At 65.7% G+C, this 46,110-nt stretch carries 37 protein-coding genes and 1 tRNA gene; 12 read left to right on the forward strand and 26 right to left on the reverse strand.

The features are described 5' to 3' along the window. The 7 genes from otnK to AC6LJ9_RS18380 form a co-directional block, all read right to left on the reverse strand. The coding region (otnK, locus tag AC6LJ9_RS18350; protein WP_498148676.1) for a 3-oxo-tetronate kinase at positions 1–750 on the reverse strand (750 nt) is incomplete at its 3' end. Continuing rightward, positions 747–1,667 carry an L-threonate dehydrogenase gene (gene ltnD, locus AC6LJ9_RS18355; protein WP_498148677.1) on the reverse strand — a complete coding sequence of 307 codons (921 nt, stop codon included), beginning with the start codon at positions 1,665–1,667 and terminating at the stop codon, positions 747–749. The genes ltnD and otnK, both read right to left, overlap by 4 nt. 52 nt (positions 1,668–1,719) lie before the next feature. Further along, positions 1,720–2,691, reverse strand: a complete 972-nt coding sequence (gene denD / locus AC6LJ9_RS18360; protein ID WP_498148678.1) for a D-erythronate dehydrogenase — start codon at positions 2,689–2,691, stop codon at positions 1,720–1,722. A gap of 45 nt (positions 2,692–2,736) precedes the next feature. Beyond that, entirely contained in the window at positions 2,737–3,525 is a 789-nt protein-coding gene (gene otnI, locus AC6LJ9_RS18365) for a 2-oxo-tetronate isomerase (protein WP_498148679.1), read from the reverse strand. Between the two features lie 23 nt (positions 3,526–3,548). Further along, positions 3,549–4,883, reverse strand: a complete 1,335-nt coding sequence (locus AC6LJ9_RS18370; protein WP_212314386.1) for an MFS transporter — start codon at positions 4,881–4,883, stop codon at positions 3,549–3,551. Between the two features lie 70 nt (positions 4,884–4,953). Next, positions 4,954–5,604 (reverse strand): 3-oxo-tetronate 4-phosphate decarboxylase, encoded by a 651-nt coding sequence (gene otnC / locus AC6LJ9_RS18375; RefSeq protein ID WP_498148680.1) that lies wholly within the window; start codon positions 5,602–5,604, stop codon positions 4,954–4,956. Between the two features lie 234 nt (positions 5,605–5,838). Beyond that, positions 5,839–6,525, reverse strand: a complete 687-nt coding sequence (locus AC6LJ9_RS18380; protein WP_498148681.1) for a DJ-1/PfpI family protein — start codon at positions 6,523–6,525, stop codon at positions 5,839–5,841. A gap of 134 nt (positions 6,526–6,659) precedes the next feature. Here AC6LJ9_RS18380 and AC6LJ9_RS18385 point away from each other — a divergent pair, with 134 nt between their 5' ends. Further along, the gene (locus AC6LJ9_RS18385; protein ID WP_498148682.1) at positions 6,660–7,622 is read left to right on the forward strand and encodes a GlxA family transcriptional regulator; all 963 of its coding nucleotides are present in this window, start codon (positions 6,660–6,662) and stop codon (positions 7,620–7,622) included. 19 nt (positions 7,623–7,641) lie between these two features. Here AC6LJ9_RS18385 and AC6LJ9_RS18390 read toward each other — a convergent pair whose 3' ends face one another. Then, entirely contained in the window at positions 7,642–8,376 is a 735-nt protein-coding gene (locus AC6LJ9_RS18390; protein WP_498148683.1) for a GntR family transcriptional regulator, read from the reverse strand. Positions 8,377–8,745: 369 nt separating this feature from the next. On the opposite strand from AC6LJ9_RS18390, the gene AC6LJ9_RS18395 reads away from it, so the two are divergent. The 3 genes from AC6LJ9_RS18395 (at position 8,746) to AC6LJ9_RS18405 (ending at position 11,303) form a co-directional block, all read left to right on the forward strand. Beyond that, the gene (locus AC6LJ9_RS18395) at positions 8,746–9,648 is read left to right on the forward strand and encodes a dihydrodipicolinate synthase family protein (protein WP_498148684.1); all 903 of its coding nucleotides are present in this window, start codon (positions 8,746–8,748) and stop codon (positions 9,646–9,648) included. 125 nt (positions 9,649–9,773) lie between these two features. After that, positions 9,774–10,718, forward strand: coding sequence for a tripartite tricarboxylate transporter substrate binding protein (locus AC6LJ9_RS18400; RefSeq protein WP_498148685.1), 945 nt, complete (start codon positions 9,774–9,776; stop codon positions 10,716–10,718). 96 nt (positions 10,719–10,814) lie between these two features. Next, positions 10,815–11,303 carry an NADAR family protein gene (locus AC6LJ9_RS18405; RefSeq protein WP_498148686.1) on the forward strand — a complete coding sequence of 163 codons (489 nt, stop codon included), beginning with the start codon at positions 10,815–10,817 and terminating at the stop codon, positions 11,301–11,303. Positions 11,304–11,310: 7 nt separating this feature from the next. On the opposite strand, the gene AC6LJ9_RS18410 is transcribed toward AC6LJ9_RS18405, so the two are convergent. From AC6LJ9_RS18410 to AC6LJ9_RS18450, 9 genes are all read right to left on the reverse strand, one after another. Further along, on the reverse strand, positions 11,311–13,911 hold the full coding sequence (locus tag AC6LJ9_RS18410; RefSeq protein ID WP_498148687.1) for an autotransporter family protein: 2,601 nt from the start codon (positions 13,909–13,911) through the stop codon (positions 11,311–11,313). Between the two features lie 203 nt (positions 13,912–14,114). Further along, entirely contained in the window at positions 14,115–15,566 is a 1,452-nt protein-coding gene (locus AC6LJ9_RS18415; RefSeq protein WP_498148688.1) for a TolC family outer membrane protein, read from the reverse strand. Then, positions 15,566–16,990 carry an HlyD family type I secretion periplasmic adaptor subunit gene (locus AC6LJ9_RS18420; RefSeq protein WP_498148689.1) on the reverse strand — a complete coding sequence of 475 codons (1,425 nt, stop codon included), beginning with the start codon at positions 16,988–16,990 and terminating at the stop codon, positions 15,566–15,568. Before AC6LJ9_RS18420 ends, AC6LJ9_RS18415 begins: the two co-directional genes overlap by 1 nt. 2 nt (positions 16,991–16,992) lie before the next feature. Continuing rightward, positions 16,993–19,176: a type I secretion system permease/ATPase gene (locus tag AC6LJ9_RS18425; RefSeq protein WP_498148690.1), complete on the reverse strand. Its 2,184-nt coding sequence runs from the start codon at positions 19,174–19,176 to the stop codon at positions 16,993–16,995. Between the two features lie 25 nt (positions 19,177–19,201). Continuing rightward, a complete protein-coding gene (locus tag AC6LJ9_RS18430; RefSeq protein WP_498148691.1) occupies positions 19,202–21,871 on the reverse strand; it encodes an SPM autocatalytic domain-containing protein in 2,670 nt (889 codons plus the stop codon). A gap of 39 nt (positions 21,872–21,910) precedes the next feature. Then, positions 21,911–22,264, reverse strand: coding sequence for a hypothetical protein (locus AC6LJ9_RS18435; protein WP_498148692.1), 354 nt, complete (start codon positions 22,262–22,264; stop codon positions 21,911–21,913). A gap of 342 nt (positions 22,265–22,606) precedes the next feature. Then, complete coding sequence (locus AC6LJ9_RS18440; RefSeq protein ID WP_498148693.1) at positions 22,607–30,136, reverse strand: calcium-binding protein; 7,530 nt, start codon at positions 30,134–30,136, stop codon at positions 22,607–22,609. 36 nt (positions 30,137–30,172) lie between these two features. Next, complete coding sequence (locus tag AC6LJ9_RS18445) at positions 30,173–30,826, reverse strand: imm11 family protein (protein ID WP_498148694.1); 654 nt, start codon at positions 30,824–30,826, stop codon at positions 30,173–30,175. Positions 30,827–31,578: 752 nt separating this feature from the next. Next, a complete protein-coding gene (locus AC6LJ9_RS18450; RefSeq protein ID WP_498148695.1) occupies positions 31,579–32,025 on the reverse strand; it encodes a hypothetical protein in 447 nt (148 codons plus the stop codon). Between the two features lie 97 nt (positions 32,026–32,122). On the opposite strand from AC6LJ9_RS18450, the gene AC6LJ9_RS18455 reads away from it, so the two are divergent. Further along, positions 32,123–32,368 carry a hypothetical protein gene (locus tag AC6LJ9_RS18455; protein WP_498148696.1) on the forward strand — a complete coding sequence of 82 codons (246 nt, stop codon included), beginning with the start codon at positions 32,123–32,125 and terminating at the stop codon, positions 32,366–32,368. Positions 32,369–32,771: 403 nt separating this feature from the next. Here AC6LJ9_RS18455 and AC6LJ9_RS18460 read toward each other — a convergent pair whose 3' ends face one another. The 3 genes from AC6LJ9_RS18460 to AC6LJ9_RS18470 all read right to left on the reverse strand — a co-directional run bounded on the left by AC6LJ9_RS18460 (position 32,772) and on the right by AC6LJ9_RS18470 (position 35,628). Next, positions 32,772–33,428 (reverse strand): imm11 family protein, encoded by a 657-nt coding sequence (locus AC6LJ9_RS18460; protein WP_498148697.1) that lies wholly within the window; start codon positions 33,426–33,428, stop codon positions 32,772–32,774. 510 nt (positions 33,429–33,938) lie between these two features. Beyond that, positions 33,939–34,595 (reverse strand): imm11 family protein, encoded by a 657-nt coding sequence (locus AC6LJ9_RS18465; RefSeq protein ID WP_498148698.1) that lies wholly within the window; start codon positions 34,593–34,595, stop codon positions 33,939–33,941. A gap of 274 nt (positions 34,596–34,869) precedes the next feature. Continuing rightward, a complete protein-coding gene (locus AC6LJ9_RS18470; RefSeq protein ID WP_498148699.1) occupies positions 34,870–35,628 on the reverse strand; it encodes a hypothetical protein in 759 nt (252 codons plus the stop codon). 2 nt (positions 35,629–35,630) lie between these two features. On the opposite strand from AC6LJ9_RS18470, the gene AC6LJ9_RS18475 reads away from it, so the two are divergent. Continuing rightward, positions 35,631–35,816, forward strand: coding sequence for a hypothetical protein (locus AC6LJ9_RS18475; RefSeq protein WP_498148700.1), 186 nt, complete (start codon positions 35,631–35,633; stop codon positions 35,814–35,816). A gap of 136 nt (positions 35,817–35,952) precedes the next feature. Here the strand turns inward: AC6LJ9_RS18475 and AC6LJ9_RS18480 are convergent, their stop codons facing one another. The 5 genes from AC6LJ9_RS18480 to AC6LJ9_RS18500 all read right to left on the reverse strand — a co-directional run bounded on the left by AC6LJ9_RS18480 (position 35,953) and on the right by AC6LJ9_RS18500 (position 40,476). Then, positions 35,953–36,555: a hypothetical protein gene (locus AC6LJ9_RS18480; protein ID WP_498148701.1), complete on the reverse strand. Its 603-nt coding sequence runs from the start codon at positions 36,553–36,555 to the stop codon at positions 35,953–35,955. Positions 36,556–37,005: 450 nt separating this feature from the next. Further along, the gene (locus AC6LJ9_RS18485; protein WP_498148702.1) at positions 37,006–37,569 is read right to left on the reverse strand and encodes a hypothetical protein; all 564 of its coding nucleotides are present in this window, start codon (positions 37,567–37,569) and stop codon (positions 37,006–37,008) included. Positions 37,570–37,827: 258 nt separating this feature from the next. After that, positions 37,828–37,904: transfer RNA gene (locus tag AC6LJ9_RS18490), tRNA-Pro, on the reverse strand. 137 nt (positions 37,905–38,041) lie between these two features. Further along, positions 38,042–39,007, reverse strand: coding sequence for an octaprenyl diphosphate synthase (ispB, locus tag AC6LJ9_RS18495; protein WP_498140369.1), 966 nt, complete (start codon positions 39,005–39,007; stop codon positions 38,042–38,044). Positions 39,008–39,291: 284 nt separating this feature from the next. Then, positions 39,292–40,476: a fumarylacetoacetate hydrolase family protein gene (locus tag AC6LJ9_RS18500; protein WP_498148703.1), complete on the reverse strand. Its 1,185-nt coding sequence runs from the start codon at positions 40,474–40,476 to the stop codon at positions 39,292–39,294. Between the two features lie 138 nt (positions 40,477–40,614). On the opposite strand from AC6LJ9_RS18500, the gene AC6LJ9_RS18505 reads away from it, so the two are divergent. The 5 genes from AC6LJ9_RS18505 (at position 40,615) to proB (ending at position 44,838) form a co-directional block, all read left to right on the forward strand. Then, complete coding sequence (locus AC6LJ9_RS18505) at positions 40,615–41,373, forward strand: IclR family transcriptional regulator (protein ID WP_498148704.1); 759 nt, start codon at positions 40,615–40,617, stop codon at positions 41,371–41,373. A 343-nt stretch (positions 41,374–41,716) separates the two neighbouring features. Beyond that, a complete protein-coding gene (gene rplU, locus AC6LJ9_RS18510; RefSeq protein WP_103271416.1) occupies positions 41,717–42,028 on the forward strand; it encodes a 50S ribosomal protein L21 in 312 nt (103 codons plus the stop codon). 35 nt (positions 42,029–42,063) lie between these two features. Then, a complete protein-coding gene (gene rpmA, locus AC6LJ9_RS18515) occupies positions 42,064–42,324 on the forward strand; it encodes a 50S ribosomal protein L27 (protein ID WP_006216229.1) in 261 nt (86 codons plus the stop codon). 184 nt (positions 42,325–42,508) lie between these two features. Next, entirely contained in the window at positions 42,509–43,645 is a 1,137-nt protein-coding gene (gene obgE / locus AC6LJ9_RS18520; RefSeq protein ID WP_498148705.1) for a GTPase ObgE, read from the forward strand. Between the two features lie 56 nt (positions 43,646–43,701). Continuing rightward, complete coding sequence (gene proB / locus AC6LJ9_RS18525) at positions 43,702–44,838, forward strand: glutamate 5-kinase (protein WP_498148706.1); 1,137 nt, start codon at positions 43,702–43,704, stop codon at positions 44,836–44,838. On the opposite strand, the gene AC6LJ9_RS18530 is transcribed toward proB, so the two are convergent. Beyond that, entirely contained in the window at positions 44,807–45,526 is a 720-nt protein-coding gene (locus AC6LJ9_RS18530) for a winged helix-turn-helix domain-containing protein (RefSeq protein ID WP_498148707.1), read from the reverse strand. The two genes, proB and AC6LJ9_RS18530, sit on opposite strands and share 32 nt — an antisense overlap. Positions 45,527–45,605: 79 nt before the next feature. Between AC6LJ9_RS18530 and AC6LJ9_RS18535 the strand changes: the two genes are divergently transcribed. Further along, positions 45,606–46,052, forward strand: a complete 447-nt coding sequence (locus AC6LJ9_RS18535) for a helix-turn-helix domain-containing protein (protein WP_498148708.1) — start codon at positions 45,606–45,608, stop codon at positions 46,050–46,052. The last annotated feature ends 58 nt before the right edge of the window (positions 46,053–46,110 follow it).

Here is a 46,110-nt window from a genome sequence, read left to right on the forward strand (position 1 = left end):
CGCGCCGGCCGCGCGCGCCGGCGCCGTGGCCGCGCCCGGCGCCAGGCCCCAGTTCGCCGGCAGGCCGATGGCCACGCCCGAGCCCGCCGTCACCAGCGGCATGTCCTTCAGCGCCGGCCCCAGCACCAGCAGGTCGTCATTGGACACGGCATCGACGATGGCGATCTCCACGCCCTCGGCGCGCAGCGCGGCGATGCGCTCGCGGATGGCGGCGCTGCCGCGCGCCACCACGGCATGGTCGATCAGGCCGACCTTGCGCCGCGTCTGCGCCGCCAGCACGCGCAGCAGGTTCGGATCCGTCATGGGCGTGAGCGGATGATGCTGCATGCCCGATTCGTTCAGCAGCACGTCGCCCACGAAAAGATAGCCCTTGAACACCGTGCGCCTGTTGTCGGGAAAGGCCGGCGTGGCGATGGTGAAGTCCGTGCCCAGCCGCGCCATCAGCGCATCCGTCACCGGGCCGATATTGCCCTGCGGCGTGCTGTCGAAGGTGGAGCAGTACTTGAAGTAGATCTGCTCGGCGCCCTGCGCCCGCAGCCATGCCAGCGCCGCCAGCGATTGCGCGACCGCCTCGTCGGCGGGCAGGCTGCGCGTCTTGAGCGCGACCACCACCGCGTCGGCATCCGCGCGCAGCGGGCCGCCCGGCACGCCGATGGTCTGCACGGCGCGCATGCCGGCGCGCACCAGGTTGTTGGCCAGATCGGTGGCGCCGGTGAAATCGTCGGCGATGCAGCCCAGCTTGATGCTCATTTCGCCTCCGGCAGGCGGATGCCCGGGAAAATCTTGATGACCGCGCTGTCGTCCTCGCGGCCATGGCCGGCGGTGGACGCCTGCATGAACATCTGGTGCGCGGTGGAGGCCAGCGGCAGCGGAAACTTGCTGTGGCGGGCCGTGTCCAGCACCAGCCCCAGATCCTTGACGAAGATGTCCACCGCCGACAGCGGCGCATAGTCGCCGGCCAGCACGTGCGCCATGCGGTTCTCGAACATCCAGCTGTTGCCGGCGCTATGCGTGATCACCTCGTACAGCGCATCGGCGTCCACGCCCTCGCGCAGGCCCAGCGCCATGGCCTCGGCGGCCGCGGCGATATGCACGCCGGCCAGCAGCTGGTTGATGATCTTGACCTTGCTGCCCGCGCCGGCGCGGTCGCCCAGCCGGTAGACCTTGCCGGCCATCGCTTCCAGCACGCCTTCACAAGCCGCGTAGGCGGCGGCGTTGCCGGCCGTCATCATGGTCATCTGGCCGGCGGCGGCCTTGGCCGCGCCGCCGGAGATCGGCGCGTCCAGATAGTGCAGGCCCAGCGCCTGCAGCCGGGCCTCCAGCGCCACGGACCAGTTCGGATCCACGGTGGAGCACATGACGAACACCGAGCCGGGTTGCAGATCGCCGGCCAGCCCGCCGTCGCCGAACAGCACGGCCTCGGTCTGCTGCGCGTTGACCACCACGCTGATGATCACGTCGCAGGCCACCGCCATTTCGGCCAGCGTGGCGCAGGCCACGCCGCCCTCGGCGGCGAAGGCGGCGGCGGCCTCGGCGCGCACGTCATACACGTGCACGGTCAGGCCGGCGCGGCGCAGGCTGCGAGCGATGCCCGAGCCCATCGCGCCCAGGCCGACCACGCCGACGCGACGACCGGCCAATGTGGAGGAAGAAGTTGTGCTGTTCATGGTGTGAAGAGAGTGGCGGCGAGGAGTGGCGATGACGGGCGGCCGGGCGCGCTCAGCGCGGCAGGTCGTCGTCGATGTAGGCGCGGATGATGTCGGCGAAACTGCCGTCGCCCGACAGCCCCAGCCGTTCGGCCCGGGACGTATCCCAGCGGCCCGGCCAGCTGCCGACGATGCGCTCGACGCGCGCGTCCGGCTCCCAGTGGATGCGGTCCGCGACCGTGTCGCCCGCCACCTCGCGCAGCGCCCGCGCCATGTCTTGCGCCGTCACGCAGACGCCGGGCAGGTTGATGGGCGCGCGGCTGTCCAGCCGCGCCGCGTCCAGCTCGCAGCCCGCCACCAGCGCCGCGATCGCGCCGCGCGGCGACAGCAGCCACAGCTGCGTGCCGGGACGCACCGGGCACACGGCATCCTCGCCATTGAGCGGCTCGCGGATCATGCCGCTGGCGAAGGACGAGGCGGCGGCGTTGGGCTTGCCCGGCCGCACGCTGATGGTGGGCAGGCGCAGCACCCGGCCGTCGACGAAGCCGCGCCGCGTGTAGTCGGCCAGCAGCAGCTCGGCGATGGCCTTCTGCGTGCCGTAGGAGGATTGCGGATTCAGCGCGGTATCGTCGCGCACGGTCTCAGGCAGGTCGCCTCCATACACCGCGACGGAGCTGGTGAAGATCACGCGCGGCCGGTGTCCCAGCGCGCGGCAGGTTTCAAGCAGCGCGCGCGAGGCATCCAGGTTGATGCGCATGCCCAGGTCGAAATCGGCCTCGGCCTGGCCGCTGACGATGGCGGCCAGATGGAACACGACGCGCGTGTCGGCGTCCATCGCCCGGCGCAGCACGGCCGGATCGGAGATATCGCCCACCTGCGCATGGGCGCGCGGATCGCCGTGCGTGTCGGCGGCGACGACGTCCAGCAGGTCGATGCGCGAGATCGGCTCGGCCGCGCCATCCAGCGTCAACACGCCTTGCGCCAGCAGCTTGCGCGCCAACCGCTGGCCCAGGAAACCGGCGCCGCCGGTGATGAGTATCTTCATGGCTGTGTGCCTCGTAGCGGATTCAGGAATACATGGCGCGCCGGATCAGGCGCTCCGGTTCAGATAGGGCCGCGCCCAGCCCAGGCCGGCCGACGTGCCCGCGCGAGGCCGGTACTCGCAGCCGATCCAGCCTTCATAGCCCAGCGCGTCGATCTGCTCGAACAGGTAGGGGTAGTTCAGCTCGCCCAGGTCGGGTTCGTGCCGGTCCGGCACGCCCGCGATCTGGATATGGCCGATGCCGGCCATGTCGCGGCGCAGCTTCATGGCCAGGTCGCCCTCGACGATCTGGCAGTGATAGCAGTCGAACTGCACCTTCAGGTTGGCCGCGCCCAGCTCGGCGCGGATCGCCTGGGCCTCGTCCTGGCGGGTCAGGAAGAAGCCCGGCATGTCGCGCGGGTTGATCGGCTCGATCACGATGGTGATGCCGGCGCCGGCCGCCAGACGCGCGGCGTGGTCCAGGTTTTCCAGGTACGCGGCGCGATGCGCGGCCCGGTCCTGGCCGGGCGCGATCAGCCCCGCCATCACGTGCAGGCTGCGGTTGCCGAGCCGCGCGGCGTATTCCAGCGCCTGGTCCAGTCCGCGCCGGAACTCATCCTGCCGGCCCGGCAGCGAGGCGATGCCGCGCTCGCCGGCCTGCCAGTCGCCGGGCGGCGCGTTGAACAGCGCCTGCGCGAGACCATGCACGTCCAGCCGCGCGCGGATCTCGGCGGCGGGATGCTCGTAGGGGAACAGGAACTCCACCGCCTGGAAGCCATCGCGCGCGGCCGCGGCGAAGCGTTCCAGGAAGGGATGCTCGGTGTACATCATGCTGAGGTTGGCAGCCAGGCGCGGCACGGCGATTCCTTGTTGGTATGAAGCTATCGGTTCACCATCCGCGCCGGCGTCAGCCACACGGCGACGGCGCCCAGCACCAGCAGCGCGGCCAGCACGTACATGCCGGACTGCGTGGACTGGGTCAGGTCCTTCAGGTAGCCGACCATGTAGGGGCTGACAAAGCCCGCGAGGTTGCCCACGGAGTTGACGATGGCGATGCCGGCGGCGGCGGCCGTGCCCGACAGGAAGGCGGTGGGCAGCGACCAGAACAGCGGCGCGCAGGTCAGCACGCCGGCCGCGGCCAGCGACAGGAACAGCAGCGACATGGCGGTGTTGTCGGCGAACGAGGCCGTGGCGGCGAAACCGATGGCGCCCGCCAGGGCCGGCACGATCAGGTGCCAGCGGCGTTCGCGGCGGCGGTCGGCGCTGTGGCCCAGCAGGTTCATGACCACGATGGCGCACAGGAAGGGGATGGCGCTGAGCAGCCCGATCTTGAACGCGCCGCTCACGCCGGTGGACTTGACCAGCGTGGGCATCCAGAAGGTCAGCCCGTACTGGCCGGCCACGAAGGTGAAGTAGATCAGGCACATCCACCAGACGCGCTTGTCGGCGAAGACCTCGCGCAGCGAATGGCGCTGCGCGCCGGCCTGCTTCTGGTCGGCCTCGATCTCGCGCGTCAGCAGCCGTTTTTCCTCGTCGCTGAGCCACTTGGCGCGGTCGATGCCGTTATCCAGGTACATGACGGTGACGATGCCGATGAGGATGGCCGGCAGCGCCTCGATCAGGAACATCCACTGCCAGCCCTGCAGGCCGTGCGCGCCGTGGAAGGCTTCCATGATCCAGCCCGACAGCGGATTGCCGAAGATGCCGGCCACGGGAATCGCGGACATGAACAGCGCGATGATCTTGGCGCGGCGCTGCGCCGGATACCAATAAGTCAGGTACAGGATCACGCCCGGATAGAAGCCCGCCTCGGCCAGCCCCAGCAGGAAGCGCAGCACGTAGAAGCCGGTGGGCGTCTCGACGAACATGAACATGGCGGACAGGAGGCCCCAGGTGATCATGATGCGCGCGATCCAGATGCGCGCGCCGATACGGTGCATGAGCAGGTTGCTGGGCACCTCGAACAGGAAATAGCCCAGGAAGAACACGCCCGCGCCCAGGCCGAACACCGCTTCGCTGAAACCCAGGTCCTGCGACATCTGCAGCTTGGCGAAGCCGACGTTGACGCGGTCCAGGTAGGCGATCACGTAGCAGAGCATCAGGAAGGGCACCAGGCGCCAGAACACCTTGGCGTAGGCGCGCGCGGTGGCGCGGGCCTCGGGATCCTGCGGGGTGCTGCCGGCGGCCGTCTCCACGGCCATGTCCATCCGGGTCATCGTTGTCTCCAGGGTCTTGCGCCGCGCCGGTCCGCTTGCTCGCGGCCGGCGGGCTTGGTGGTCGGGAAAATCACCAGCGGGCGCCGAACACGGCGCGCAGTTCCTCCAGCGCGGCGGCGTCCAGCGGCTCGGGACGCGGCCGGCTCATCAGCCACAGGCGCGCGGTTTCCTCGAGTTCTTCGAGCGCGTAGGCGGCATGCGCCACCGAGCGTTCCCAGACCACCGGCCCCAGCCGCTCGAACAGCGCGCCGCGCACCTGGGCGGCCAGCGCCGCCACCTCGGCGGCGACCTGGGGATCGCCGGGACGGCGATAGGCGATCAGCGGAATGCGCCCGACCTTCATGACCTGGTAGGGCGTGATCGGCGGCAGGACTTCGTCCGGGCGCCAGACGCCGGCCAGCGTCAACGCCACCAGATGGGTGGAATGCGTGTGCACGATGCCGCGCGCGTCGGGATTGGCGCGGTAGATGCCCTGGTGCAGCGCCAGGGTCTTGGACGGTTTGGCGCCGGACACCCAGTTGCCTGCGGCATCGACCTTGGACAACGCGGCGGGATCGAGCCGGCCCAGGCAGGCGTCGGTGGGCGTGATCAGCCAGCCGTCGTCCAGGCGCGCGCTGATATTGCCGGCGGCGCCCACGGTATAGCCACGGTTGTACAGGCTGGCGCCGACAGTGCAGATTTCTTCGCGGATGCGGGACTCGGAAAGGGCGTCTTCGGTCATGGCCTTGCGCCGGGCAGACGCCCGGCCGGCCGCCAGCGCGGCCCGGACGAGGCGCCGCGACAGCGTGTCTCTTTGGGTTTAAGTTATCGGGTCATCATACAAATTTGAAGAAATGGGAGGAACCGGGAAAACCCGGATCCGGAGAGTTTGAAGATCAAATCGAAGGCGGCATCGCGCTCGCGGTAACTGCCCGGCCGCTCGCCAACGCGCGCCGCCGGCCTGGCGGCAGCCGGTTCAACCAGCCGCGAAACCACGCCGCAGCGCCGCCGCCCGCACCAGCTCCGCCGGCATCATCGGCCCGGTCAGCGCGCGCGCCTGCGCCAGCGTGGCGGCGTCGGCCAGTTCGGGGCGACCGCAGGCGTTGGGCGGCTCGGGCGCGTATTCCAGCACCAGCTCGATCAGCTTCGATGTCTCCTCGCCGCGCCAGTGCCGGATCATCGACAGGCCGAAGTCGATGCCGGCGGTGACGCCGCCGCCGCTGGCGCGGTTGCGATCAATGACGACGCGGGCCGCATCGGGTATCGCGCCGAACTGATCCAGGTAGTGGCGCGCGGTCCAGTGGCTGGCCGAACGGTAGCCGCGCAGCAGACCCGCCGCGCCCAACAGCAGCGCGCCCGTGCATACGCTGGTCACCCAGGCCGCGCCCTCACCCGCCCGCGCGATCGCGTCCAGCAAGGCGTCGTCCTGCAGCGCCTCGAACGTCGGCAGCGCGCCGCCCGGTACCAGCAGCACATCGGGCGCGGCGGAAAAGTCGGTAAAGTCATGCGTGGCGCGCAGCGTCAGCCCGGAATCGGTGAGCACGTCGCCCTTGGCGGATGCCACGAACTCGAACGCCACGTCCGGCATGGCGCCCCAGGCGGTCACCGGTCCCACCAGGTCCAGCGCCGTGAAACCCGGGTACATGAAACATACGATCTTCATTACAGTCTCGATAAAGTGTCTATGCGTTTTCGCCCTGTTTTTATAGTGTCGGCGCCCGCTGGCGACAACGCCGCGGCACAGGCAGATCCGGCCAAACGCAAGCCCGTTCGCGCCACCGCCTGGAGCGCGGCCTGATGCCCGCGCCGCGCAGCGTCGCCCTCGCCTTCGGCCCGGACGCGGCGGCGCTGGACCTGGCCGGCCCCATGGATGTGTTTTCGGCTGCCACCGCGCTGCTCGGCGAAGGCGCTGGCTACCGCCTGCTGCTGGTGTCCCCGCAGGACGGGCCGGTGCGCCTGTCCAACGGATCGCGCATGCTGCCCGACCTGCGCTGCGCGAACGCCAACGACCGCTACGACGTGGTGCTGGCGGCGGGCGGTCCCACGCCCGCGCACGACCCCGCCTTGAGCGGCTGGCTGCGGCGGGCTTGCCCATGCGCGCGCGTGCATGGATCGATCTGCACCGGCGCCTTCGCGCTCGGCCACGCCGGGCTGCTGGACGGGCATACCGTCACCACGCATTGGGAATTCGCCGATGAGCTGGCGGCCCGCTTTCCCGCCGCGCGGGTCGAGCCGGACCGCATCCATGTGCGCAGCGGCGCGCTGATCACCTCGGCCGGCGTAACCGCCGGCATCGACCTGGCCCTGGCGCTGGTGGCCGAGGACCACGGCGCGGAACTGGCGCTGCGCATCGCGCAGAAGCTGGTGGTGGTAGCGCAGCGGCAAGGCGGACAATCGCAGTTCAGCCCCTACCTGAGCGCGCCGCAGGATCCGGGCACGCCGATCGCGCGGGTGCAGGCTCATGTGATGGAACACGCTGGCGACGACTACAGCGTGGCCAGGCTGGCCGCCATCGCCGGCATGAGCGCGCGCAGTTTCGCGCGCCATTTCACGCAGGCCGCCGGCATCACGCCGCGCGAGTTCATCGAGCGCGCGCGCGTCGATGCCGCGCGCCGCCTGCTCGAAGGCAGCCGCCAGCCGCTCAAGGCCATCGCCTACGACTGCGGGTTCGGCAACGCGGACAACATGCGGCGCGTGTTCCAGCGGCGGCTGCGCGTCTCGCCCGCCGACTACCGGGCGCGCTTCAACCGCGACGCCTGAGAAACGACAGCAGCGCGCATCAGGCGGGCCTGGCCCCAGCCTGCGCGTCGCTCCAGCCCGGCGCGGCCGCGCTGCTTTCCAGCAAACGGTCGACGATGTCCAGGATCTGCGCCGCGGCCTGCTCGATATGCCGCTCAAGCGCCGCGCCGGCGTCGTCCGCCTGCCCCTCGCGGCACAGCGCGATCAGCGCCGTGTGCTCGTCGTGGGCCTGCTGCCGGATGGGCGCGTTGACGATCTGGAAACGGAAATAGCGCTCGGACTTTTCATGCAGCGCGCGGATCATGCCCAGGGCCGCCGGTCGCCGCGCCGCGCGGTACAGGTGTTCATGCAGCTGCCAGTTCAGCTGGCCCCACTGCCTGGGCTCGGCCCCGTCCATGCGCGCCACCACCTCCGAGGCCTGCGACAGGTCGGCGGCTTCCAGCAGCGGAATCGCCTCGCGCAGGATCCAGGGTTCCAGCCGCAGCCGCAGCTCGAAGAACTCCTGCACTTCCGCGCGCGACAGCATGGTCACGAAGGCGCCCCGGTGAGCGATGGTGTCGACCAGCCCCTCCGCGCTCAACAGGCGCAGCGCTTCGCGCACCGGAATACGACTGACGCCCAGCTCCTCGGCGAACAGTTCCTGGCGCAGCGGTTCGCCCGGCGGGATGTCGCCCGACAGGATGCGATCCCGCAATACGTCGGCCACCAGCTCGGTCGTGGTCTTGCGCACGATGCGCTGACGGTTGGCGTCGGACGGGGAAGAATGTCTGGTCACTGCGATAGCCTCTGCTGCAAGGGGCGGGCCAGCATGCCCTGGCCAGGCGACTGCGAACCGCAAGCCGCCTGCGGCGGACCACGGCGGCACCCCAGGGTGGCGGCACGCCCGGAATGCGGACACTAGGGGAACCCCGCAGAGACAAGAACGCACGGATCCCGCAAGCTAGTCGCAGAATTATATTGGATCCAAAATCCCTGTCCGTTGCCGATGACGGTTCCAGATGAACCGGTCGCAGCGTTTGCCGAAGCGGCACAGGAGATGTCATCGGGTGCAGACATGCCCCCTTAAATTGGATCCAATATAAAGTAACCATAAACCGTGCCGAATTTCCGCCTGCTTTCTTCCCCATCGCCCAGGAGCGTACACATGGCCATCCAATGGAAAGGCGTTTTCCCCGCCGTCACCACCAAGCTGAAACCGGATTTCTCGCTGGACACCGACGCCATCCGCGCCGGGCTGGAACGCCTGATCGCCAATGGCGTCAGCGGCGTCGTGATGATGGGCATGGTGGGCGAGAACGCCCAGCTCGCGCCCGAGGAGAAACTGACCGTGCTGCGCACCGCGCTGGACACGGTGCGCGGCCGCGTCCCGGTCATCTCCGGGCTGGCGGAAACCAGCACGGCGCGCGCCGCCGCCTACGCCCGCGAAGCCGAAAAGCTGGGCGTGGATGGCCTGATGGTGTTTCCCGGGCTGACCTACAAGTCCGACGCGCGCGAGACGATCGCTTTCTACCGCGGCGTGGCGCAGGCCTCGCGGCTGGAGATCCTGCTCTACAACAACCCGCGCGGCTATGGCGTGGACCTGACGCCGGACGTGGTCGCCGAACTGCTGGAATCACCCACCATCACCGCCATCAAGGAAGAGTCCTACGACACCACCCGCGTCACCGACCTGGTGTCGCGTTTCGGCGACCGCCTGGCCGTGGTCTGCGGCGTCGACGACCTGATCGTCGAGAGCGCGGCGCTGGGCGCGCGGGCCTGGGTGTCGGGCATGGCCAATGCCCTGCCCAGGGAATCGGTGCGGCTGCTGGAACTGGCCATGGCCGGCGACTTCGCGCAGGCGCGCAAGCTCTACGCCGCGCTGACGCCGCTCTTTCACCTGGATACCGTGGTCAAGCTGGTGCAACACATCAAGCTGGCCGAGCACCTGATCACCGGCTCGGCCGAAACGGTGAAGCCGCCGCGCCTGGACCTGGCCGGCGAGGAACGCGAACGCAGCATCGCCATCGTCAAGCGCACCCTGGAGGACCTGAAGGCGCTGGGCTACTGAGGCCTGGCGTACCAACCCCAAGACCCCGCCGGCGCGAGCCGGCACGCCTCCCGCCGGCGCCGCGGGCGGCATTCGATGCAGCGAGATCGGCGCCCCAACCCCGCTCAAGGCAACACCCGAATCCCATGAAACTGCTCAACCTGCTCCTGCTTTCCGCCGCCTGCTGCGGCGCCGCCGCCCAGGCCGCGGACAGCTATCCGACCAAGTCGATCGAACTGGTCGTGTCCTACCAGCCCGGCGGCGGCAGCGACAACACGGCGCGCGCCATCGCCGACGCCGCGCGTCCCTTGATGCCCCAGTCCGTGGTCGTGCTGAACCGCCCCGGCGGCAGCGGCTCCATCGGCTGGTCCTATGTGGCCGGCTCCGACGACGGCTACCGCCTGATCCTGATGACGCCGGAGATGCTGGTTGTGCCGCTGATGGGCATCGGCAAGGTCACCGTCGGCGACTTCCAGCCGATCGCGCGCTTCACCGACGACCCGTCCTCGATCACCGTGCGCGCCGACGCGCCGTGGCGGACCGCCCAGGAATTCATCCAGCACGTGAAGGCCAACCCCGGCAAGGTCGCGTTCTCCAACGCCGGCAACGGCACCATTCCGCACGTGGCCGCCGGCGCCTTCGCCGAGGCCATCGGCGCGCAGCTGGAACACATCCCCTACAACGGCTCCGCGCCGGCCATCATGGGCCTGCTCGCCGGCGATGTGCAGGCCACCACCGTGGCCTACGCCGAGCTGCGCCAGCACGTGGAAAGCGGCAAGCTGCGCACGCTGGCGGTCATGTCTGAAAAGCGCGTCGCCGGGCTGGACGCGCCGACCTTGAAAGAGCTGGGCCACGACCTGCAGTTCAGCGTGTGGCGCGGACTGGGCCTGCCCAGGAACGCGCCGCGAGAGGCGGTGGAGAAATGGCTCGCGGTGTCCAGGGAGCTGGCCGCCTCGCCCAAGTTCCAGGAAACCATGACCAAGCAGAACCTCACGCCGTCCTATGCCGACACGCCGGCCTTCGTCGCCGACATCGAGCGGCAGAACCAGGCCGTCAAGACGCTGATGCCCAAGCTGAACCTGAAGCAATGAACGCATGAAGACGCGGCCGGCGGCGGCGCCATTTGCCGCCGGCCCGCCGCGCGGGTATGTTTGAGGGCCCCTCCGCCGCCAGACGAGACCCCGCCGATGTCCTCACCCCCGCCCGCCGTGAACATCTCCGCCAACGCCAGCGACTGGCGCGGCCAGGCGCTGTCGAACTTCTGCCTGTCGCCCTTCGTGCTGGACGGCGCGCTGTACGCCTCCATCGAAGGCTTCATCCAGGGCATCAAGTTTCCCGAAGACGATCCGGTCCGAGCGGCCGCGTTCCAGGCCAGCGGCTGGGACGCCAAGCGCCTGGGCGACGGCGCCCGCCGCGATGCCGTGCACTGGCAAGGCGCGCGTATCGCCTATGGCTCGGCCGAACACCATCGCCTGATCGAACGCGCCATCCGCGCCCGCGTGTCGCAAAGCACCGGACTGCGCCAGGCGCTGGCGTCCACCGCGGGCACGGCGATCGCGCATGAGACCGGCGCGCCCGAGTCGCCCGCCACCTCGCTGCCCGCGACGGTGTTCTGCCGCATCCTGGAGACGCTGCGCGAGGACATCCTGGCGGGAACGCTGCGCGAGGAACGCTGAGGCCGGCTTACCAGAGGTAGCCCGCGTCCACCATGCCGCCGTAGCCGTGCTGGCCGCCCCGGCCCTCATAGCCGAAAACGTGGCCAGCCACCAGCAGCCTGTGATTGACCCGTCCCTCGGCCCCCAGGGTCAATTCCAGGCTGTCGCGCGAGGACGCGGCGGCCAGCGTGTTGGGCCCCATCCGCACGGACGGCGTATTGAAGCGGTGCAACCAATCCAGTTCCAAGAACGGACGCACCGCCGGCGCCCCCGCGATGGCCGCGGGATACATGCGCACGCCAGCATGCGCGTCCCAGGCGCCGGGGTTGCCATCGCCCATGCGGGTCCCCTGCAGCACGGCATCCTGCGCATCGTAGTGGCTGTAGACCAGCTGGACATGCGGCTCGACAACGAGCGGCCCCAGCGGCGATCGCTCGGCGAAAGGCTGGAGCGCATAGCCGGTTTCGGCCGAGGCGCTCCACAAGGTGGCGTCGTAGCGCGCCGACCCCAGCTCGCTGTCGATCCGGTTGTTGAAGCGGCCGTACTGCAGCCAGCCGTCGGCATAGGCGCCCATGCGGCTGGCGTCATCCTGGTAGTACGTGCCATACACGCCCGCCGAATAGCCGGACACCTTGCCGCGCGCCCGTGCCTGCGCCGTCGCGCCCCCCGGCAGCGCCAGGCTGGAGGTGGACGTCGTGCGCGCACTGCCGTAGCCGCCCATGAGCCCCAGGTGCACCGCCCCCTTGCCGCCCAGCGGCGCGGTCAGCAGGTCCCCGCCCAGCTGCACGATCTGGCTGCTGCGCTCGATCCCGACACGGCCTTCCGCCATGCGCAGTCCGCTGTCCTGGCGGCCCTGCACGCGCGTCCAGATACCTCGATACGCGGCTCCGCCCTCGGCAGAGGCGTCCCTGGCCTCGCCGCAAGCGCCGCATGACGGCACGCGATCGTGCAGGCCATGGGTGAAGAACGCGGCGCTGGCCAATTGGTTGCCGATGTAGGCGCCGCTCTCGGGCGACACGTTGCGCCAGGGCGCGGCGGCTGGCAGCTGCGGCTGGACGGCAACCTGCGGCGTCATTTCCTGCCGCTGGGCGGGAGCCGGCGGCGCGGGCGTATAAGGCGCGGAGGTCAGATACCAGTCTGGCGCCACGCCGCCCTGACCGCCGCGTACCAGGCTGTATTCGTAGCCGTTCACGGCCAGCGTGCCGGCGCCTTGGCGAAAGCCGGTCGAGCCCGCATCCAGCCGGAAGGCGTCCGGCGTCGTCGTGCCGCCATGAAGCGTCTGCACCACCCGGATGCCTTGCTTCGTCTGCGCCCCGCTTCCGCCGGCATTGATGATGCGCAACGAAGCGCCGCCCGTGACCGAACCGCCATCGATCACCAGCCGGTCCGTGGGCGAAGCGTCATCGCCCAACCGCGTATTCAGCACCAGCAGCCCGCCATCCACGTACCGATTGACGGTCAGGGTCTTGAAGCCGCCGTTGGCGCCCGGCGCCACGAACGCGACCGTACCGGCATTGTCCAGCAGCGCCAGCGACGAATCGGCGCGCACGTTCCAGACGCTGGACGCATCCACCGCCAGACGATTGACCCGGCCGCCGCCGCGTTCGACCAGCGCGCCGGTCAGCACCGAGCCGCGTCCGAGCGTGATGTCCGCGCTGCCGCTTTCGATCAGCACGTCGCCGTTCAGCCGGGAAGCCGCGGCGTCCAGCTGGATGCGCCCCGTGGCGATATCCGCGTTCGCGGCGCTGCCGCTGGGGGCGCGCAGACCGCTGGCCTGGCCGGTGGATTGCGAACGCAGCAGCACGCCCCCCTCGAGCGCGCCTGCGCTACGCGCATTGATCTCGGCGCCGTCCAGCGAAAAAACATGATCGCCACCCGCGGCCAGCAAGGCCACGCCGTCCTGCGTCTCCACGCGACTGCCGCGCGTCAGCGTGATGCTGTTCCGGCTGCCCGCCTGGGCCGCGTAGCTGGAAATGCCGCGCGCGTCCGCGCCCTGCACGCTGATGCGGGTATTGGCCAGGTCCAGCCTGCCATTGCTCACCACTTCCGCGCCAGCGGTGCCCCGCGCCACGGTGCGGATGTCGCTGCCGGAGGCCGAGATCACGGCCCCCTTTCCCACCACGAGCAGGCCGCTGGCCAGATAGCCGTGCGTCACGATGGATGAATCCGTCAGATCGACGCTGGCGCCTGCGCCGCTGGCCACCGCCCCTAGCGCGCCCTCGTCGAAGGTTTCGACGCGCACCCTCGTGACACTGATGTTCGCCGAGTCATGGAGCGGATCGGCCTGCAGCCCGATAGCGTCGTCGCCATGGGTGGTCACCGAGCTGTCCTGCAACGAAACGGTGCCGCCGCGCGCACGGACGCCCCCCACCTTGTTGCCTGGATCCGTCGTGCCCGTCGTGATGGTTATGTTGCTGCCGGTCACGGTGTTGGATTCACCCACGAGGTAAATCGCCGGACCCGGTCCGTCATGGTTGATCGTGTCGCCCGGATTGATCACGACATGGCGATTGGACGAGGCTGAGGTCACGAAGACCCCGCCCCGATCGGCGCCATGGCCGACAAGGGGAAACGTCGCCAGGGCTGTGCCGAGCAGCCCCAGCATGAGGGAAGGCGGATATTTGGACATGGCGAGTCCTTCTGGATTGGGCGGGCATCTCATGTCTCCACCGATCCAGCTCTGGCAAGCCTTACTGAGGATGTGGCCGTGTCCGCGATGGCCGATGCAACACTTCGGACGATCCCAGTATTTCGAACCCAGGAATATCAGACGGTTCTGAAACCTCGACGGCTATGATCCCCCAATTTTGGTGAACCAGGCGCCGAACCGCCTCACCGCTTCTGCATCCTGCTCATGGGCATCGTGGAAGCCCCCGAATCCTCGGGAGCATCCGCAATCACCGTCCGGACCTTGCGCGCCGCGAAATAGCCATCCACCTCGCGCACATCGCCCGCCGCCAGCGTACCCGCCAGCTGCCTGACCTTCAGCCCGGCCAGCAGATACGCGTAACGCGCCTGCGCCAGGTTCTTCAAGGCGTCGAAATAGCGCTGCTCGGCATCCAGCACATCGGCGTTGACCCGTTCTCCGCCCGCTACGCTCTTGCGCACGGCAACAGTCAGCTCGCGCGCGGAGTCCACCGCCAGCTGGTAGGCGCGCAGCTTGGCGACGCTGCTGTTGTACAGGTTGAACTGCTTGCGCAGCTCGTTGAGCACCTCGCGCGTCTTGGCGTCGTTCTCGTAGCGCAGCCGGTCGCGGTTGTCGACGGCCTGCCGAACGGATGACGACACGCCGCCGCCGGCGAAGATCGGGATGCTGACCTGCAGGCCGAACGAATTCGTCACGTACTTCTGCCCGTAGGTGCTTTCAGAGCTGGACTTGTCGCGGCCGGCGCTGGCATAGGCGCTGACCTTGGGCATGTGGCCGGCGCGGGCCTTGCCGATGGCGAGGTCGGCGGCATCCGCCGAATGGCGCAGCGCGATCAGCTCGGGGTTGTGCGCCAGCGCCTGCGCGCGCCAGTGCTCGAAGTCGTTCGGCGCCAGCGGCCGCACCGCGAACTGACCGCCCAGCGCGTCCAGGTCGGCGGCGTCGATCGGCTCGCCCACCATGGCGGCCAGCGTGTTCAGCGCCGCGTCCAGGTTGTCCTGCGCCTCGATCTCCTGCGCCAGCGCCAGGTCGTAGCGCGCCTGGGTCTCCAGCACGTCGGTACGATTGCCCTCGCCAGCCGCCAGCCAGCGCTCGTTCTGCGTCTTCTGCGCTTCATAGGCGCGCTTCTGCACCCGCACCAGGTCGATCTGGTCGGTGGCGTACAGCGCATCCATGTAGGCCTGCGCCACCCGCACGGCCAGTTCCTGGCTGCGGCTGCGGAAACGCTCGTCGGCGTGGCGCGCCTGGGCCACGCCGTAGTAGTAGGAAGAGATGGCCTCGTAATCGAAGATCGGCTGCTGCAACGTCAGCGAGGACGAGCTGCTGCGATAGCTGCGGTCGGTGGTCTGCTCGCCGAAAAAGGTGGGCTGGGTCACTTCCGAACGGTTGCGCCCGTTGCGGTACTGGAACGCCATGTTCGGCAGCAGGCCGGCCCGCCCCTTGTTGCGCTCTTCCAGGCCAGCGTCGCGTTCCTTGCCGGCGGCCAGATAGGCCGGATCGTTCTCCAGCGCCATGCCGTAGAACTGCATCAGCCCGGCCGCGCCGGCCTCCGGCGCGCACAGCGCCAGCAGCAGTCCGGCGCACAGCATGCCCACTACGGACCCGGCATCGCGCCACGAATATCCCCGAATCTCGTGCATCAGCGCTCCCGGATGCTTTCCATGCCGTACTGCATCAGCGGATCCAGGAAATACTCGATGACCCGTCGCCGGCCCGTCTTGATTTCCGCCGTCACCGCCATGCCAGGAGCCAGGCGGATATCGGCGCCGTTGACCGCGATGGTCGAGCGCGCCATCTCGACGCGCATCGAATAGACCAGCCCACGCTTCTCGTCGTTGATGGCGTCATCGGACACCGACTTCACCGTGCCCGGCACGATGCCGTACTTGGTATACGGAAAGGTCTCGATCTTCACCTCGGCTTCCTGCCCAGGCCTCACGAAGCCCACGTCCTTGTTCTCCAGGAAGGCCTCGATCTCCAGCAGATGCTCCTGCGGCACCACCAGCATCAGCGGCTGCGCCTCGGTCACCACGCCGCCCACGGTGCGCACGGCCAGCTGCTGCACCGTGCCGGACACCGGCGCGGTCAGCCGGGTCAGATGCTCGGATTGACGCGCCTTGACCAGGTCCTGCTCCAGCAGCGCCATGCGCTGGCGCGCCTCGTTCAGCCGGTTCAGGCTGGCGTGTCGGGCATCGGCGCGCACGGTCTCGCGCTGCTGCCGCGCCTCGGCGATGGTCGCCTCGATCTCTTTCAGCCGGCTGCGCTGCATGGCCAGGTCCGATTCCTGCTCGATGCGCTCGCGCTCGCGCTCCAGATAGGCGTTGCGCGCGACATACTGGTCGCCGGCCAGCTCCTTCAGCGACTCGGCGCGCTGGCGCGCGATGGGCGACGTGCGCTCCAGCTTGCGCGCCAGCGCCTGCGTGGTCTGCAGCTCGGCCTGGCGTCGCGCGATTTCGGCGTCGATGCCGGCCAGCTTGGCCTGCAGCGCCAGAAACTCGGCGCGCGCCAGGCGCCGGACGTCCTCGGCCGCCCTGGGATCGGCCTGCACCGGTTCCAATACCGGCGCGCTGCCCTGGTCGATGGCCACCAGCATGGCCTCGGCATGGGCCGCCTGCAGCGCCCAGGTCTGCAATTCGTTGACGATGCGCTGCTGCTCGGCCCGCGTCACGGTGCCGTCCAGCTCGATCAGCAGGTCGCCGGCCCGCACCGCCTGCCCTTCGCGCACATGGATGGCCTTCACGGTGGCGGTGCCGATCGGCTGCACCACCTGCGTGCCTTCGCTGGGAATGATCTTGCCCTGCGCCGTCGCCACGATATCGACCCGGCCCAGCACCGACCACGCCAGCGCCAGCGCCGCGAAGGCGATCAGCAGCCACATCGCCACCCGGGGCGCGGGCGACACCGCCTGCTGCTGCAAGGACAGCGCGGCGGGCAGGAACTCGGCCTCGTCGCTGCGATAGCGCGTGCGTTCCCACGACTTGCGCTCGCGCCAGGAAGCGGCGAACACCGACCCGTACCGGCGGACCAGATCACGCCACGCGCCCAGTGCATGTCCCAGCGCCATCGCTACCCCTGCTGCATGCGATACAGCGCGGCGTACTGCCCCTGTTCGCGTTGAAGGAGGTCGGCGTGCGTGCCTTCCTCGACGATATCGCCGCGATCCATCACCACGATGCGGTGCGCGTCCTTCACGGCGGACAGCCGGTGCGCGATGATCAGCACGGTGCGCCCGCGGCTGATCTCGCGCATGTTCTGCTGCACGATGCGCTCGGACTCGTAGTCCAGCGCGCTGGTGGCCTCGTCGAAGATCAGGATGCGCGGATTCGACAGCAGCGCGCGGGCGATGGCGATGCGCTGGCGCTGCCCGCCCGACAGCGTGGCGCCATGCTCGCCCACCATGGTGTCGTAGCCTTCCGGCAGCTCGGCGATGAACTCGTGCGCGCCGGCCAGCTGCGCCGCCTGCATCACCCGCTGCAGCGGCATGCCGGGGTCGCTGAGCGCGATGTTGTCGCGGATGCTGCGGTTGAACAGCACGTTCTCCTGCAGCACCACGCCGATCTGCCGGCGCAGCGAGCTGGCGTCGATGGTGGAGATGTCCACGCCATCCACCAGCACCCGCCCCTGCTCGGGCTGGTACAGCCGCTGCACCAGCTTGGTCAGCGTGCTCTTGCCCGAACCCGAACGGCCGACGATGCCCACGGTCTCGCCCGGCTGAACCCGCAGCGACACGCCGCGCAGCGCCGGCTGCGCGCCGGGCCGGTAGCGGAACTCGACCCGGTCGAACTCGATGCCGCCCTGCACCGGCGGCAGGGCCGGCCTGGGCGTATGCACCTCGGTGCGCGTGTTCAGGATGTCGCCCAGCCGCTGCATCGAGATGCCCACCTGCTGGAAATCCGTCCACAGCTGCGCCAGCCGCATCACCGGTCCTGCCACATTGCCCGACAGCATGTTGAAGGCGATCAACTGCCCCACGGTCAGCTGCCCGTCGATCACCAGCCGCGCGCCCAGCCACATGGTGGCCACCGTCACCAGCTTGCTGACGAAGGTCACGCCGCCGTTGGCCACGGTGCCGATCGCGGTCGTGCGAAAGGCCGCCTTGACGTAGGCCGCCAGCTGGTTGTCCCATTTGCGGATCCACTGCGGCTCGACCGCGCTGGCCTTGACCGTCTCCACGCCGCTGATCGTTTCCACCAGGAAGGACTGGTTTTCCGCGCCGCGGTTGAACTTCTCGTTCAGCCGCGCCCGCAGCGTGGGCGTGAAAGCCAGCGACAGCACCACGTAGCAAGGCAGCGACGCCACCACGATCAGCGTCAGCCAGACGCTGTAGTAGGCCATCACGGCCAGGAACACGATGGAGAAGAACAGGTCCAGCACCACCGTGATGGCATTGCCGGTCAGGAACGAGCGGATGTTCTCCAATTCCCGCACCCGGGCCACGGAATCGCCCACCTGGCGCGCGCGGAAATAGCCCAGCGGCAGGTTCAGAAAATGCCGGAACAGGCGCGCGCCCAGCTCCACGTCGATGCGGCTGGACGTGTGCGCGAACACATAGCTGCGCAGCGCGGTCAGCACGACCTCGAACGCCACCACCGCCAGCAGCCCGACCGCGATCACGTCCAGCGTGGTGAAGCTGCGGTGCACCAGCACCTTGTCCATCACCACCTGGAAAAACAGCGGCGTCACCAGCGCGAAGCACTGGATGACGAAGGACACCAGGAACACTTCGAGCAGCAGCTTGCGGTAGCGCACCACCGCCGGGATGAACCAGCTGAAGTCGAACTTGGCCAGCGCGCCGGTGATCGAGGCGCGCGAGGCCACCAGGATCAGCTCGCCGGTCCAGGTCCGCTCCAGCTCATCAAGCGTCAGCTCGGTGGGGCCGCTGCGGCGCGGATCCTGGATCAGCGCCTTGCCGGCATCGACGCGCGCCAGGATGAAGAAATTGCCTTCGCTGTCACGACCGATGGCCGGCAAGGGCGTCGTCGTCAACCGATCCACACGCACCTTGGCGCGACGGGCGCGCAGGTCCAGCTTGCGCGCGGCGAGCAGGATCTCGGTCACGCCGAATGGCGCGCCATCGGCGCGGAATTCGTGAGCCAGCTGGTCCGGGTCGGCGGCGACCTGGTGGTAGCGGGCCAGCATGGCGAGGCAGAGCAGGCCGGTGTCGGGCGTGGCCGTGGGCGCGCCATGCGGCCCGCGCGCGTCCGCCGGTTGGCCGCCCGGCCCGCCAGATGCTTCGTCGATGTGCTTCATCTTGCCGGGCGCCTCGTTCCTTCCCTCATTGCAGGCTCGCGGCGACAACGGACAACGGTAGGCCGACGCCATGAGTCGGCAGCGCCAACCCGCCGCTGGCCGGCGGCGCGAATCCGGCCATCGCCGCCACCAGGCCTTCGAGCTTCGCATCGGCTGATTCACCGCCCGCTGACGCGGCAGGCTCCAGACGGCGCACGGCACTGGGCTGAAAGCGCAGCGTCAGGTCTCCGACCAGCATTTGAGAGCCGTCCGCCATTCGCGCTCGTGAGGTACCGCCAATCTCCGAGCCGTCCGCATAGCGGACTGCGGATTCCGTATCCGGAACCAGGCCGATCGCGCTGATGCCGGCCTGGTCCAGCGTCTTCAGCTCGTCCGGCGTTGCTGCGCCGTCCTGGTCCAGGTCTTGCCACACGCGAAACGCCCGCCATTGCTCATCGGTGCCATCCAACACGCCGTCGTGATTGGAATCGAACAGCAGGCGCAAGGCAGACAAGTCCGTGATCGTGTCGATCCCGGCTCCCGGCGGCTGCGCAGCCAGCTCGGCCTGCCATGCTTGCGGCGTCTTCCATTGGGCGAAGGCAAGCTCCTGGGGCTGGTCAATGCGGCCATCGGCCTCAGGCCCCAACCCGGCGCCACGATCGATGACGAGAAAACCGTCGCCAGGGCCCACCCACGCCGTCCTGTCTGGAATGCCGTCGCCGTCAAAGTCGAAGCGGGGGCCAGCCATATCCAACGGCTGATCAGTGTACGGGCGAATGTCGAAGACGCCGTTTCGGTCCAGATCGAGCACCACCGGCGGCGCGCCGCTAGGTCCACTGCCATGCGCACCCATCAGCTGCAATGCCGCTTCCCAGTTCCCCGCCGTCTGGCGCAAGGCTTCATCGAAATCCGGGTCGTTCCAATACACCCTGACGGGCGGCAGCACGATGATTCCATCGTCCGTCGGCGGCACCGAGCCTCCGGAAGGAAACGTCGGCAAGGGCAGGCGTATCACGCCACCACCAGGAGCACCGCCAGATTCCTGGCCTCCTGCTTGAGTCGGCGGATTGCCGGCCGCGATCCGCGCTTCCTCCGCCCTCTTTCTCTCTCTTTCCCGCTCGGCTTCGGCGGCGATGCGATCAGCGGCGATGCTTTCCCACCGCTTGCGTTCTTCAGCTTCATCGCGCGCTTTCACCACCTCCGGCGGAATGAGTGCACCTTTGTCGTCATAGTGCTTTTCCAGCACCCGCTTGCCGGTGTTGGGATCGTAATAACGCTCGACGCGCCCATCCGGCTTGACGTCCGTGGTCTTGACCAGGCGGCCGTCAGGCGCATAGACGCTCGTCGAATAGCGGACTACGGCATCGCCTGCCCATTCATCGATCGTCCTCACGCCCGTGACGCCATTCTGACCGTACTCACGCTCTTCGATCACCTTGCCGTTCTGATTCACCGTGATGTCGCGGCCGGCCTCGACCATCGTCACGATGCTGCTGTCCGGACCACGGGATACATAGCGCAAGACGAGGTCGCCGTCTGCCTGGGCATTGCCATTGCCGGCGCTCGTATCGCTGAACTGCTTCAGATAGTCCTGACGGGCCTGGGCGGAATCCGCGTTGACCAAGGTGCCGTCGTTCAAACCCAGCGCGACCAGTTTCGCGATGTCGGCTGGCATGTTCCTGGCCGCGAGGTCCTGCTCCACATGACGGAAATGGCCGACCTTGCCGTCGATATCGCCGTAGCCGAGCAATTTGATCGCCTGCCGGGCGGCGCCCCATATGCGTTCCACCAGCGCGTCGCCCGCCGCTCCACCGATCACGCCGCCGACGATGCCGCCGACCAGGATGCCAGCGATGGCCACCGGCGTGCCGGCCAGCATGGCCCCCGCCAACGCGCCGCCAGCCATGCCCAGCTGCAACCCGCCATAAGTCCGGGCCGCCAGTTGCGCCATCACCTCGCTCGCGCGCCCGGCATCGCCCTTGCCCGCGGCCTGTGCCGCCTCGGCCGAGCTGGTGCCAATGTCGTAGATCAGGCTGGCCAGGCCCAGGAACTTCAGCCCGGCGCCAAGCTTGGACAGGATCGTGGTGGTCGTGGTGGTGCCGTCCTTCATCACGCGCATCACTTCCGCGTCGCTGAGCAGCTTGCCGGAGAGCGTCTTGGAATAGGACGGACTGGTCGGATCGAATACCGGCGGCTTGCTGATGTTCGCGCGCTGCTCCGACGTCAGATTGCCGCGCACGCCTACCTGGTTGATGAGATCCGGCGTGCTCAACGTGATCGCCGACGGCTCGAAGCCAAAACCCTTGATGCTCTGCCCGCCCTTGGTGGGAACGCCTCGGAAAAAGCCGTCGTCGGATGCTACCGCGACCACGTTTCCGGCCTTTTTCTCGGCTCTCATGCGCTCGAGAATGGACGCGTCCCCACCGTCCAGGCCAAGGGTGGGGGAACGGTATTTGGCGTCGCGGGCCACGGTTCCCGCAAGCTTGGATTCTTGAAATCGCGAGTACGGCAAGGACTCTTGCGTCTGAACAGATGCGGCCCCTTTCGAATCCAACCAAGCCTGAAGGCCTGTTCCGTTGGGTCCCCTGCGTATTTCATCTGCGACGACATCTGTCACGACGAGCGCATATCCGTCAAGCCTGGCCAAATTCTCCATTTGATCCAGGTAAGACTTGCCACCGATAGCCCAAGCTCTCGACAGGAAGTCGTTGTCCAAAAGCAAAATCTTCCGCATCGCCCGCGCCCCTGGAATCAATCAGTTCAAGCCAAGCGCAGCCCGGCGAGCCATGCGAACGCGCCCTGCCAGCCGAACAATGTCGCGGTAGTCAAATCTCTCTTTGTATTCAAGCGACAGGGCTCCCATTTCCATGTCGGCAGCCGGAGCATCGGTAAGATCCCCCGTCGTCAGTTCCAGCTGTTCAAGCTCCGACCAGTCTTGAGGAATTCGCTGCTTCAGATATGCCACGGCTGCAGCCACCTCCTCATCGGACCACTGGTAATGAGCCCAACCATCCCCCCGATCGGCACCCTGCTTCTGTTCGTTGTCCATCGCTCCCCCTGGATCCATGACTTCCGTCACGGCGAACGCTTGTCCGCCATTTGCGATCAAGCCCAATGTTCCACGCCGCACACTTCCCCCTCAGCAGTCCAACAGAACCGCACCAACCAAAGTGGCATCGATTCCGTTATCCGGGGAAGTTCGCTCGTTGAATGAAACCAGGCTCATATTTCGATACTTGGTTTCAGTTGGTATTGAGTGCTATTTATATTTAAGCCATGCAAGCATGGAACTTTTATTGCAATCCGGAAAACTGAGACTGATGCTGTCGCCGCCTCACGGCTTCGCATGCGTCTTGGAATTGGCGCCTTGTTCCAGCCTGACAATCCACGCCCCGGCGGACCTACCGGCCCGCCGGATGCTTGTCGATGAGCTACATGCCGCCCCCAGCGATCATTGCCAGTTGGCCGCCAGCACCGGGTTCAGCGCCGCCGCGTAGTTCGGCGGCAGCGTGGTGACGCCGCTGGGAGGCGGCGTGAAACCGGCCATCGCGTTCACTAGGTTGTCGACCTTGGTGTCCAGCAAGAAGCGGGAGCCGGCCTGGAATTTCTCGACGTGGTGCTGCTGCCCGGCGTACCAACGCTCCACCGTCACCCGGTTCTGCGTGCCGATGACGCTGACCTCCAGGTCCTCGCCGACGCGCCGGAACCAGAGCTGGTCGAAGGTGCGCCCTCCGAGCACGGCCACGTCGACATCACCGGGATCCGACTCGGTCTCGATAATGCGGTCCTGTCCGAACTCCTGGGTGAAGAAATAGCGGTCGCCACCCAGACCGCCAATCAAGATATCGTTGCCACCCATGCCGTTGAGGATATCGTTGCCCTTTCCCGCGCTGAGGATATTGGCGGCATCGTTGCCCACCATACTGTTCAGGGCGTCGTTGCCGGTACCGTTGATAGCATCGTTGCCTCTCAACGTCAGGCCTTCCACATGCTCCGGCAGTGTGAAGCTGATCGTCGACTCCACGCGATCCCCGCCCTCGCCCGCCAACTCGATGATGCGGTCCAGCGGACTGTCGATGTAGTAGACGTCATTGCCCTTGCCGCCGATCAGCGTGTTGGCGCCGTCCCCGCCATGCAGATGGTCGTCGCCATCATTGCCGATGAGGATATCGTCGCCGTCCAGCCCCCACAGCACGTCGTTGTTGCTGCCGCCTTCCAGGATATCGTCGCCGGCCGTGCCGGTCAGCGTGAGCGGACCGTTGACCACGCCCGTCCAGCTTCCCGACATCGCCGTCTTCAACGCCAGCGCCTGCGCGGCCGTCAGGTTGAGCTGTCCCAGCGGCGGCGGCGTCATCCCCGCCATCGCCGCGACCAGCGCCTCGACCTTGTCCTCGCGCAGGATGGCGCCCTGCGTGGTGGTGAACTGCTCGACGCGGTAGCGCGCGCCCAAGAACCAGTTGCTGATCGTCACGCCGCCGGCGGTGCCGATGACGCGCACCTCCAGGTCGTTGCCCACCCGGCGGAACCAGAGCTGGTCCGCCGCGATGCCTTCGCTGAAGGCCACGACATCGCTGTTGCCGGCGGTGTCGTCGTCCTCGATGATGCGGTCCATGCCGCTGTCTCGCGCAATGACGTAGCGGTCGTTGCCGTCGCCGCCGATCAGCGTGTCGTCACCACCGCCGCCGTTGAGCGTATCGTCGCCGCCGCCGCCGCGCAGCGTGTTGGCGGCGCTGTTGCCGACCAGCACGTTGTTGCCGCTGTTGCCCGTGCCGTCGATGGCCTGGTCGCCCGTCAGATACAGCAGCTCGACATTGTCGGCCAGCGTATGGCTCACCGAGGCGTAGACCCGGTCCAGGCCCTGCCCGGGCAACTCGATGATGACGTCGTCGACGCTGTCGACGTAGTAGGCGTCGTTGCCATCGCCGCCCATCAGCGTGTTCCTGCCCGCGCCGCCATAGAGCTGGTCGTTGCCGTCTCCGCCATACAGCGCATCATCGCCATCGCCGCCGTAGAGCTTGTCATTGCCGCCATGGCCGTACAGCACGTCGTCCCCGGCGCCGCCGGTCAACACATCGTCGCCCGCGCCGCCTTCCAGGCGCACCGCCTCGGGCCGCGTCAGGCCCCAGGCAGTCTTGACCGCCGGCCATAGCGCGCTCTGCTGCTCCGCCGTCAGGCCGGCCTGCGGCACGGTCGGCGACAGGGCGGCCATCGCGTCCACCAGCGCCTGCACCGCCTCGGCGCGTAACAGCGCGCCGCTGGCGGCCTGGAAGATCTCCACCCGATACTGCGTGCCCAGGAACCAGTTCGTGACCGTCAAGCGATCCGCCGTGCCCGGCAGCGAGACCACCAGGTCGTCGCCCGAACGCGAGAACCACAGCTGCTGCACCTTGACGCCGGCGCCGAACAGCACCGTGTCGGTGTTGCCGACGGTCAGGTCGTTTTCGACGATACGGTCGGCGCCGTAACCCAGGTCGAACAGATAGGTATCGTTGCCCGCGCCGCCGATGAGCACATCGTTGCCGCCGCGGCCGTCCAGGATGTCGTTGCCCAGCCCGCCATTCAGCACGTTGTCCTGCGCATTGCCGTACAGCTTGTCCGCGTAGGCCGAGCCCGTCACATTCTCGAAGTTCGACAGCCTGTCCGTGCCGCCCATGCCGTTCTGCGCGCTGCCGGCCGCCAGGTCCACCACCACGCCGACGCCCGCGCCGGAATAGTCGATCGTATCGATGCCCGCGCCGCCGTCCAGCGTGTTGTTGCCGGCGCCGCCCGCGATGCGGTCATTGCCCGCGCCGCCCATGATCACGTTGTCCTGCGAGTCGCCCAGCAGCACGTCGTCGTAGTAGCTGCCGGTCAGATTGCTGGCATGCAGATAGCCGTCCGCGGCGCGCGTCGTCAACGAGTCCAGCTTGATCGACACGCCCGCGCCCATGCGGCTGAAATCCACGGTGCGCGCGCCGAGCAGGTTGTCGTAGAAGGACAGGTCCGCCAGCGCCACGCCGTTCAGCCGCAGCTGCGCGGCCTGTCCGCCCGCCGTCGAATAGGACAGGACCACGCCGTTCGGGCCGACCGTGACGTAGGCGCTGTCGCCGCCCGGCTGGAGCAGCCAGATGCGGTCGGCCGACAGGCCGGTGCCAAAGCCCAGCACGTCATCGACGGTGCCGGCCGCGGCCTGCGCGAACAGGAACACATCGCGGCCCGCGCCGCCCACCAGGCGGCGGTTGGCGCCGCTGCCGGCGATCAGCAGGTCGCCGCCCGTGCCTGCCTGCACGGTCTGCCCGCCGGCGGCATAGTGCGCCTGCTGGAAGTTGTCCAGGCCGCGCAGCGAGCCGATGAAGCTGCCCGCGAAGCGGGCCGCGTTGTTGTAGGCATTGGTGCCGTGCTGCCACACGGACAGGAACGCCTGGTAGCGAGCGCTGTCGGTGCTGGAATAGAACGTCGTCTCGTAGTCGTACCAGATGCCGCGATCGACCGTCTGGCGATACTTCGCCGCCGGCTCCGCCCCCGTCAGGTACTGGCGATAGACGGCCAGCTGGGAATACAGGCCGGCCAGGGTCGCGCTGTAGGCCTGGTAATTGGCCAGCGCGGTCCACAACTGCGCGCTGAACTGCTGCGCGGCCTGCGCCGCCGCCGCGGCCGACGCGGCCGTGGGCGCCGCGTTCGAGGCAACGGCGGCGTTCAGCGCCGATTGCCTGGCGGTGAAGGCGGTCTCGTAGCTGGCGGTGTACGCGGCCAGCTGGTTCACGCTGCCGACCAGCTGGTTGCCATAGGCGGTCAGCGTGCCGACCTGCCCGGCGGGGCCTTCTCGCAAGAAATCCCGCACGCCGTAGTCCTGCATGTTGCTGGTGACGCGCAGGTTGTAGTAGAACCTGCCGGCTTCGGCGCCGGACAACTCCACGTAGCTGGTAACGTACGAGGGGCGGCCCAGGACGGGACTGGGGTTGCTCCAGTCGTGGAAGGTCAGCATGATCAACTCGCCCGGCTCGGCGGACGAGGTGTAGCGGTACAGGTGCCAGCGCTCGGGAATGGTGATCGGCGTCACCGTGGCGCCGAGCTGGTTGGCGGACGCCATGTAATTGGCCAGGTTGTTGCGGTCCCAGGCGGTGGAGCTGGCGACCGAGCGGACTTCGGAGAGGGAGGTGGCGACCTTGCCGCTGTTGAGCAGTTGGCGCGTCTCCAGCGCGACGTCCACGGGATCCCCGACCACGGGCAGTTCATAGTCCTTGCGGAAAAAGCCTTCCGCGTTCACGGCGACTGGCCTGGGCAGGCCGACGGCCGGGTTGAATTCGGGATAATCGGCGCGCCAGGCCTGCATGGCGCCAGTCAGCGCCTCGATAGCCGCGACATCCATTCGCAGGCCGTCCGCTAACTCCAGGATCGCGACCTTGCGGAAGGCATCCTGATACCAGCCTTGGACGACCAAGGCGTCGTCCGTTCCCAGGATGCGGATCCAGAGGTCATTGCCCTGGCGTTCGAACCACAGATCGCTCGGGCGCAGGTTCGCGCCCAGGATGATCCGCGAGCTCGGGCCGCCATTGGCAGCGACGCCGTTCTGCACGGTATCAACGCCATAGCCGCGGCCGAACAGATAGACATCGTTGCCGCCACCGCCAACGATCATGTCATTGCCAGCCTTGCCATCCAGCCAGTTGGCGCCGCTGGACCCGACGAGCCTGTCGTTCCACACCGAGCCGGTGACGTTCTCGATGTTGACCAGCGTCGAACCAAGATCGTCCGAGCCCGCCATCAGGTTGACCACGACGCCCTTGTCCGATTCCAGATAGGAAACGGTGTCGACGCCGGCGCCGCCGTCCATGTAGTAGCCCGTTCCCGTCACCACCAGCGTGTCGCGGCCGGCACCACCGCGCAGCACACTCTTCCACGCGCCGCCTATCAACCAATCGCCATAGTTCGACGCGATCAGTTCGTTGACGTGCACCAGCCCGTCGAACATCAGCGTGCCCCGGAGGCTGCGCACGCCGCCGGCCGTATCGTTGACGAAAGACACCGAGGTCACGCCCGCCAGATTGGCGAACAGGTCCAGCTTGGCGATGTCCGCGCCCATCAGCAGCACTTGCTTGCCACCCGTCACCAGCTCGACGCCGCCCGCGATCCGTCGCAGGAACACCTGATCGGCGACGCCGGCCACCTGCACCTGGTCGCCGCCGGCGCCCGTCTGGAAACCGTGCAGCGTGACCGATCCGGCGGTCTGACTCAGGATCAGATGATCCACGTTGCGGGACAGCGAGAAACTATTGCTGCCCGCGCCCGCCAGCATCAGGTTGAAACCGTCGCTCAGCGCCACGTTCTCACCGTTACGGCCCAGATAGACACGCGTATAGCCCGCGGACTGCGCGAACGCGCCCAACAGCTCATCGAGGATGATCTTGCGATCCGCCGCATGCTGCAACGCCTTGGCATACGCGGAGAACGTAGCCGCCGCGAACCGGGCGTCGCTCGGCGACCAGTAGGTCATGCCTCCGGGAATGTGTTCGTTATAGGACGCGTTGACCGGCACCAGCCGGTTCAGCTCGATCCGCAGCTGTTCCAGCCTGCCGCCTAGCGCCTGGGTCTGACCATGCGCGAGCCAAAAGGCGTCGACTGCGGCGCCCAATGCGTTGGCCGCCGTCCTCGCGGTGGACAAGGCCTGCAGCCTGTCGGCATCCTTGCCCATGAAGTTGGCGACCGCCGCCGCGGCACCCGCTTCGGTGATCCTGCCGAAAGCCGAGTCCTCTTGCGTCGCGGCGGCCGCGATCGAACCGTCGACGGCGGCGCTGTCCTGAATCCACGACACCATGTCTCGGCCGGCCGTACTGCCGACCTCGACATTGGTCGACGTGTACATGGTGATCAGCGAGGCATCGCGCGTCTGCAACAGCGCATTGGGATGTCCCTGCCACGTCCGGCTCCGCTTGTTCTGCATCCATTGCTGCAGGCTGGCCACATCCGCCGAAAAATCCTGCTTGATATTGGCGAACACCGAGACGGCCGCCCTCACCTGCCCTTGGGCCATGCCGGCATAGCCCTTGGCGATGTACTCCGCATGGATCGCCGCTCCCTGATGCGGCGCCCAAGCCGCCGCGGGAACAGCGGCGGTCGCGGCATTGGCGGCGAGCGAGCGCAGCTGCGGGCCGGAGGGCGTGCGGACGATGTACCACAACGTCACCTCGATGATGGATGCCGCCTCGGCCCAGCGGCGCTGCGAAATCGACGACAAGGCCTGGTTCAAGGTGCCGGCCTGGGACCAGGCCAGGTACACGCCGTTCATGATGTTCCCGCCCAGCACGATTGGCGCCCAGCGGTCGGAAACGCTCTCCAGCGCCATGCGCGTGGCCAGGTGCAGATTGCTCGCGGCATTGTCGCGGGCTTCATTCACGCCCGCCGCCGTCGTGATCCGCCCGTTGATCCGCAGCGCATCCGCGGCAGCGCGCGCCGCTGCTTGCTGGGCCGCGTTCTGCGAGGCCGTCGACGACAGGAACGCGCCGGGATCGCCAGAGGTGTATGTTTTTCCACCCATCTCCATCTTGACGATCTGCACGACGCCGTCGGGAGACAGCTTCGAATTCACGGTAACGCCGGGACCGGTGTTGCGCTTGGAGATTTCTCCGCCCTTGAATACGATCTGCTCGTCCTTCCCTGGCAAGGTCACGATCGTCTCGCCATTGACATACGTCACTTCGGCGCCCGGCGGCAGCCAGCTGAAGTCGATCCCATCGACCTTCATACCCTCGACGCCGCCCCGGCCGTAGAGCACGTTCTGCCCCTCCGAGGACGGAATGAACGTCTCGTTAAGCCACTGGCTGAATGCTTCCTTGGAATCCTTGTACTGCTTGTAGCCCTCGCTCTCCTCGATGCTCTTGGCCACTGCCACCAGCTTCTTCAGCGAGAGGTTGTCCGGATACAGCGATCCGTACAACTTGATCAGGCCGATCATGTCGTCGCCGGCGAGCAGCGCATCCCATGCCTGCTTGGCCCAGCCGAACGGCAGGACCATGCTGACGGCACCGTTGAACGCGGCTTCGCCCGCCATCTGGCGCAGGCCTTGCTCGGTCACTTCGATGCCGAGTTCGCGCCGCGCTTCGTCGAATGTGACGCTCCTTCCAAGTTCGGCCGCCATCACCTCTTGAGTACGGAAGATGGCCTGCGCAATGCCCACGGCGAAAAATCCCAGGATGCCCGTGCCAATATGGCCGGCAACCATCTTGCCCCACAGCGTTTGCACATGGGCCTTGGCGAATATCGACGTTCCGCTGGTGTTGATTCCCAACTCGCGCTGCATGGCGCCGATAACATCTTTCGGTTTCTGATACGTAGCGATGTCGAGCATGCTGCGCGAACCCGGAGTCGCGTCAAGAACGCCAGCCCCGGCTCCCGCGTGCACGCCCAACTGGAACTTGCTGCCTTCAATGAAGGCGGGGTGCTCCGTGATCCTCGAATCCCAGGTCAGTGTCTTCTCGTTGAAGAACTCTCGATAGAAGTTGTCCCAAAGTAGCTTCGAGTCCAGATCCACACGTACTTTGTCCGTCGTGTTGAGCTTGATGCCGGATCCCGGATTGGATAACTCGACCTTGAGAAAGGCGACTAGTCCATGAATTTCTGCTGCCTTGGCGGCGAGCCAGGACTCCCTCGATGGATACCCGGACCAGTTGTTGGAGCTGTTGCCCAACGCATACTGCGCATCGTAGTTCCGCAGAATATCCGAGAGGGTCTTTGAATAGGCAGGATGGCCGCCAGAGTGGCCGGCAGTGCCGACCCGATCACGCCCTTCTGCCGCAGTGACGACCACATCGCCGATCTTGCTGGCCAGCGAAACGCCGTTCACCCTGTAGTCGGCCTGGCCCCACAAACCGGCGCGCTCCATGGCTTTCAGAGCATCCGAGCCTTCGAATACCGCAATCGGAATCACGTGATGACCTTGATAGGTCACGTCATTCACTTTGGGTAAATCGAGGTTCTTGAATTCCCACTGTTCTCTGTTAGCCATTTCCACTCTGAATTTAACGTGACGGTGAAACCGCGTCTATCCGGTCCTATCCACACACTTCTTGTCAAAGGACCAGCCGTCCAGTCTCTCTAATTTGAGGAAATCCCGGAGTTCGTCTGAGCAGAAATAGGCGTTCCAGCCGACTTTGATCGGACTGTCCGGATTCACGCCGAAATCGCTCGGCAATCGCCATAGAGGGTGGTTGGCGACCACGCGTTTATCGATAACGCAGCGGTCATTGGAGATCGACGAAATCCTGCCCGCGCTGTCTTCGTATCCGGCTCGACCGCGTCCCTTGGCAAATTCGGTCTCTTCAATAACGATCGCGTCCAGGCGCGGCGGAAAAACCCAGTAGTACGTTCCGTAGCAGTGATCACGACTTGGATCGCTTAGTCCCCAAAGCTCGAATGGCTTGAAGCCGCAGTCCCCAGGTGCCAGCAACTCCAGTCGGTCCTTGATTGCCTCGCAAACAAGAAAAGGACCGACTGACCACCCCAGGATGGCCGGAACACCTCCCTTGCGACGTTCTGACACACGCAACACTCTGGGTGCGTTCCACTCTTCCTCGTCTTCGATGGCGAGGGGCATGTCAGCATTCTTTCTAGCTTTGATTCGATCTTCCAGCGGAGGATCGAACTCCTTGTCTACGGAAGAACCGGAGGTGACATCATTGCTCAACAGATAAGACATGTTCTTTCCATTCATGGTCCAGGCATGACCGCTCATAAATAGAGGCGGTTTGCGCTTCACTGCCTCCGCGACACTACGGCGTGGTAATGGCTTTGCAAGGCGCCCGTGCTCCATCCATGTTCCGATTCGACTTTAACGCGCAGCCATACGGCCATTCCCGCTCAATCTGCGAGCAATACCGGGATGAGTGGGCCGTACTGCAACCATCGCCTTCTTATTGGACCATTCCTCTCACCACCAGCGTCATGCCATCGCCCGCACCATGCCGCACGTGATGACTCACGCATGTCCGCGCACAGCTTGAGGGCTTGTGATGAATGCGACAGGATAAGAAAGAACTTTGAAAGCAAAATGAATGAATCGACCCAGATTCCGAACCTATCGTCATAAACGAGAAACACAGAGCGCTCATCTGATTACTCGCTTAGAAAAATCGATTCCTCACCGGGATAGAGCAGATGCGACCAGGGGGCTCGGGACAATCGAATTGATGATGCAGATCCGGAAACCAGGCCCGCAGGCAGAGGGGCCGACCGTCACCGCGCAGGCGCAAGCAGTAGATCGCGCAATCGCCGCTCCTGGTCGAGTCGACCTGGCTGCGGGCAGCGCGCGGAATGGACGGTCTACCGCCTCGCCAAGCAGCCCAGATCGGTCTGGTACCGCAGGTTGCTCAAATCCACTGGCCGACGTGTCTCAGCAGGCGTGGATCTCGCGGGTGTATTGGGTGTCGCGCATGCAACTGAGGAAAGACGCTACCCAAGGATCATGCCGCGGTGCGGCTTGGATAGGCGCCATGGAAACGCCAAGCGCAAAAAAGCCGGTACGCTTGCGCGATACCGGCTCTTGCCGATCATGTCGTCGCCGGCGAGCAACGCATCCCATGCCTGCTTGGCCCAGCCGAACGGCAGAACCATGCTGACGGCACCGTTGAACGCGGCTTCGCCCGCCATCTGGCGCAGGCCTTGCTCGGTCACTTCGATGCCGAGTTCGCGCCGCGCTTCGTCGAAATCGACCGGCCGGCCCAATTCTGCGGCCATGACGTCTCTGGTTTGAGTGATCAACGTGACGACCCCGACAACCAGCGCCGCGAACATGGCGGGGTTCAGCTTGCCCGCTACCCCCTTTGCCCAGAGCGTCAATATGTTGCGCTTGGCGAACATCGAGGTCCCGCTGGTGTTTATCCCCAACTCGCGTTGCATGGCATGCCATGACATCTTTCGGCTTTTGATGCGTCGAAACGTCGAGCATGCTGCGCGAACCCGGGGTCGCATCCAATACGCTTGCGCCCGCTCCGGCGTGAACGCCAAGCTGGAACTTGCTGCCTTCGATGAAGGCAGGATGCTCGGTGATTCTGGGGTCCCAGGTGAGAGTGCTCCTATTGAAAAACTGGTTATAAAACTCTCCCCACAACACCTTGGAATCCAGATCCAGACGCACCCTATCCTTTGTGTTGAGCTTGAGGCCGGCCCCGGGATTGGACAATTCCACTTTCAAAAGGGCAACCAGGCCATGGATCTCGGGGGCTTTGGCCGCAAGCCATGATTCCCGCGACGGGTATCCATGCCATTCATTGGATTTCATGCCGCTGCTGTACTGGTCGTCATAAACGGTCATGACCCGTCGGAGGAACTCCGAATAAGCAGGATGATTGCCAGTATGGGTCGCGGTACTGACGCGATCGCGCCCATCAGTGGCAGTAATTTTCTGTCCATCTATCTTTCTAGCGAGAGAAACACCGTTGACCGTGTAATCGCTCTGCGCCCAAAGACCGGTTTCCCGCATGGCCTGTAGCGCGCGCGAACCCTGGAAAACCGATATCGGAATAACATGATGGCCGGCATACTCAACCCCATCCAACTTGGGCAGGGACAGATTCTTGAATTCCCATTCACTTCTACTGCCGGCCATTTTTGGCTCCGAGCACATTGCGGTTGACGTCTTTGTCTTAAACCACTCTATCCACACACTTCTTGTCAAAAGACCAGCCGTCTAACCGCTCAGCCTTGAGAAAATCTCGCAACGCATCAGAGCAGAAGTACGTCCTCCAGGTCGTACTCACGGGAAGGTTTGGCGTCGTGCCAAAGTCTTGGGGCAGGCGCCAAAGATGGTGATTGCCGATTGCCCGCTTATTGACTACGCACTTCGCATCTGGACTCAGGGATATGTCTCCGCCGCTGCGCTCATACCCCTCTCGGCCCATGCCCTTGGAAAAACGAGTTGCCTCGATGACAACCGCATCCAAGCTCGGCGGCATGACCCAGTAGTACGTGCCGCAATGACACTCTCGACGCCGTTCATCCAAACCCCAGGTCTCGAATGACTTGAAGCGACAGTTTCCTGGCCCAAGCAATTCCAGTTTTTCCTTAACTGCTTCACAAACTAGAAACGGACCACCAAACCAGCCCATGATCGCGGGTGGCCCCGGCTTGCGACGCCTCTCGCCGACACGTAGCACGCGTGGCTCCGACCATATCGCCACTTCCGCGGGAGTGAGGGATTCACCAAAATCCACTTTGGCCTGGATGCCCATGTCCAGCGGGGGATCAAAATCCTTGGTCACGGATGAACCCGGTGCGACGCTGAGACTCAACAAATACGACATGCTTTCCTCCATCAAGATCCTGAGAACAGCAGCCACATGAAAGAAGTATGCATCCCTGCTGCGACATGGACTCCACAATGTTGTGAAAGCCCTGACGGGGTCAACCCCATACTTCTGGTTTCGCGTGACAGTAGACCAGCGTACGAAGGCCACAAACTCCCACGCCTACCATTCATGAACAACTGCCTCAGGTCTTGCCGCTTTCGACGACGAGCCTCACCAATCTCTCTCGCGCGTTTGCGCCCGGAGACAGCGCCTCCCTTGGCATGTGCGGCGCTTTCACAATGGCATGAGCTTGATGTGAAGACTTGCGGGGATACGAAAGCAAATCGAAAGGATCATGACTGAATCAGGCCGAATCCGGTGATCACGGTCCCAATCAAGCGCCTAGGCGAACTCGTCTGAAGACGGGGCTACTAATTTGTGTGCGAGGCATATCATGAGGACTAAAGATCATGGCCATGCCGATAAAGAAGCCACGCTGAGTTAAACGTGACGGTGAAACCGGGTCTATCCGCTCCTATCCACACACTTCTTGTCAAAGGACCAGCCGTCCAGCCGCTCTGTCTTGATGAAGTCGCGCAGTTCGTTTGAACAGAAATATGCACTGCTGCCCACGCTCCCCGGGTCATCGGGATCGGTGCCGTAATCGTCCGGAACACGCCATAGGTGATGATTGGCGACGATCTTTGGATCGATCACGCAGCGGGTATCCGGCAGCAGCGAAATTCTGCCGGCGCTACGCTTGTAGCCGTCCAATCCACGCCCCTTCGTAAAATCCGTTTCCTCAATGACCACCGCATTCAGGCGGGGAGGAAAGACCCAGTAGTAGGTCCCATAGGACTGATCACGTAGCTTTTCGCTCAACCCCCGAATCTCGAACGACTTGAAACGGCAGCTCCCTGGCGCAAGCGACTCCAGCTTTTTCTGGATGACCTCGCAAACCAGAAATGGACCCGTGAGCCAGCCCAGGACCGCAGGCACGCCACCTTTACGATGACGTTCGGATATCCGTAGCAGACGCGGGACAACCCATGCCGCTTCTTCTTCCGGAGATAGCAAAACACCGCAGTCCGCCTTGACCTGGATTGTCTCGTCCAACGGAGGATCGAATTCCTTGGTTACGGACGAACCTGGCGTGCTGCTGAGATTCAGCAAATACGACATGCGCTCTCCATCTCTTGCCCAGAACAGCGATCACATGAACATGAAAGGCGACCCCGCCCTTGGCATCGATTTTTCAATTTGATGGGGCTTCTTGAACACGCAATTTCACTTTCATGGCCTGAATTGACTGTACCCCGCCGTTTTACAGGCACTACATTGCCCCCCCAATGTCACGGAGCGCGACACATGACGGGAAGGCCAGCAAGAGTACGAAAGAGAATTGAAGGCATCGTGACAGAATCAGCCCGAAATCCGGGCCCACTGTCAGGCATGCTCAATCCTTCAATGTTCGTTTGATCGACATGACTTGACCAATCTGTTCAACCACTGTGCGATGTATTTCTTGCCAATTCTGCAATGACTGATATCTGATCGGATACTCGATGAAGACATACCGCTGGAGCTCCGCTCTCACCGTGCATCCCGTATCCTCAACGAGATTTCCAGCGGTGGCGCGATAGGGTTTGGTGCAAAAAAACAGGATCCTCTTTTCACCATCCCCGGGCATGAGAAGCGCGGTTCCCGTCTCACCCCGGTCAGACTCCTTCAGCAGCACGAGGCTGCCTTGCCCCTTGTTGACGGGCAATTCAGGAAGAGACATATAGCGATTGAAGGCCATGTCCGGCGTTTCAATGCCCGTGATTACACTGACCTCATATTTACCGTTCCTGAGATAGCTAGGCACTCCGGTGATTTCAGGAAGCCTGAGTCCAAAGGCGCCCAACTTTTCCTCAAACGAGTAATACGGCGTCCGCGCGAGCATGGAGGTCTCGCCGTGCACGCTGAAACTCAGTAGATCCTTGCACGCTGATTTGCTCTCTGCCTTGACCATGCAGACGTCAAAATCTATCGGCAAGGTGTCGCGTTGACAGCCGCTCAGCGCCAGTGCAGCCGTGGCGCATGCGACCACCTTCACCATGGCAAGCCTTTTTCCCATGGATAAATCGCCCTGATACCAATCGACCGCCATCACTGCCCCATATCGTTGCCCTTCCGTGAGCGGCTGCTTGTCCTTGTCACGGCAGAGTTTCACCCTTGGATTTCAAGCTCATCTTGCAGCGCCCATTGGACACCGGCCAGCGCGCCGCCCTCCAGATCAAGCTGCAACCCGCCATGAGGCCGGGTCGCCAGTTGCGCCCTGGAAAGTTCGCTCGTTCAAGCAAGCGAGACGTCAGTGTCGATACCTGGCTGCAATTGGCATTGAGTGCTATTCATATTTAAACCATGTGAGTATGAAACTTCCATTGCAGCCCGAAGAATTGAGATGGAGGCCCTAGCCGCTTCACTGGTCTTGCGCACGCTTGATATTGCGGGCTCACAGTAAGCCAGGAACGAGTCCACGGTCTTCATCGCTGCCTTAGTCAAGTCGGCGCTCATTTCTCTTCCTTATCCTCTCTACCCATTCGGCTAGAAGCAGCCCCAAGAACAACAAAATGAATGCGAAAAGCGCGAATCCCGGCGCGCTTTCCTTTTCCCACTGAAGATTTCGCCGGAGATGGTCCGAAGGCAGTTGCGATTTGCCGGCGTAACGTATGTCGACGACGCGGCGTCGTTCGACAAACAGATAGACAGGCTGAAGGAACCAGTCCACGGCGATGACCTTTCCGTCCAATCTCTGAGGATCGTCCTGACCGGCAAAACAATCCGGATTGGATCTGGAGTGCGGACTTTCGCAGCTGTAGTCCTTGCCCTTGACCATCAGCATGTAGCCGCGCTTGACTCGATACTGGAAATGCGCCGTTCCCTCATCGGTGAAGATGGCATCTTTGGCGGGATAGGCAGCAAAGTAGGCATAGCCGGCCGGAATCGCGAATCCAAAGACATAAACGGAAAGAAACATCAGCCGCACGCCGTTCTTGCTGCCGATTTTCTTCAGAATGCTCTTGATCCTCTGCACGCTCCGCCTCTCGCAATCGCGCTGTTCCTGCCGCAACAGCGGCACGGATGGCGCAACATCCATCCAGGCGTCACCATCGACCCCGACGACCGGCAGGCTTCGCGCACGCGCCAGGCTGCGTGCCTAAGCACACCCACGGTCTTCTAAAGGTGTGGAGAATACGAAAGCAAATTGAAAGCCTGGTGACTGAATCCGGAACGGCGTGGCGGGCGCTGTCACAATCGCTTGACATGCGCGGATGCGGAGCCGGACCAGGGCGATCGCCGCTTGATGCCGGATCCGGGATTGGACAACTCCACTTTCAAAAAGACGACCAGACCATGAATCTCTTCTGCCTTGGCTCCAAGCCACGATTCTCGCGACGGCTAGCCATGCCAATTATTGAAACTCGCTACAGCTTTGTACTGGTTATCGTAGGACGCCAGAACCTTCTGGAGAAGGTCCGAGCAGGCTGCTTGCCATTCCGCGCCGGTCCAGTGCTCAATGAGTCCGCCACGGACCAGGGCATGGACGCTACTCCCCTTCACGCCAACCAAATCTGCGTTCGTTTCTGATCCGTATCCTGTCCATCCACTCATAGAACAGCAGCATGAACAGCATCCCCGAGAAGGTGATCAAGGCGTCCGTGCCCGCGCTGTCCTTTTCATACTGAAGTCCCTTTTCCAGGAAATGTGGCGGCAACTGACTGACGCCGTCGTACCGTATGTCCGCCACCCGCCTGGCCAGGCCGAATATCGGGGCAGACTGATGGAACCAGAGGATCTCGACGGTCTTGCCCTCCAGCAATGTCCGCTTTGCCGGCGACTCGCTCACATTGAAACAATCAGGATCGGCGTTGAGATATTGCCCCGCGCAGGTGTAGTCCTTTCCGTCCACCATGAGCATGTAGCCCCGCTTCACGCGATATTGGAAATGGGCCCGTCCCTCCACGATCCGCATCTCGTCCTGGGTCGGCGGTGTTGCCAGGTAGACATGGAGGAAGGGAATGCCGAAGGCAAGGCAGTAGCCGCAAAGCAGCGCCAGCCGCACGCCGTTCTTGCTGCCGATTTTCTTCAGGGCACGCTTTATCCGCTGCACGCTCAGCCTCTCGGGACCGACTCCCGTCCATTCCGGCTGCGGTCGAGCCCGCGCGAGCGGACTCTCGCCCGCAGCGCGAGCATCAAAAGCGGGCAAGCATAGGCGCGGGAATTGAAGGCGCGATGACCAGATCGGGCGCGCCATGCGAGACGCTGTCACATACGGGCAGCGCGCAGACGCAAAAAAGCCGGTACGCTTGCGCGATACCGGCTCTTGCCGATGATGTCGGGTGCATCACCGAGAATTCGACCACATGAGTGGTCGGGGCGAGAGGATTCGAACCTCCGACTCCTGCGTCCCGAACGCAGTACTCTACCAGGCTGAGCTACGCCCCGATTTTGGCAAGTCCCACACTTCAGACTTGCGCACTTGCTTTACTGCTCTTGCTCTTGCTCTTGCTCTTGCTCTTGCTCTTACTACCAACTTGCTTCACTTCTGCAGGTTTGGCATCGCTGCCTCACCGCTTTTTTCGCTAGCGATCTCTGTTCACCGCGAAAGCGCAGAATTCTAACAGAGATTTTTGGAAAACGGAAATGGGGTAGTTCGACAGGGCATTGCGGGCCAGTTCGGCCTCGGCTTCGGCGGCCTGCATGGCGTGCTCCAGCGCGTCGGTGGCCTGGATGGCGGCGGCCACGGCGGCGAAGTCGGCGTCGCCCGTCTTGATGGCGTCGCGGATCAATTGCTGCTGCTCGGGCGTGCCCACTTCCATGACGCGGATCAGCGGCAGCGTGGGCTTGCCTTCGCGCAGGTCGTCGCCCACGTTCTTGCCCAGCGCCGCAGCGTCGCCGCGGTAGTCCAGCACGTCGTCGACCAGCTGGAAGGCGGTGCCGACGTGGCGGCCGTAGGCGGCCGCGGCGGCTTCCTGCTCGGGCGTGGCGCCGGCCAGCACCGCGCCGACCTGGGCGGCGGCCTCGAACAGCTTGGCGGTCTTGTAGCGCACCACCTGCAGGTAGCGTTCCTGCGACACGTCGGGGTCGTGCACGTTCAGCAGTTGCAGCACCTCGCCCTCGGCGATCACCGTGGTGGCCTCGGACAGGATGCTCATGATGCGCATCGAGCCGGCCTCGACCATCATCTCGAACGAACGCGAATACAGGTAGTCGCCCACCAGCACGCTGGCGGCATTGCCGAACACGGCGTTGGCGGTGTCGCGGCCGCGACGCAGGTCGGACTCGTCGACCACGTCGTCATGCAGCAGCGTGGCGGTGTGGATGAATTCCACCACGGCGGCCAGCAGCTGGTGATTGGTGCCTTCATAGCCCAGCGCGCGCGCCACCATCAGCACCATGGCCGGGCGCATGCGCTTGCCGCCAGCGCCGATGATGTAGTCGCCGATCGTGCGGATCAGGACCACCTCGGAATTCAGCCGGCTGCGGATAACCGCATCGACGGCCTTCATGTCGTCTGCAATGGGAGCGATGAGCGCGGGGAGATTCAAGACGTATCCGGATTGTGAAGCGAGCCGCGTGGCGGGCTCTTACCGCAAGGGCCCCGTCCGGCGGGCGGTCGGGGAGGATTCGACGGGGGATTATACGGGCTGGCCAAAACAGGGACGCGTCTTGTCCGTCCCTGGCCGCTCCCTGGACGGCGCCCGCGCGTATTGTCTTGTTGGCCCGCCCAGCGTGCCCCCCTGTTCCAGCCATCCCGATCGCGGCTCGCATACCGTCGCGTGACATGCGAGCCACGCCGGCCCGCGCGATCGCCCTGCGCCGCGCCCCGACCTCAGCCCGTGACGGCCCCCGCCAGCAGCCCCCGCCGCGCCAGGCTCGCGTACAGCGCCCGCAAGCCGAAGTCCCAGGGAGGAATGGCGTTGCACTCGCCCACCTCGTTGACCAGCGCGCCCAGCGGGCCGGAGGCGATCTCGACGCGGTCGCCCATCGCGTGGGTGAAGCCGCTGCCCGGCCCGTGCCGGTCCTGCGTGGGCGAGAACATGGTGCCCAGGAACAGCATGCAGCCGTCCGGGTACTGGTGGTGCGCGCCCAGGGTCTGGCGCACCAGGTCCAGCGGATCGCGGCTGATCTGGCTCATCAGGTTCACGCCGGCCAGCGAGAAGCCGTCGGACCCGTCGATGCGCAGCGCCACCTCGGCGGCGCGCACGTTGTCCAGGGTGAAATCGGCGTCGAACAACCTGATGAAGGGGCCGATGGCGCAGGAACCGTTGTTGTCCTTGGCGCGGGTCAGCAGCAGCGCGCTGCGCCCTTCCACATCGCGCAGGTTGACGTCGTTGCCCAGCGTCGCGCCCACGATCTGGCCACGGCTGTCCACGGCCAGCACCAGTTCGGGCTCGGGGTTGTTCCAGCGCGACTCGGGCAGCACGCCGATGCGGGCGCCGTAGCCGACCGAGGCCATGGGCGGCGCCTTGGAGAAGATCTCGGCGTCCGGGCCGATGCCCACTTCCAGGTATTGCGACCACTGGCCGCGCGCCACCAGCGCTTGCTTCAACGCCATGGCCTGGGCCGAGCCGGGCCGCAGCCGCGACAGATCCGAGCCGATCAGGCCCTGCAGGCGTTCGCGGACCGCCTCGGCCTGGCCGGCATCGCCGCCCGCCTCTTCCTCGATCAGGCGTTCCAGCAGGCTGACGGCGAAGGTGACGCCAGCGGCCTTCACCGGTTGCAGGTCGCAAGGCGCCAGCAGGCGGGCCGGGCCGCCGGCCAGGCTGGACGCCAGCCAGTCGCGCGCGTCGCCCAACGGCTCGCCCGGCGCTGAACGCGCCAGCTCGACGCGGTCGGGCCGCTCCAGCAGGTCGGCCATGGTCGGCGTCACGGCGGTGATGTCGAACATCCGGCCGCCGCGCACCGCCACCACGCAGGGGCCGTCCTGCGGCGCCGGGCGCCAGACGCGGCCGACCAGCAAAGCGCGGTCCAGGTCGGCGGGCAGGTGATGATCGGAAATGGTGGGAGCGGCCATGCGGGTTCCTTGGGTCCGAGTTTCGTCCGGGGGGTTGTTCGGTCCCAGGCGCGATGCGCCAGGGACTGCGTCCGAGTCTAGGAGCGGCTTGCCACAACGTCCAATATGCTAGATTTCTGTTCAACCTATTGGACACTCATGCCTGACACCGCCGACGTTCCCGCCATCCGCCGCGCCCACGACATCCTCAGGACGCTGGCCGCGCAACCGGGCCCGGTGAAGGCCTCCGAATTGATGCGCGCCTGCGGCCTGCCCCGCAGCACGCTGTACCTGCTGCTGGACAGCCTGGAGCAGCGCCGCTGGATCGAGCGCCGCGAGGGCGGCTACATCGTCGGCATCGAGCTGATGGCGCTGGGCGCGGCCTACCTGCGCCACGACAGCCTGCAGACCGCCTTCCACCGGGTCGCGGCGGAATTCGTGGCGCGCTGCAACGAGGTGGTGCAACTGGCGGCGCTGGACGGCTTCGAGGTGGTCTACCTGGCGCGCGAGGACGCCCGCCGGCCGGTGCGGCTGGTGTCCGATCTGGGGCTGCGGCTGCCGGCGCACGCCTGCGCGCTGGGCAAGGCCATGCTGGCCGGGCTGGATCCGGCCGAGCTGGACGCGCGCCTGCCCGCCGAGCTGGCCCGAGTCACCGAGCGCACGCTGGCCACGCCCGAGGCGCTGCGCCGCGAACTGGAAAAGGTGCGCCGCGACGGCCTGGCCCAGGACCGCGAGGAGGTCGCGGCCGGCCTGGTCTGCTTTGCCGCCTATGTGGGCGTGACGCCGCTGGGCAAGCGGCTGGCCGTCAGCACGTCCATTCCCTCTGACCGGCTCGATAATGCCCACCGCCAGGCCGCCATCGCCGGCATCCGTCAGGTGGCGCGCGAGCTGGCGAAGCTGATCGCCGCCCTGCCCTGAGGCCGGCGCGCCACAGCTAAACCCTTAGCCCGCAAGCGCTTTTTGACTTTCCATGACGGGCGGGCTAATATCCCGGATTCGGCTATTTCCTAATGGCCGAATTACGTCGGCACGTTCCGCAGCCCAAGCCCAGCCTGGATCGATCATCAGATCAGGCAGCGTCCGGTCAAGACAGAGTCAGGACGGAGTCAAGACCCGGTCGAGAGACCCGGTCAAAACCCAGTAGTCAGGACGGACGGCAAGAGCGAAGGCGCCGCCACTTTGCTGCATGCCATGCGCCTAGCATGTGTTTCAGCGGAGCCGGCAGTCGGACAGGCCTTTTTACCTATTTAAGGAACACCCCATGTACGCGGTCGTAAAAACCGGCGGCAAGCAATATCGCGTTGCTGCTGGCGAAAAACTCAAGATAGAACAGATACCGGCTGACATTGGGCAAGAAATCACCCTGGACCAAGTGCTGTCCGTGGGCGAAGGCGACCAACTGAAAGTTGGTACGCCTCTCGTCGCCGGCGCCGTGGTCAAGGCAACGGTTCTTGCGCAAGGCCGCCACGACAAGGTCAAGATCTTCAAGATGCGCCGTCGCAAGCACTATCAGAAGCATCAGGGCCACCGTCAGAACTACACCGAAATCCGCATCGAAGCCATCACGGCCTGAGAAGCGACTCGGTACCACATTAGCAGGAGCTAAAAATGGCACAGAAAAAGGGCGGCGGCTCTACGCGGAACGGACGCGACTCAGAATCGAAGCGTCTGGGCGTCAAGGCATTCGGCGGTGAACTCATCCCCGCTGGTTCGATCATCGTGCGTCAGCGCGGTACGCGCTTCCACGCTGGCGTGAACGTCGGCATGGGCAAGGACCACACCCTGTTCGCGCTGATCGACGGCAAGGTTCAATTCGGCTTCAAGGGCGCGTTGAACAAGCAAACCGTTTCGATCGTCGCCGCCGAGTAATTCGGCCAGGCACGCTCTGCGACGCGGCCCGGCCGCGTCGACGAACGGCGAAAGCCCTGCCGCATGCGGCGGGGCTTTTTTATCGCCGGCCCATTTCGGGCAGAATGGTTGATGGCCCGGCCATGACCCCCCCGGCTGCCGCCCTTATCGGCGCAGTCCCACACATACTTCACGCGCAGACATCATGAAATTCGTAGACGAAGCCACCATCGAAGTCGTCGCCGGCAAAGGCGGCAATGGCGTGGCGAGCTTTCGCCGCGAAAAGTTCATCCCCAAGGGCGGCCCGGACGGCGGCGACGGCGGACGCGGCGGCACCATCTTCGCCGTGGCCGACCGCAACATCAACACGCTGATCGACTTCCGCTACGCGCGCCTGCATCGCGCCAGGAACGGCGAGAACGGCCGCGGCTCGGACCAATACGGCGCGGCCGCGCCCGACATCACGCTGCGCGTGCCCGTCGGCACCGTCATCCATGACGCCGACACCGGCGAAGTCCTGTTCGACCTGAATCGCCACGAGCAGAAGGTCGTGCTGGCGGCCGGCGGCCAGGGCGGCATGGGCAACATCCACTTCAAGTCCAGCGTCAACCGCGCGCCGCGCCAGTGGACGCCCGGCAAGGAAGGCGAGCACCGCTACCTGCGCATGGAACTGAAGGTGCTGGCCGACGTGGGCCTGCTGGGCCTGCCGAACGCCGGCAAGTCCACGCTGATCACCCGCATCTCGAACGCCAAGCCCAAGATCGCCGACTACCCCTTCACCACGCTGCACCCGAACCTGGGCGTGGTGCGCACCTCGCCGTCGCGCAGCTTCGTGGTGGCGGACATTCCCGGCCTGATCGAAGGCGCCTCGGAAGGCGCCGGCCTGGGCCACTTGTTCCTGCGGCACCTGGCGCGCACGCGCGTGCTGCTGCACCTGGTGGACGTGTCCACGCCCGATCCCGACGCCGATCCGGTCGAGCAGGCCGTGATCGACGCCCGCGCCATCGTCGAGGAGCTGCGCCGCTACGATCCCGAGCTGGCTGACAAGCCGCGCTGGCTGGTGCTGAACAAGCTGGACATGGTGGCCGACCCCGAGGACACCAAGCAGCGCTTCCTCAAGCTCTACGACTGGACCGGCCCGGTGTTCGGCATCTCCGGCTTGTCGGGCGAAGGCACGCAGGACCTGATCTACGCGCTGCAGGACTACCTGGACGCCGAGCGCGAAAAGGACCAGCTGGCGCAGGACCAGGCCGACGGCACCTACGTGGCCGAAGACCCGCGCTTCGACGACACGCGCTCGGACGCCACGCCCAAGGGCGGCCAGACCGGCGGCGACGAATAAGCCATAATCGCAGCTTCATCCGATTACGCCTCTTCGCGCCGCAGTCCGCCCTGATCATGCCTGCCGAATCAACCGCCGTATCCGTCGTCTCCAACGCCCAGCGCATCGTCGCCAAGGTGGGCTCGTCGCTCGTCACCAACGAAGGCCGCGGCCTGGACCGCGCCGCCGTGGCCCACTGGGCCGCGCAGATCGCCGCGCTGCGCAAGCAGGGCCGGCAGGTGGTGCTGGTGTCCAGCGGCGCGATCGCGGAAGGCATGGCGCGGCTGGGCTGGCGCAAGCGGCCGTCGGTGATGCACGAGCTGCAGGCCGCCGCCGCGGTGGGCCAGATGGGCCTGTGCCAAGCGTATGAGGGCGCCTTCGCGGAGCACGGCCTGCGCACCGCGCAGATCCTGCTCACCCACGAAGACCTGGCCGACCGCCACCGCTACCTGAACGCCCGCAGCACGCTGTTCGCGCTGCTGCGCCTGGGCGTGGTGCCCATCGTCAACGAGAACGACACCGTCGTCACCGACGAGATCCGGCTGGGCGACAACGACACGCTGGGCGCGCTGGTCACCAACCTGATCGAAGCCGACACGCTGGTCATCCTGACCGACCAGCGCGGCCTGTACGATTCGGACCCGCGCAAGAATCCCGACGCCAAGTTCATCTCGCACGCGCAAGCGGGCGACGCCACGCTGGAAGCCATGGCCGGCGGCGCCGGCAGCGGCATCGGCACCGGCGGCATGCTGACCAAGGTGCTGGCGGCCAAGCGCGCCGCGCACAGCGGCGCGCATACCGTGATCGCCTCGGGCCGTGAACGCGACGTGCTGACCCGCCTGGCGCAAGGCGAGTGCATCGGCAGCGAGCTGCAGGCGGCGCTGCCGGTATGGTCGGCGCGCAAGCAATGGCTGGCCGATCACCTGCGCCTGCGCGGCCGCGTGACGCTGGACGACGGCGCCGTGCAGGCCCTGCTGCGCGAAGGCAAGAGCCTGCTGCCCATCGGCGTGACCGCCGTCGACGGCGAGTTCGGCCGCGGCGACGTGGTCGCCTGCGTCGACAGCGAGGGCCGCGAATGCGCGCGCGGCCTGATCAACTATTCGGCCGCGGACACCCGGCGCATCCTGCGCCAACCCTCATCGCAGATCGCCCGCATCCTGGGCAGCATGACCGAACCCGAGCTCATGCATCGGGACAATCTGGTCGTCCTGTAGCGTCCGCGCCCGCCTGCCCGCCCCGCGCCAGCAGGATGTAGCCCCACCCGCGCACCGCCAATACCGGCAGGTCGATATCGAGCCGCCGCGCCTTGCTGCGCAGCCGCGAGACCAGCACGTCCACGCGGCGCACGCTATCCCGCTCGACGGCGGCGTTGCGCGGCAGGAAACGCTCGCGCCGCAGGCAGTGGTCCGGCGCGTTGAGCAGGCGCACCAGGAAGGCGCGCTCGGTCGCGGTGAGCGGCAGCCGCTCGCCCGCCGGCCCCGCCAGCACGCGCGCGTGCATGTCCACGCGCCAGGCCGGCGCGGGACGCCCCGCGCCCTGCAGCCGCCGGCACAGCGTGCGCAGCAGCGCATCCCATTCGGCCATGCTCATGTCCGGCGCCGGGCAGGCGTCCGCGCCCGCGTCCATGGCCGCGATGCGGGCCTGCGCGCAGGCGTCGGCATCCTGCCAGGCCAGTGCAGCGCCTGGCGCGGCCCTGCGCGCGGCGGCGATGGGCGGCGAAGGATCGTCGTAGCGATCACGCAGCACGATCGCGTCCGTCACCTGCCCGGACAGGCGTTCGAGCAGCGCGTCCACCGACGCGAAGCAGTGGACGCGCCAGCGCAATTCACGCAGATCCTCGGCGAAATGATTACCCGCAATTTCATCGGATTGCACGACAAAGACGGTGCCTCTGTGCCACATGATCGACCCCTAACATGCATATTACCTAAGTGATACTTATAGCCACCAAGGTAAATTCGTGGCAAGCTTCAATCGCGCTGTGAAGACATTTTCAGACCGACTGAAGCACGCACGTCTCCTTCGCGGCCACACGCAAGAGGAGCTGGCTCGGCTTGCCCGAATCTCGCAAAGTGCAATCGGCAGCTACGAAAGCAGCCTGCGCCAATCGAGCCGTTCGGCGCGCAAGCTGGCCCAGGTGTTGAAAGTCGAACTCGAGTGGCTGGAGACCGGCAAGGGCTCGATGGAGTTGCCGCTGGACGGCTACGACCTCAGCAACACGCTGCCGCCGGCGAACGTGGCCGAGCCGTCGCAGCGCGCAGGCCGCAAGCCGCGTCCGCAGGCGCCGTGGCCCTTTCCGAATATTTCTCCGTCGCACTTCGACGCGCTGACGCAGGACGAACGGAACATGCTGGAAGCGCTGGTGCAAACCTTCATCGAAACCGCACAGGCGCGCCGCAGCCTGAAGCCGCGCCGCAAGCAAAACTAGCAACGCCGCCCTTCCCGCTGGCGCAAAAGCACAAAGCCCCCTTTTGCAGGGGGCTTTG

The organism is Achromobacter sp. 1011811831 (genome assembly GCF_059760905.1).

Excerpts from the sequence above, each read along its gene's own strand:
- AC6LJ9_RS18450 (WP_498148695.1), bottom strand. The coding sequence starts at position 32,025 with ATGCAACGCGAGTTGGGGATAAACACCAGCGGGACCTCGATGTTCGCC.
- rplU (WP_103271416.1), top strand. The coding sequence starts at position 41,717 with ATGTACGCGGTCGTAAAAACCGGCGGCAAGCAATATCGCGTTGCTGCT.
- proB (WP_498148706.1), top strand. The coding sequence starts at position 43,702 with ATGCCTGCCGAATCAACCGCCGTATCCGTCGTCTCCAACGCCCAGCGC.
- AC6LJ9_RS18410 (WP_498148687.1), bottom strand. The coding sequence starts at position 13,911 with ATGTCCAAATATCCGCCTTCCCTCATGCTGGGGCTGCTCGGCACAGCC.
- otnC (WP_498148680.1), bottom strand. The coding sequence starts at position 5,604 with ATGACCGAAGACGCCCTTTCCGAGTCCCGCATCCGCGAAGAAATCTGC.
- obgE (WP_498148705.1), top strand. The coding sequence starts at position 42,509 with ATGAAATTCGTAGACGAAGCCACCATCGAAGTCGTCGCCGGCAAAGGC.
- AC6LJ9_RS18445 (WP_498148694.1), bottom strand. The coding sequence starts at position 30,826 with ATGTCTTATCTGTTGAGCAATGATGTCACCTCCGGTTCTTCCGTAGAC.
- AC6LJ9_RS18505 (WP_498148704.1), top strand. The coding sequence starts at position 40,615 with ATGCCTGACACCGCCGACGTTCCCGCCATCCGCCGCGCCCACGACATC.
- AC6LJ9_RS18395 (WP_498148684.1), top strand. The coding sequence starts at position 8,746 with ATGGCCATCCAATGGAAAGGCGTTTTCCCCGCCGTCACCACCAAGCTG.
- AC6LJ9_RS18440 (WP_498148693.1), bottom strand. The coding sequence starts at position 30,136 with ATGGCTAACAGAGAACAGTGGGAATTCAAGAACCTCGATTTACCCAAA.
- AC6LJ9_RS18530 (WP_498148707.1), bottom strand. The coding sequence starts at position 45,526 with ATGTGGCACAGAGGCACCGTCTTTGTCGTGCAATCCGATGAAATTGCG.
- AC6LJ9_RS18385 (WP_498148682.1), top strand. The coding sequence starts at position 6,660 with ATGCCCGCGCCGCGCAGCGTCGCCCTCGCCTTCGGCCCGGACGCGGCG.
- AC6LJ9_RS18500 (WP_498148703.1), bottom strand. The coding sequence starts at position 40,476 with ATGGCCGCTCCCACCATTTCCGATCATCACCTGCCCGCCGACCTGGAC.
- AC6LJ9_RS18480 (WP_498148701.1), bottom strand. The coding sequence starts at position 36,555 with ATGGATGTTGCGCCATCCGTGCCGCTGTTGCGGCAGGAACAGCGCGAT.
- AC6LJ9_RS18420 (WP_498148689.1), bottom strand. The coding sequence starts at position 16,990 with ATGGCGCTGGGACATGCACTGGGCGCGTGGCGTGATCTGGTCCGCCGG.
- AC6LJ9_RS18400 (WP_498148685.1), top strand. The coding sequence starts at position 9,774 with ATGAAACTGCTCAACCTGCTCCTGCTTTCCGCCGCCTGCTGCGGCGCC.
- AC6LJ9_RS18425 (WP_498148690.1), bottom strand. The coding sequence starts at position 19,176 with ATGAAGCACATCGACGAAGCATCTGGCGGGCCGGGCGGCCAACCGGCG.
- denD (WP_498148678.1), bottom strand. The coding sequence starts at position 2,691 with ATGAAGATACTCATCACCGGCGGCGCCGGTTTCCTGGGCCAGCGGTTG.
- AC6LJ9_RS18380 (WP_498148681.1), bottom strand. The coding sequence starts at position 6,525 with ATGAAGATCGTATGTTTCATGTACCCGGGTTTCACGGCGCTGGACCTG.
- AC6LJ9_RS18405 (WP_498148686.1), top strand. The coding sequence starts at position 10,815 with ATGTCCTCACCCCCGCCCGCCGTGAACATCTCCGCCAACGCCAGCGAC.
- ltnD (WP_498148677.1), bottom strand. The coding sequence starts at position 1,667 with ATGAACAGCACAACTTCTTCCTCCACATTGGCCGGTCGTCGCGTCGGC.
- rpmA (WP_006216229.1), top strand. The coding sequence starts at position 42,064 with ATGGCACAGAAAAAGGGCGGCGGCTCTACGCGGAACGGACGCGACTCA.
- AC6LJ9_RS18370 (WP_212314386.1), bottom strand. The coding sequence starts at position 4,883 with ATGACCCGGATGGACATGGCCGTGGAGACGGCCGCCGGCAGCACCCCG.
- AC6LJ9_RS18465 (WP_498148698.1), bottom strand. The coding sequence starts at position 34,595 with ATGTCGTATTTGCTGAATCTCAGCAGCACGCCAGGTTCGTCCGTAACC.
- AC6LJ9_RS18460 (WP_498148697.1), bottom strand. The coding sequence starts at position 33,428 with ATGTCGTATTTGTTGAGTCTCAGCGTCGCACCGGGTTCATCCGTGACC.
- AC6LJ9_RS18415 (WP_498148688.1), bottom strand. The coding sequence starts at position 15,566 with ATGCACGAGATTCGGGGATATTCGTGGCGCGATGCCGGGTCCGTAGTG.